Source organism: Kitasatospora sp. NPDC030952, from assembly GCF_055571335.1.
In genome coordinates this window covers 1-54105 of record NZ_JBVIFM010000009.1, presented here as the reverse complement: position 1 = coordinate 54105, position 54105 = coordinate 1, and the positions used below count along the sequence as shown (strand labels likewise).

At 72.6% G+C, this 54105-nt stretch carries 59 protein-coding genes, 1 pseudogene and 1 riboswitch (1 of these 61 only partly in view); of the genes and pseudogenes, 34 read left to right on the top strand and 26 right to left on the bottom strand.

The annotated features are described in order from the left end of the window. From ACZ47G_RS17690 to ACZ47G_RS17675, 4 genes are all read left to right on the top strand, one after another. Positions 1-993, top strand: partial view of an MFS transporter gene (locus tag ACZ47G_RS17690; protein ID WP_465743966.1) — the 3' portion only. 366 nt of this gene lie to the left of the window's left edge; 993 of the gene's 1359 nt are visible here — the last part of the coding sequence; the start codon falls outside the window, past its left edge; it ends in the stop codon at positions 991-993. An 85-nt stretch (positions 994-1078) separates the two neighbouring features. Further along, a complete protein-coding gene (locus tag ACZ47G_RS17685) occupies positions 1079-1609 on the top strand; it encodes a hypothetical protein (protein ID WP_465743618.1) in 531 nt (176 codons plus the stop codon). Positions 1610-1619: 10 nt separating this feature from the next. Then, positions 1620-2381, top strand: a complete 762-nt coding sequence (locus ACZ47G_RS17680; protein WP_465743616.1) for a futalosine hydrolase — start codon at positions 1620-1622, stop codon at positions 2379-2381. Continuing rightward, entirely contained in the window at positions 2374-3231 is an 858-nt protein-coding gene (locus tag ACZ47G_RS17675; protein ID WP_380460216.1) for a 1,4-dihydroxy-6-naphthoate synthase, read from the top strand. The genes ACZ47G_RS17680 and ACZ47G_RS17675 overlap by 8 nt, the downstream gene beginning before the upstream one ends. Before the next feature lie 29 nt (positions 3232-3260). Here ACZ47G_RS17675 and ACZ47G_RS17670 read toward each other — a convergent pair whose 3' ends face one another. Next, entirely contained in the window at positions 3261-3644 is a 384-nt protein-coding gene (locus tag ACZ47G_RS17670) for a cold-shock protein (RefSeq protein ID WP_380460214.1), read from the bottom strand. 493 nt (positions 3645-4137) lie between these two features. Here ACZ47G_RS17670 and ACZ47G_RS17665 point away from each other — a divergent pair, with 493 nt between their 5' ends. Then, the gene (locus ACZ47G_RS17665; RefSeq protein WP_465743613.1) at positions 4138-4377 is read left to right on the top strand and encodes a hypothetical protein; all 240 of its coding nucleotides are present in this window, start codon (positions 4138-4140) and stop codon (positions 4375-4377) included. Between the two features lie 22 nt (positions 4378-4399). Here the strand turns inward: ACZ47G_RS17665 and ACZ47G_RS17660 are convergent, their stop codons facing one another. Further along, positions 4400-5026 carry an HAD family hydrolase gene (locus ACZ47G_RS17660; protein ID WP_465743611.1) on the bottom strand — a complete coding sequence of 209 codons (627 nt, stop codon included), beginning with the start codon at positions 5024-5026 and terminating at the stop codon, positions 4400-4402. 99 nt (positions 5027-5125) lie between these two features. Between ACZ47G_RS17660 and ACZ47G_RS17655 the strand changes: the two genes are divergently transcribed. The 5 genes from ACZ47G_RS17655 (at position 5126) to ACZ47G_RS17635 (ending at position 10013) form a co-directional block, all read left to right on the top strand. Beyond that, the gene (locus ACZ47G_RS17655) at positions 5126-6157 is read left to right on the top strand and encodes a FecCD family ABC transporter permease (protein ID WP_465743609.1); all 1032 of its coding nucleotides are present in this window, start codon (positions 5126-5128) and stop codon (positions 6155-6157) included. Beyond that, complete coding sequence (locus ACZ47G_RS17650) at positions 6154-7203, top strand: FecCD family ABC transporter permease (RefSeq protein ID WP_465743607.1); 1050 nt, start codon at positions 6154-6156, stop codon at positions 7201-7203. The genes ACZ47G_RS17655 and ACZ47G_RS17650 overlap by 4 nt, the downstream gene beginning before the upstream one ends. Then, entirely contained in the window at positions 7200-8024 is an 825-nt protein-coding gene (locus tag ACZ47G_RS17645; protein ID WP_465743605.1) for an ABC transporter ATP-binding protein, read from the top strand. Before ACZ47G_RS17650 ends, ACZ47G_RS17645 begins: the two co-directional genes overlap by 4 nt. A 122-nt stretch (positions 8025-8146) precedes the next feature. Then, the gene (locus ACZ47G_RS17640) at positions 8147-9133 is read left to right on the top strand and encodes an ABC transporter substrate-binding protein (protein WP_465743603.1); all 987 of its coding nucleotides are present in this window, start codon (positions 8147-8149) and stop codon (positions 9131-9133) included. Positions 9134-9329: 196 nt separating this feature from the next. Further along, positions 9330-10013 carry a VC0807 family protein gene (locus ACZ47G_RS17635; protein ID WP_465743601.1) on the top strand — a complete coding sequence of 228 codons (684 nt, stop codon included), beginning with the start codon at positions 9330-9332 and terminating at the stop codon, positions 10011-10013. On the opposite strand, the gene ACZ47G_RS17630 is transcribed toward ACZ47G_RS17635, so the two are convergent. Next, the gene (locus ACZ47G_RS17630) at positions 10003-10845 is read right to left on the bottom strand and encodes an AraC family transcriptional regulator (protein WP_465743599.1); all 843 of its coding nucleotides are present in this window, start codon (positions 10843-10845) and stop codon (positions 10003-10005) included. The genes ACZ47G_RS17635 and ACZ47G_RS17630 overlap by 11 nt on opposite strands. Before the next feature lie 65 nt (positions 10846-10910). Here ACZ47G_RS17630 and ACZ47G_RS17625 point away from each other — a divergent pair, with 65 nt between their 5' ends. Then, the gene (locus ACZ47G_RS17625) at positions 10911-11498 is read left to right on the top strand and encodes a TIGR03086 family metal-binding protein (RefSeq protein WP_465743597.1); all 588 of its coding nucleotides are present in this window, start codon (positions 10911-10913) and stop codon (positions 11496-11498) included. Between the two features lie 142 nt (positions 11499-11640). On the opposite strand, the gene ACZ47G_RS17620 is transcribed toward ACZ47G_RS17625, so the two are convergent. Both ACZ47G_RS17620 and ACZ47G_RS17615 read right to left on the bottom strand, forming a co-directional pair. Beyond that, complete coding sequence (locus tag ACZ47G_RS17620) at positions 11641-12516, bottom strand: LysR family transcriptional regulator (RefSeq protein WP_465743595.1); 876 nt, start codon at positions 12514-12516, stop codon at positions 11641-11643. A 90-nt stretch (positions 12517-12606) separates the two neighbouring features. Then, positions 12607-13518, bottom strand: coding sequence for a DUF2382 domain-containing protein (locus ACZ47G_RS17615; RefSeq protein ID WP_465743593.1), 912 nt, complete (start codon positions 13516-13518; stop codon positions 12607-12609). 211 nt (positions 13519-13729) lie between these two features. Between ACZ47G_RS17615 and ACZ47G_RS17610 the strand changes: the two genes are divergently transcribed. Then, on the top strand, positions 13730-14098 hold the full coding sequence (locus tag ACZ47G_RS17610; RefSeq protein WP_465743591.1) for a nuclear transport factor 2 family protein: 369 nt from the start codon (positions 13730-13732) through the stop codon (positions 14096-14098). A gap of 192 nt (positions 14099-14290) precedes the next feature. On the opposite strand, the gene ACZ47G_RS17605 is transcribed toward ACZ47G_RS17610, so the two are convergent. After that, a complete protein-coding gene (locus ACZ47G_RS17605; protein ID WP_465743589.1) occupies positions 14291-14581 on the bottom strand; it encodes a hypothetical protein in 291 nt (96 codons plus the stop codon). Beyond that, positions 14581-14943: an ATP-binding protein gene (locus ACZ47G_RS17600; RefSeq protein ID WP_465743587.1), complete on the bottom strand. Its 363-nt coding sequence runs from the start codon at positions 14941-14943 to the stop codon at positions 14581-14583. Before ACZ47G_RS17600 ends, ACZ47G_RS17605 begins: the two co-directional genes overlap by 1 nt. Positions 14944-15152: 209 nt before the next feature. Between ACZ47G_RS17600 and ACZ47G_RS17595 the strand changes: the two genes are divergently transcribed. The 9 genes from ACZ47G_RS17595 (at position 15153) to ACZ47G_RS17555 (ending at position 21072) form a co-directional block, all read left to right on the top strand. Continuing rightward, positions 15153-16040, top strand: coding sequence for a helix-turn-helix domain-containing protein (locus ACZ47G_RS17595; protein WP_465743585.1), 888 nt, complete (start codon positions 15153-15155; stop codon positions 16038-16040). Continuing rightward, positions 16033-16224, top strand: coding sequence for a DUF397 domain-containing protein (locus ACZ47G_RS17590; protein ID WP_465743583.1), 192 nt, complete (start codon positions 16033-16035; stop codon positions 16222-16224). The genes ACZ47G_RS17595 and ACZ47G_RS17590 overlap by 8 nt, the downstream gene beginning before the upstream one ends. Positions 16225-16293: 69 nt before the next feature. Further along, a complete protein-coding gene (locus ACZ47G_RS17585) occupies positions 16294-17022 on the top strand; it encodes a carbon-nitrogen hydrolase family protein (protein ID WP_465743581.1) in 729 nt (242 codons plus the stop codon). Positions 17023-17263: 241 nt separating this feature from the next. After that, positions 17264-17533, top strand: coding sequence for a hypothetical protein (locus ACZ47G_RS17580; RefSeq protein WP_465743579.1), 270 nt, complete (start codon positions 17264-17266; stop codon positions 17531-17533). After that, entirely contained in the window at positions 17514-18032 is a 519-nt protein-coding gene (locus ACZ47G_RS17575; protein ID WP_465743577.1) for a DUF6879 family protein, read from the top strand. Before ACZ47G_RS17580 ends, ACZ47G_RS17575 begins: the two co-directional genes overlap by 20 nt. 16 nt (positions 18033-18048) lie before the next feature. Beyond that, entirely contained in the window at positions 18049-18897 is an 849-nt protein-coding gene (locus ACZ47G_RS17570; RefSeq protein WP_465743575.1) for a helix-turn-helix domain-containing protein, read from the top strand. A 105-nt stretch (positions 18898-19002) separates the two neighbouring features. Then, positions 19003-19224: a hypothetical protein gene (locus ACZ47G_RS17565; protein WP_465743573.1), complete on the top strand. Its 222-nt coding sequence runs from the start codon at positions 19003-19005 to the stop codon at positions 19222-19224. A gap of 62 nt (positions 19225-19286) precedes the next feature. Next, a complete protein-coding gene (locus tag ACZ47G_RS17560) occupies positions 19287-19850 on the top strand; it encodes a hypothetical protein (RefSeq protein WP_465743571.1) in 564 nt (187 codons plus the stop codon). 52 nt (positions 19851-19902) lie between these two features. Further along, a complete protein-coding gene (locus ACZ47G_RS17555; protein ID WP_465743569.1) occupies positions 19903-21072 on the top strand; it encodes a methyltransferase domain-containing protein in 1170 nt (389 codons plus the stop codon). A 593-nt stretch (positions 21073-21665) separates the two neighbouring features. Here ACZ47G_RS17555 and ACZ47G_RS17550 read toward each other — a convergent pair. Then, entirely contained in the window at positions 21666-22733 is a 1068-nt protein-coding gene (locus tag ACZ47G_RS17550; protein ID WP_465743567.1) for a fatty acid desaturase family protein, read from the bottom strand. A gap of 237 nt (positions 22734-22970) precedes the next feature. Between ACZ47G_RS17550 and ACZ47G_RS17545 the strand changes: the two genes are divergently transcribed. Beyond that, positions 22971-24644: a serine/threonine-protein kinase gene (locus tag ACZ47G_RS17545; protein ID WP_465743565.1), complete on the top strand. Its 1674-nt coding sequence runs from the start codon at positions 22971-22973 to the stop codon at positions 24642-24644. A gap of 133 nt (positions 24645-24777) precedes the next feature. Here the strand turns inward: ACZ47G_RS17545 and ACZ47G_RS17540 are convergent, their stop codons facing one another. Together ACZ47G_RS17540 and ACZ47G_RS17535 are read right to left on the bottom strand one after the other, a co-directional pair. Beyond that, a complete protein-coding gene (locus tag ACZ47G_RS17540; protein ID WP_465743563.1) occupies positions 24778-26652 on the bottom strand; it encodes an RICIN domain-containing protein in 1875 nt (624 codons plus the stop codon). A 105-nt stretch (positions 26653-26757) separates the two neighbouring features. Then, positions 26758-27363, bottom strand: coding sequence for a TetR/AcrR family transcriptional regulator (locus ACZ47G_RS17535; RefSeq protein WP_465743561.1), 606 nt, complete (start codon positions 27361-27363; stop codon positions 26758-26760). A gap of 55 nt (positions 27364-27418) precedes the next feature. Between ACZ47G_RS17535 and ACZ47G_RS17530 the strand changes: the two genes are divergently transcribed. Next, positions 27419-28309, top strand: coding sequence for an alpha/beta fold hydrolase (locus ACZ47G_RS17530; protein ID WP_465743559.1), 891 nt, complete (start codon positions 27419-27421; stop codon positions 28307-28309). Positions 28310-28405: 96 nt separating this feature from the next. On the opposite strand, the gene ACZ47G_RS17525 is transcribed toward ACZ47G_RS17530, so the two are convergent. Both ACZ47G_RS17525 and ACZ47G_RS17520 read right to left on the bottom strand, forming a co-directional pair. Next, positions 28406-28873, bottom strand: coding sequence for a hypothetical protein (locus tag ACZ47G_RS17525; RefSeq protein ID WP_465743557.1), 468 nt, complete (start codon positions 28871-28873; stop codon positions 28406-28408). A 113-nt stretch (positions 28874-28986) separates the two neighbouring features. Continuing rightward, positions 28987-29661 (bottom strand): hypothetical protein, encoded by a 675-nt coding sequence (locus ACZ47G_RS17520; RefSeq protein ID WP_465743555.1) that lies wholly within the window; start codon positions 29659-29661, stop codon positions 28987-28989. Positions 29662-29771: 110 nt separating this feature from the next. Here ACZ47G_RS17520 and ACZ47G_RS17515 point away from each other — a divergent pair, with 110 nt between their 5' ends. After that, the gene (locus ACZ47G_RS17515; protein ID WP_465743553.1) at positions 29772-30398 is read left to right on the top strand and encodes a TetR/AcrR family transcriptional regulator; all 627 of its coding nucleotides are present in this window, start codon (positions 29772-29774) and stop codon (positions 30396-30398) included. 44 nt (positions 30399-30442) lie between these two features. Here ACZ47G_RS17515 and ACZ47G_RS17510 read toward each other — a convergent pair whose 3' ends face one another. Further along, positions 30443-31072: a hypothetical protein gene (locus ACZ47G_RS17510; protein ID WP_465743551.1), complete on the bottom strand. Its 630-nt coding sequence runs from the start codon at positions 31070-31072 to the stop codon at positions 30443-30445. Positions 31073-31592: 520 nt separating this feature from the next. Between ACZ47G_RS17510 and ACZ47G_RS17505 the strand changes: the two genes are divergently transcribed. Next, positions 31593-34094, top strand: a complete 2502-nt coding sequence (locus tag ACZ47G_RS17505) for a helicase-associated domain-containing protein (RefSeq protein ID WP_465743549.1) — start codon at positions 31593-31595, stop codon at positions 34092-34094. Positions 34095-34121: 27 nt separating this feature from the next. Here ACZ47G_RS17505 and ACZ47G_RS17500 read toward each other — a convergent pair whose 3' ends face one another. Then, entirely contained in the window at positions 34122-34373 is a 252-nt protein-coding gene (locus tag ACZ47G_RS17500) for a hypothetical protein (protein WP_380463641.1), read from the bottom strand. 108 nt (positions 34374-34481) lie between these two features. Here ACZ47G_RS17500 and ACZ47G_RS17495 point away from each other — a divergent pair, with 108 nt between their 5' ends. Further along, positions 34482-34883, top strand: coding sequence for a hypothetical protein (locus ACZ47G_RS17495; RefSeq protein ID WP_465743547.1), 402 nt, complete (start codon positions 34482-34484; stop codon positions 34881-34883). A 109-nt stretch (positions 34884-34992) separates the two neighbouring features. Next, the gene (locus ACZ47G_RS17490) at positions 34993-36630 is read left to right on the top strand and encodes a DNA repair helicase XPB (protein WP_465743545.1); all 1638 of its coding nucleotides are present in this window, start codon (positions 34993-34995) and stop codon (positions 36628-36630) included. Positions 36631-36642: 12 nt separating this feature from the next. Here ACZ47G_RS17490 and ACZ47G_RS17485 read toward each other — a convergent pair whose 3' ends face one another. Next, positions 36643-36804: a hypothetical protein gene (locus tag ACZ47G_RS17485; RefSeq protein ID WP_380463637.1), complete on the bottom strand. Its 162-nt coding sequence runs from the start codon at positions 36802-36804 to the stop codon at positions 36643-36645. A gap of 300 nt (positions 36805-37104) precedes the next feature. Here ACZ47G_RS17485 and ACZ47G_RS17480 point away from each other — a divergent pair, with 300 nt between their 5' ends. Beyond that, on the top strand, positions 37105-39150 hold the full coding sequence (locus tag ACZ47G_RS17480; RefSeq protein ID WP_465743542.1) for a HelD family protein: 2046 nt from the start codon (positions 37105-37107) through the stop codon (positions 39148-39150). A 113-nt stretch (positions 39151-39263) separates the two neighbouring features. On the opposite strand, the gene ACZ47G_RS17475 is transcribed toward ACZ47G_RS17480, so the two are convergent. The 3 genes from ACZ47G_RS17475 to ACZ47G_RS17465 form a co-directional block, all read right to left on the bottom strand. Further along, a complete protein-coding gene (locus tag ACZ47G_RS17475) occupies positions 39264-39950 on the bottom strand; it encodes a copper homeostasis protein CutC (RefSeq protein WP_465743540.1) in 687 nt (228 codons plus the stop codon). A 124-nt stretch (positions 39951-40074) separates the two neighbouring features. After that, positions 40075-41034 (bottom strand): hypothetical protein, encoded by a 960-nt coding sequence (locus ACZ47G_RS17470; RefSeq protein WP_465743538.1) that lies wholly within the window; start codon positions 41032-41034, stop codon positions 40075-40077. Next, positions 41031-41414: a PadR family transcriptional regulator gene (locus ACZ47G_RS17465; RefSeq protein WP_465743536.1), complete on the bottom strand. Its 384-nt coding sequence runs from the start codon at positions 41412-41414 to the stop codon at positions 41031-41033. The genes ACZ47G_RS17470 and ACZ47G_RS17465 overlap by 4 nt, the downstream gene beginning before the upstream one ends. 71 nt (positions 41415-41485) lie before the next feature. Between ACZ47G_RS17465 and ACZ47G_RS17460 the strand changes: the two genes are divergently transcribed. After that, positions 41486-42118: an HD domain-containing protein gene (locus tag ACZ47G_RS17460; protein WP_465743534.1), complete on the top strand. Its 633-nt coding sequence runs from the start codon at positions 41486-41488 to the stop codon at positions 42116-42118. Here the strand turns inward: ACZ47G_RS17460 and ACZ47G_RS17455 are convergent. The 5 genes from ACZ47G_RS17455 to thrC all read right to left on the bottom strand — a co-directional run bounded on the left by ACZ47G_RS17455 (position 42115) and on the right by thrC (position 46873). Then, positions 42115-42471: a hypothetical protein gene (locus ACZ47G_RS17455; protein WP_465743532.1), complete on the bottom strand. Its 357-nt coding sequence runs from the start codon at positions 42469-42471 to the stop codon at positions 42115-42117. The genes ACZ47G_RS17460 and ACZ47G_RS17455 overlap by 4 nt on opposite strands. 113 nt (positions 42472-42584) lie before the next feature. Then, positions 42585-44207, bottom strand: a complete 1623-nt coding sequence (gene groL / locus ACZ47G_RS17450; protein ID WP_380463120.1) for a chaperonin GroEL — start codon at positions 44205-44207, stop codon at positions 42585-42587. A gap of 324 nt (positions 44208-44531) precedes the next feature. Continuing rightward, on the bottom strand, positions 44532-44735 hold the full coding sequence (locus ACZ47G_RS17445) for a cold-shock protein (RefSeq protein ID WP_030289665.1): 204 nt from the start codon (positions 44733-44735) through the stop codon (positions 44532-44534). 551 nt (positions 44736-45286) lie between these two features. After that, positions 45287-45565, bottom strand: a complete 279-nt coding sequence (locus tag ACZ47G_RS17440) for a MoaD/ThiS family protein (protein WP_188308228.1) — start codon at positions 45563-45565, stop codon at positions 45287-45289. Between the two features lie 27 nt (positions 45566-45592). Continuing rightward, complete coding sequence (thrC, locus tag ACZ47G_RS17435; RefSeq protein ID WP_465743529.1) at positions 45593-46873, bottom strand: threonine synthase; 1281 nt, start codon at positions 46871-46873, stop codon at positions 45593-45595. Between the two features lie 17 nt (positions 46874-46890). After that, positions 46891-47026, bottom strand: a riboswitch (SAM riboswitch). 143 nt (positions 47027-47169) lie between these two features. On the opposite strand from thrC, the gene ACZ47G_RS17430 reads away from it, so the two are divergent. Next, positions 47170-48201 carry a glucosyl-3-phosphoglycerate synthase gene (locus ACZ47G_RS17430; protein WP_465743527.1) on the top strand — a complete coding sequence of 344 codons (1032 nt, stop codon included), beginning with the start codon at positions 47170-47172 and terminating at the stop codon, positions 48199-48201. A gap of 38 nt (positions 48202-48239) precedes the next feature. Then, the gene (locus ACZ47G_RS17425; RefSeq protein WP_465743525.1) at positions 48240-49724 is read left to right on the top strand and encodes an alpha,alpha-trehalose-phosphate synthase (UDP-forming); all 1485 of its coding nucleotides are present in this window, start codon (positions 48240-48242) and stop codon (positions 49722-49724) included. 29 nt (positions 49725-49753) lie between these two features. Here ACZ47G_RS17425 and otsB read toward each other — a convergent pair whose 3' ends face one another. Together otsB and ACZ47G_RS17415 are read right to left on the bottom strand one after the other, a co-directional pair. Next, positions 49754-50578, bottom strand: coding sequence for a trehalose-phosphatase (gene otsB / locus ACZ47G_RS17420; RefSeq protein WP_465743964.1), 825 nt, complete (start codon positions 50576-50578; stop codon positions 49754-49756). Between the two features lie 53 nt (positions 50579-50631). Continuing rightward, positions 50632-50859, bottom strand: coding sequence for a DUF3263 domain-containing protein (locus ACZ47G_RS17415; RefSeq protein WP_380463108.1), 228 nt, complete (start codon positions 50857-50859; stop codon positions 50632-50634). A 96-nt stretch (positions 50860-50955) separates the two neighbouring features. On the opposite strand from ACZ47G_RS17415, the gene ACZ47G_RS17410 reads away from it, so the two are divergent. Next, a complete protein-coding gene (locus ACZ47G_RS17410; RefSeq protein ID WP_465743522.1) occupies positions 50956-51306 on the top strand; it encodes a cupin domain-containing protein in 351 nt (116 codons plus the stop codon). Between the two features lie 19 nt (positions 51307-51325). Here the strand turns inward: ACZ47G_RS17410 and ACZ47G_RS17405 are convergent, their stop codons facing one another. Further along, positions 51326-52579: an extracellular solute-binding protein gene (locus tag ACZ47G_RS17405; RefSeq protein ID WP_465743520.1), complete on the bottom strand. Its 1254-nt coding sequence runs from the start codon at positions 52577-52579 to the stop codon at positions 51326-51328. A 334-nt stretch (positions 52580-52913) separates the two neighbouring features. On the opposite strand from ACZ47G_RS17405, the gene ACZ47G_RS17400 reads away from it, so the two are divergent. After that, a complete protein-coding gene (locus tag ACZ47G_RS17400; RefSeq protein ID WP_465743518.1) occupies positions 52914-53873 on the top strand; it encodes an ROK family protein in 960 nt (319 codons plus the stop codon). Beyond that, positions 53870-54105, top strand: a pseudogene (locus ACZ47G_RS17395) (N-acetylglucosamine-6-phosphate deacetylase); the annotation flags it as partial. The gene ACZ47G_RS17400 and the pseudogene ACZ47G_RS17395, both read left to right, overlap by 4 nt.

The window sequence follows — 54105 nt, the reverse complement described above, 5'->3', positions numbered from 1 at the left end:
GCCGGGGTGATCTCCGGCGGCGGCATCGCGCTCTACCCGGAGGCGCTGGGCGTGCTGGTGGCGTCCAAGGCGTACGGGGTGGTGCGCAGCGTCGTGGTGCCCCGGCTGCTGCCGAGCCGGCTGTCCCTGGTGAAGGCGAACTCCCGGGTCACCCTGGCCGGGCTGCTGACCACCGGGGTGGCGGCCGGGGTGGGCGGGCTGCTGCACCTGATCGGGCCGGGCTGGCCGCTGCGCGGCGCCTTCCTGGTGTTCGTGATCGGCACCCTGATGGCCTTCCACCTGCCGCACACGGTCGACTCGGCGAAGGGCGAGCAGCGGGCCGTGCTGCACGCCGACGTGCCCGGCGAGGGCGGGGGCTCCCACCTGGTCCACCACAAGCCGCCGAAGGTCAAGGCCTCGCTGCGCACCGTCGGCCCCTCGGTGGTGCTGGCCCTGCGGGCGATGGCGGGGATGCGCTGGCTGGTCGGCTTCCTGGTGTTCTTCCTGGCCTTCCTGCTGCGCACCGACCCGATCGGCGGACTGCGGCCGACCCTGGCGCTGGGCCTGGTGGCGGTGGCGGCCGGGACGGGCAACGCGCTGGGTTCGGTGCTGGGCTCCTGGCTGCGCACCCGCGGCCAGGAGGCGACGGTCACCGCGATGCTGCTGCTGGCGACGGGCGTGACGGCGGCGGCCGCGTTCTGGTACGGCGTGGTGACGGTGATTCTGGTCGCCGGGGTGTCCGGGATGGCGGCCTCGCTGGGCAAGCTGGCGCTGGACGCGCTGATCCAGCGGGACGTCCCGGAGGCGGTGCGGACCTCGGCGTTCGCCCGTTCGGAGACGTTGATGCAGCTCTCCTGGGTGGCGGGCGGCGGAGTCGGCATCGTGCTGCCGCTGAACGGGGTGCTGGGCCTGTCGATCGCGGCCTCGGTGGTGGGCCTGGTGCTGCTGTGGACGGTCCGTTCACTGCTGCGGCTGGGCCTGCGGCGGCATCCGGCCGCGCCCCGGGTGGCCTGAGGACCGCCGGCCCGGCAACACGCGGCAACACGCGGTGGCCGACCCCCGCGTAGCGTGATCGGCCGGGTTCGGTAGATTCTGACGCATGAGCCTCAATACCCGTGTCATCGCCGCCCTCGGCGCCGTTGTCGTGGTCGGCGCCGCCACGGTGGGCACCTCCGTCGCGATCGCCGCCGGACAGACCGAGCACAGCTCCCACCGGGCCACCCTCCAGGTCGGCACCACGTCGGTCGCCGCGGACCCGCTGTGCTGGAACGACGGCAGCCCGCTCACCGACGACCAGCAGGACAAGTGCCGGACCACCGCCAACGAGGCGCTGGCGAACGGCACCCTGCCGCAGTCCGACGTGCGGGCCAGCGACCGGGTCGGCGTCGGCGTCAGCCCGAACGTGGCGAAGACCGGCTGGTGGGCCTCCACCAACGGCGGTTCGAGCACCCAGGGCGGGCAGACCAGCCTGTTCTCGTACGCCCAGGGGCCGTCCTTCTCCGGCTCCCAGCCGGCCGGCAAGGTGCTGAACTCCAGTGGCAAGACCGTGGTCACCGTGGTCGAGATCGACAAGAAGTCGGAGAGCCCGATCGCCGTCTGGTACTTCCAGATGAACACCAAGGACAGCTGACGCTCCCGCGATGAGCGCGCAGGTCGCCGACGTGCACCCCGGGCAGCCGGGCCCCGAACGGGCCCGGCTGCTCGTCGTCGTCGCGGTGCCGGCCGAGGCCGAGGCGGTGCTGCGCGGCCTGCCCGGCGGGGCCGCCGGTCTGACGCTGCCCGGCGGGGTGCTGCACCGCTGCACGGGCGCGCCGGTGGACGTGCTGGCCGCCGGAGTCGGCCCGGCCGCCGCCGCGGCCGCCGCCACCACCGCGCTGGCGGCCCGCCCGTACGGCCTGGTGGCCTCGGCCGGGATCGCCGGCGGCTTCGCCCCGCACGCCCCGGTCGGCGCTACCGTGCTGGCCGGGTCGATCGTGGCCGCCGACCTCGGCGCCGAGACTCCGGAGGGCTTCGCCGACGTCACCGAGCTGGGCTTCGGCACCGCCCGGCACACCCCTCCCCCGACCGTCGTCGCGCTGGCCGAGCGGGCCCTGGCGGCGCACGCCGTCGACGCCGTGACCGGCCCGGTGCTGACCGTCTCCACCGTCACCGGCAGCGCCGAGCGGGCCGCCGTACTGGCCGCCCGTCACCCGGGTGCCGCGGCCGAGGCGATGGAGGGCTTCGGCGTGGCCGAGGCCGCCGTCCGCTTCGGCGTGCCGGCCTTCGAGCTGCGCACCGTGTCCAACCCGGTGGGCCCGCGCGACCGGGCCGCCTGGCGGATCGGCGAGGCGCTGGCCGCCCTGGAGCGGGCCTTCGCCGCCCTGCCCGTCCGAGAACTGATCGAGGAGGCCGGCCGTGGCTGAACGGCTGAGCATCGCGTACTCGCCCTGCCCGAACGACACCTTCGTGTTCCACGCCTGGGCGCACGGTGACGTCCCCGGGGCGGACGCCCCCGAGGTGACCTTCGCCGACATCGACGTCACCAACGGCCTGGCCGAGCGCGGCGAGCTGGACGTGCTGAAGATCAGCTACGGCGCGCTGCCCTGGGTCCTGGAGGAGTACGCCCTGCTGCCCTGCGGCGGTGCGCTCGGGCGCGGCTGCGGCCCGCTGGTACTCACCCTGCCGGGCGTGGGCTCCCCCGCGGACCTCGCCGGGAAGACCGTCGCGGTGCCGTCCGAGCGCTCCACCGCCTACCTGCTGTTCCGGCTCTGGGCGGCGCGCGCGGTGCCGGGCGGCTTCGGCGAGATCGTCGTGCTGCCGTTCCACGAGATCATGCCCGCCGTCCGGGACGGCCGGGTGGACGCCGGCCTGGTCATCCACGAGGCGCGCTTCACCTACCAGCGGTACGGCCTGCACAGCCTGGCCGACATGGGCGAGGCCTGGGAGCGGGAGACCGGCCTGCCGATCCCGCTGGGCGCCATCGTCGCCAGGCGGTCGCTGGGCGCCGAGCGGCTGCGCGAGCTCGCCGAGGCGATCCGCGCCTCCGTCCGGCAGGCCTGGGCGGACCCGTCGGCCAGCCGGGAGTACGTGCTGGCGCACGCCCAGGAGATGGACCCGGCCGTCGCCGACCAGCACATCGGGCTGTACGTCAACGAGTTCACCGCCGACCTCGGCGAGGAGGGCTACGAAGCCGTCCGCGCGCTGCTCACCCGGGCCGCCGCCGAGGGGCTGGTGCCCCCGCTCGACCCGGGTGCGCTCGCGTTCCCGTCCTAGCTGGAACCTGCCTTCAGGTTCCCTGGGCGTCAGATGTCGAACTGGTCGGCCACCGCGCGCAGCAGGCCGGCCAGCTTCTGGCCGGTCGGCTTGGCCGGGTAGCGCCCGCGCTGGAGGCCGGGCAGCACCGCGTCCAGGGTGGTGATCAAGTCCTGGACGATCGGCGCCATGTCGTCGGCGCTGCGGCGCTGGGCGGCGGCCACCGACGGCAGTGCCTCCAGCAGCTGCACGGCCATCGCCTGGTCCCCGCGGTGGCCGGCGACCACGCCGAACTCGACCCGCTGACCGGGCTTCAGCACGGTGACACCGGCGGGCAGCGCCTTGGTGTGGACGAAGACGTCGCCACCGTCGTCGCGCGACAGGAAGCCGAAGCCCTTCGTCTCGTTGAACCACTTGACCTGGCCGGTGGGCATCTCGAACAGTCCTCGAATGGGTGTGAGGGATCCCGGCCCTGGCCGGGGATCACTGGGTGGGATTGAAGACGGCCGACCTCGGCTCGGCGCCCGTGGGCGCTCAGGGCCAGCGCGTTGTCAGGAGCAGACTAACGGTCCGTCACTGCCTCATCAGCGTTCCGCGATGGATCCGCGTTCCGAGGGCCGGAGGGGCCGGCGGGAGTGCGGGGATCTCGCGGTCACGGACGACCCGGTACTGGCACGGCCGGGGCGCGGTTCGGCGCAGTCCATCGGCTCACACCCCCGGGTCTGAGGACACGGGACGCCCTTGTAGCGCCCCTCGGCAACCCGTGCATACCCCCGCTCAGCAGGGATCAAAACGCATCGCTGCCGGGAAACTGCGCAACGTGACCGAGCCGCTCCGGTGGGCCGCCGCCGCGGCCGCTCTGCCAGACTGGGGGCGCGGACCGGGCCCCGACCGGGTGGCCCGGCGCGGCCCCAGGGAGTGACGGACGTGAGCAGCCAGAGCGCCGACCCCGGCGACGTGTACGTCAAGGCCGGAACGGTGGTCTTCGGCATCGGCGCGCTCGCCACCCTGGTCACCTTCGTGCCGCTGTTCCTGCACCTGACGCCGCTGCCGACGGCCATGTACTGGCTGAGCATGCTGATGCCGGCCGGGTTCCTGGCCGCGCTGACCGGGCTGTTCCTGAACGCCCGGGCCCAGCGCGCCCGGGTGGAGCCCCGGGAGTCCTAGGACAGGACTCAAGGGTCCTGTCCTAGCCCGCGAGGTGCCGGTCGAGCCACTCCGGGAAGCCGGTGAGGTCGGTGAGCACCACGTCCGCGCCGGCGGCGCGCAGCTCGTCGGCGCCGTACGGGCCGGTGGCCACGGCGACCGCGACGGCCTCCGCGTGCCGGGCGCCCACGATGTCGCCGAGGTGGTCGCCGACGTAGATGCTCGCGCCGTGCGCGCGCAGCGCCTCGCCCTTGGTCTCCGCCCAGAGGTCGCCGACGAGGACGTCCGCGGGCAGCCCGGCGTGCTCCAGGTGGAGGCGGGCGTTCGGCTCGTACTTGCCGGTGATCACGGCGACCCGGCCGCCGTGGGCGCGGACCGCCTCGACGGCGGCGTGGGCGCCGGGCAGTGCCACGGTCGGGGCGAAGGCGTGGTCGCGGTAGAGCTCGCGGTAGCGGGCGACGGCCCGCTCGGCCTCGTCCGCCGGGAACCAGTTGCTGATCTCGTCCAGCAGCGGCGGGCCGAGCCGGGTGACCACCAGGTCGGCGTCGACGTAGGTGCCGGTCTCGGCGGAGAGCGCCTGGTAGGTGGCGCGGATGCCGGGGCGGGTGTCCAGCAGCGTCATGTCGAGGTCGAAGCCGACGGTGAGCGGGGCGGGTGAGGTGGCGGGCATGCCGTCAGGCTACCGAACCCCCGCCCGGGTGGGACACGGCGATTTGCCCCGCCTCCGAGGCGGAACTTAGGTTTACCTGAGTTTCCGCGGAGAGGGCTCATGACCGACACCACCGCACCACCGGGCAAGCGGCGGACACCCCGTCACCGAATACTGTGGCTCACCGCCGCGCTGGCCGTGCTGGCGGTCGCGGTGCTGCTGAGCCTGGCGGTCGGCAGCCGGACCGTGCCGCTGTCCGGGACGGTCGACGCGCTGCTGCACGGCGGCGACTCCGCCGACGCCGTGGTGATCCGCGAGCTGCGGCTGCCGCGGACGGTCGTCGGACTGGCCGTCGGCGCGGCGCTCGGGCTGGCCGGGGCCGTCATGCAGGGCCTGACCCGCAATCCGATCGCCGACCCGGGCATCCTCGGCGTCTCGCAGGGCGCGGCGGCGGGCGTGGTGGTCGCCATCTCCGGGTTCGGGGTCTCCACCCTCACCGGGTACGTCTGGTTCGGCTTCGCGGGCGCCGTGATCGCCACCGTGCTGGTGTACGGCCTGGCCGGGCGCGGCCGGGGCGGGGCCACGCCGATCAAGCTGGCGCTGGCCGGCTCGGCGATGTCCGCCTTCATCGCCTCGCTGAACACCCTGGTGCTGACCACCGACGCGGCCACCATGGACCAGTTCCGGTTCTGGCACGTCGGCTCGCTCTCCGGCCGGACGGCGGACGTCGCCTGGCAGCTGCTGCCGTTCCTGGCCGTCGGCACCGTGCTGGTGGTGGCGGTGGCGCGCGGGCTGGACGCGCTGGCGCTGGGCGAGGACACCGCGAAGGGGCTGGGCGCGAAGACCGGCCTGGTCCGGGCGGTCGGCGCGCTCGGCGCCACCGTCCTGACCGGCTCGGCGGTCGCGGCGGCCGGCCCGATCGCCTTCATCGGCCTCGCCGTGCCGCACGCCGCCCGCGCGGTGGCCGGGGCGGACCACCGCTGGATCCTGGCCTTCTCGGCCGTCCTCGGCCCGGCCCTGCTGCTGCTCGCCGACACCCTGGGGCGGGTGCTGTTCCCGCCGTCGGAGGTGCCGGCGGGCGTGATGACGGCCCTGGTGGGGGTGCCGGTGCTGGTGGCCCTGGTGCGCCGGCGGAAGGTGGTGGCGGCGTGACGACGGTGTCCCTGCGGGGGTACTCCGTGGTGCGGGCGGGGCGGGCCTCGTTCCTGCTGCACCGGCGTTCGGCGCTCGCCGCCGTCGGCCTGGCGGTGGTGCTGGCGGCGACGGTGGTGGCCTCGCTGTGCCTGGGCGAGTCGACCGTCTCGCCGGGCGAGGTCGTCAAGGTGGTGCTGGGGCAGCCGAGTCCGGACGAGTTGGTGGTCGGGGAGTTCCGGCTGCCGCGCGTCGTGGTCGGGCTGCTGGTCGGGGCGGCGCTCGGGCTGGCCGGGGCGCTGGTCCAGACGGTCGCCCGCAATCCGCTGGCCAGCCCCGACGTGGTGGGCGTGACCTGGGGCGCGACCGTGACGGTGGTCGGGCTGATGGCGTACGGGGTGGTCGGCTCGACCGGGCAGGCGCCGTACGCGGCGGTCGGCGGCGGGCTGGCGGCCGGGCTGCTGGTGTACGCGCTGGCCTGGCGGCGGGGGCTGCACGCCCAGCGGTTCGTGCTGATCGGGATCGGCATCAGCGTGGCGCTGTCCTCGCTGACCTCGGTGTTCCTCACCAAGGGCGACGGCTTCCAGGCGCAGGCCGCGAAGGTGTGGATGACCGGCAGTCTGAACGGCGCCGGCTTCGACCAGGCCGACTGGCTGGCCTGGGTGCTGCTGGCGGCCCTGCCGGTGGCGCTGTGGGCGGCGCGCGCCCAGCGGTCGATCTCCTTCGACGACGCGACCGCCGTCGGCCTCGGGCTGCGGCTGGACCGGATCCGCCTCGGCATGGCCCTGCTGGGCATCGTGCTGGCCTCCTGTGCGGCGGGCGCCGCCGGGCCGGTGGACTTCGTGGCGCTGATGGCCCCGCAGATCGCGCTGCGACTGGCGAGGTCGGCGCAGGTGCCGCTGCTGTGCTCGGCGCTGACCGGCGCGCTGGTGGTGGTGCTGGCCGATCTGCTCGCCCGGCGCCTGCTCGCCCCGACCGAGCTGCCGGTGGGCGTGGTGACCGGCATGGTCGGCGCGCCGTACCTGATGTGGCTGTTGATCCGATCCCGCCGTGGAGGCTCCCGATGACCGCACACCGCTTGGAGGCCCGGGGCCTCACCCTGGCCTACGAGGCGCGCACGGTCGTCGAGGGCCTGGACGTCGGCATCCCGGACGGCCGGGTGACGGTGATCGTCGGCCCGAACGCCTGCGGCAAGTCGACGCTGCTGCGGGCCCTCGGCCGGCTGCTGAAGCCGGTGCGCGGAGCGGTGCTGCTGGACGGCGAGGAGCTGGCCCGGATCCCGACCAAGCGGATCGCCCAGCGGCTCGGCCTGCTGCCGCAGTCGCCGACCGCGCCGGAGGGCATCTCGGTGGCGGACCTGGTCTCGCGCGGCCGCCAGCCGCACCAGAGCTGGTGGCAGCAGTGGTCGGCGGAGGACGAGGCGGCCGTCGCCGAGGCGCTGGAGCGCACCTCGACGGCGGAGCTGGCCGAGCGCAGCGTGGACGAGCTGTCGGGCGGCCAGCGCCAGCGGGCCTGGATCGCGATGGCGCTCGCCCAGGGCACCGACATCCTGCTGCTGGACGAGCCGACCACCTACCTGGACATCGCGCACCAGGTGGAGGTGCTGGACCTGGTCCGGCGGCTGAACGTCGAGCGCGGCCGGACGGTCGTCGCGGTGCTGCACGACCTCAACCAGGCCGCCCGGTACGCGGACCACCTGGTGGCGATGCGGGACGGCCGGGTGGTCGCCGAGGGCCCGCCCGGGGAGGTGGTGACGGCGGAGCTGGTGCGGGAGGTGTTCGGGCTGGACTCGGTGGTGGTGCCGGACCCGGTGACGGGCACTCCCCTGGTCGTGCCGGGCGCGCCGTGGCAGGCACCGGCCGAAACCGCCGAAGCCGTGGGTGCCTAGTGGGCGTCCAGTAGGCGCCAAGCAGGCACCGAGTAGGCACCGAGTAGGCGCTTAACGGCCTTTTAGGTTCGATTTCGGACATAATCGACGGGCCCCCGCCGCCCACCGCCGAGGACCCGCCGATGCCCCGGATCGCCCGCCGTACCTTCCTCGCCGGCCTCGGCGGGGCCGCGCTCACGGCGTGCACCGGCTCCCGCTCCGGCGGCGGGCAGCCGCCGACCCCGGACGGCTTCGAGGCCAGCGGCTCGCCCTCCCCCGCCCCGCTGCCGCCGGTGACGGTGAACGCCGCGACCGGGCCGGTGCAGGTGCCGGGCGAGCCGCTGCGGGTGGTCGTGCTGGACACCGACGTGCTGGACTCCGCGCTGACCCTGGGCATCACCCCGGTCGGCGCCGCGCTCCCGGCCGCCGACTCCCGCTTCCCCGAGTACTGGCCGGCCTCCCGCACCTCGGGCATCCGGTTGGTCGGCCCGGCCGGCGCGCCCGACCTCGCTTCCGTGCGGGCGCTGCGGCCGGACCTGATCCTCTCCAACCAGGCCCGCGACGGCGACCGCTACGACCAGCTGCGGGAGATCGCCCCGACCGTGCTCACCCAGACCACCGGGGCGCCGTGGAAGGCGGACTTCCAGCTGCACGCCCAGGCGTTGAGCCGGGTGGCGGCCGGGGCGGCCTTCGTCACCGCGTACCAGAAGCACGCCGGGCAGGTGGCGGGGGCGCTGTCGGCGGCGAAGCTGTCGGGGAGCCGGGTGAGCCTGGTGCGCTTCACGGAGGGCGGCGGGATCCGGCTGTTCGGGCGGCAGAGCTTCCCCGGGATCGTGCTCGCCGACGCCGAGGTGGGCCGGCCGGACGCGCAGAACGTCGACCAGTCGGACTTCGAGATCCCGCTGGACCAGCTCGGCAAGGCGGACGGCGACCTGCTGCTGTACGCGACGTACGGCAGTCCGGCCGGCTCGGGCGCGGAGGCGGCGCTGGCGAGCCCGGGGTGGCAGGCGCTCGGCGCGGTCAAGGCGCACCGGGCGTTCCCGGTGGACGACCAGCTGTGGTTCCAGGGGATCGGGTACACCGGCGCCAACTTCATGCTGGACCAGCTGCAGCGCTTCCTCGGGGCGTAGCCGCCGGAGGGGCGTGACTGCCGGGGGCGCGTGCCCGCCGGAGGCGCGTGGCCACCGGAGGGACGTGCCCGCAGGAGGGCACGACTGTCGGAGGGACGTGCCCGCCGCAGGGACGTGGCCGAACTGACCTGGGCAGGCGTCGATCCCATCCGCCACAATGGGCCGCCACTTTCACACACGTCCCGGGGGATCCACCATGTCGACCGCGGTAGCTCCGACCGCTCCAGCCCGCAAGGGAAAGGCCGCCGCGTTCGGCTGGCTGATCAGCATCGCCTTCAACGTGGTCGCGCCGATCATGATCTACAACCAGCTGCACGACCACGGCTACAGCGACTCCACCGCGATCCTGCTGTCCGGCCTCGGGCCGGTGCTCGACACCGTGATCTACCTGGCCTGGCACCGCCGGATCGACGAGTTCGCCGTCGTCTCGCTGGTCTTCGTCGCGCTGACCCTGGTCGTCTCGCTGGTCGGCCCGACCGACCCGAAGATGCTGCTGGCCAAGGACTCCTTCGTCTCCGGCCTGCTCGGCGTGCTCTACCTCGGTTCGCTGGCCGCGCCGAAGCCGATCATGTTCTACTTCGGCCGCAAGTTCGCCACCGACGGCACCCCGGGGATGATCGCCTGGTGGAACTCGATGTGGCAGTACCCGGGTTTCCGGCTCGTCCAGCGCAACTTGACCATCGTGTGGGGCATCGCGTTCATCCTGGAGGCCGCGCTGCGGATCGTGTTCGTCTACACGCTCTCGCACGGCGCGGTGGTCACGATCAACAGCGTCCTGCCGTACGCGGTGCTCGGCGGCCTGGTGTTCTGGACGATGACGTACGCCCGGCGGGCCAGTGCCCGTGGCCGGGCCGCCGCCGCCGAGGCCGCTACTGCCTGATCCAGCGTGAACTCGCGTAGCGGGCCGGGGAGATGCCGACCGCCGCGGTGAAGTCCCGGGTGAGATGGGCCTGGTCGGCGTAGCCGAGTTCGACGGCGAGCGCGGCCAGGTCCAACTCCCCTTCTCGTGCGGCGCGTTCGGAGGCCTCATGGAGGCGGGCGCGGCGCAGCACCCACTTCGGGGAGGCGCCGACGTACTCGGCGAACAGCCGCTGGAGGCGGCGGACGGTCAGGCCCAGCTCGCGGGCCAGGTCGTCCACCCGGCAGAGGTGCGGGGAGCCGGTGATCCGCTCGACCATCGCGGCGACCTCCTCGGCGACCGGGTCGGGGGCGGGCAGCCGGGGCAGCAGGAAGGCGTCGGCCCGCTCGGTGCTCGGCCCGTCCAGGACCAGGGCGTTGGCTTCGTCCACCCCGGGGCCGAAGTAGTCGGCGGCGGGGACGGACCGGTCGGCCAGGGTGCTCACCGGGTGCCCCGCGAAGGGGCGGAAGGCGCCCGGGCGGAACTTCACGCCCAGCACGTGCCCGGCGCCTTCGAGCCGGCGGACGAAGAGCGAGCGGTCCACCCCGTAGATCCGGGGCCCCGGGGCCTCGAAGACCAGGTGGACGTTGGGGTGGGCGAGCACCTTCTGCTCGTACGGCGGGCGGCCGGTCAGGTCCCAGCGGACCAGCCAGTAGAACTCCACGAAGCGCGCCACGGCGGGCGCGGGCGCGAGCCGTTCCACGCTGATCAGTTCGGCGGCCCGGGCCGGGTGGAGCACGCCGCGGCAGGGGTCGGGGGCGGGGGTGGTGTCGAGGGCTGGGTCCGGGGCGGGGGCGGGGTCCGGGTCGTCCATGGCGGCCAGGCTAGTCGTCGCGTTTCTTCAAGACCGGGCGGCGCGGCCCGGCGCAGGATGGCGGCATGAACGCTCACCCCCTGCACCCCCTACTCGCCCGTGCCGCCGCTGCCGCTTCCGCTGTCGCCGCCGGCGTCCCGGCCGAGGTGCCGCTGGACGCGCCGACCCCCTGCGGGGAGTTCGACACCCGGGCGCTGATCAACCACTGGGTCCTGTACACCTCGCACGGCCTGGAGCACCGGGCCCGGCGCACCGAGCTGCCCGCGGCACTGGTCGAGCGGGACTTCACCGCCGACGCGGACTGGCGCCCGGCGTACGCGGCCCAGTTGGAGCGGGCGGTGGCGGCCTGGGGCGAGCCCGCCGCCTGGGAGGGGGACGTCGACCTGGGCGGGTCGCCGTTCCCGGCGGTGGGGATCGCCCGGATGCTGGTCCTGGAGCTGCTGCTGCACGGCTGGGACGTCGCCCGGGCGGTCGGGCAGCAGATCGAGGTGGACGAGGAACTCGCCCTGCTGGTGGGCGAGATCGTGGCGGAGAACGCCGAACTGTTCCAGCAGTACGGGGGTTTCGCGGCGGCGGTCGCGGTGCCGGAGGACGCCTCGGTGTGGGAGCGCGCGCTGGCGGCCTCGGGGCGTGACCCGCACTGGAAGGCCTGACCGGCCCGCACTCACGGGGAGTCGGCCCGCCCGTCGGTCCGGCGCATGCCTGCCCGCCATGCGCCCGCCCGCCATGTGTCCGCCCACCGTGCGCTCGCCCACCATGCGTTCGCCCACCCGCCAGGCGTCCGCCGCGTGCCCGTCAGGCGGGCCGCATGGCCGCCGTGAGCTTGGCGTGGAGGAGGCGGACGGCCGGGGAGTGCTGGTCGCGGCGGGCGACCAGGCCGAGCCGGGCGTTGGTACCGGCGTCGGCGAGCGGGACGGCCCGCAGGCCGGCGCCCTCCACGGAGGAGGCGCTGAGCACGGCGACCCCGGCGCCGCGCTCGGCCAGGCGGAGCACCGCCACCGGGGAGCTGGCCTCGATGTCCACGCGCGGGTCGAGGCCCAACTGCGCACAGGAGCGGTCATAGGCGGCGCGGAGTCCGGTACCCGGGGAGAGGCAGAGGATCTTCTCGCCGCGCAGGTCGGAGAGGTTCAGTTCGGCGCGGTCGAGGGGGTGGCCCAGGGGGACGACGGCGGCGATCGGGTCGTCGACGACCACGCCGACCTCCAGCCCGGTGGTCACCTCGCCCGCGTAGCCGATCAGCGCCAGGTCGAGGGCGCCCGCCAGGACCTGGGACTGGAGCAGGTCGGAGTGCCCTTCGTGCAGGCTCAGTTCGATGCCCGGGTGGGAGCGGCCGAGGTCGGCGACGGTGTCCAGGAACGGCGGGATCGAGCAGCCCATGATCATGCCGAGCCGCACCCGGCCGCGTACGGCTTCGGCGAACTCGGCGGCGGTGTGCTGGATGGCGTCCAGGGTGGCCAGGGCGTTCTTGGCGAGCGGGAGGATCGCCTCGCCCGCCGGGGTGAGCTGCACCCGGCGGCCGGAGCGGTCGAGCAGCGGCTGGCCCAACTCGCGCTCCAGCTTGGCGACCTGGGTGCTGACGCCGGACTGGCTGACGTGCAGGCGGGCCGCTGCGGCCGTGAAGGACCCCTCGTCGACGACGGCGGCGAAGTAGCGCAGCTGGTGCATCTCCATGAACGGTGACGATATGCGACGGGCGTGCCATCGGCAGGACGGATGCCCCGGGCGGGCGCCCGGGGCATCCGTCGGTCGACGGGCAGGCCGTCACCGAGGGCGGTTGCCGCCCTTGATGTCCTTGCCCTGCGTGATGTCCTTGCCCTGCGTGATGTCCTTGCCCTGCGCCCGCTGCGTCCCGTCGCCGGGCAGCTCGGCCTCGATGCGTTCCTTGCGCACCCGGCCGCTGACGGTCTCCTGCTCGACGTGCTCCTCGGTCACCAGCCGTACGCGCTCGACCGGGACGGCCTCGGTGTGGACGACCGGCCGCTCCGCGTGCAGGACGACCTCGTGCTCGGCCTCCCCGATGGGTTCGCCGGACAACGCGGCGGCCCGGTTGGCCTCGGTGATGGGCTCGTGCTCGACGCGGACCTCCTCATGCCGCACCGGAACGGTCTGCTGCTCCTCCTCGGTCACGACGTACTTGTGCAGCTTGGCCTGGCCGGTCTCGTACCGCTCCACGCCGACCTGCATCCGCTCCTCGGAGCGGGTCATCGCGTCGTCGGCCTGGCCGCGGCGGGCACCGGCCCGGGGGGTGGTGGGCGTCGCGGCGGTGGGAGCGGCGGCCGCGGCGGCCAGCGGGGTGCCGTCACCGGCGCGGGTCCTGCCGGACTGGCCGGACTGGCCGCCGGCCTTCCAGCCGTCACCGTCGGAGAGGCCGTAGTACCGGGAGAGGCGGTGCTCCTCCCGCGCGGGCAGGTGCCCGTCCTCCACGGACACCATCGGCGCGTCCTTGACCTTGTCCTTCAGGTACGGGACCCGGATGTGGTCGCCGACGACCCGGGCTTCGCGGATCGGGACGAACGACTCACTGGCTCCGAACCATCCGGTCTTGATGCTGACCCACTCCGGCCTACCGGTGGCGTCGGAGAGGAACATGTGATCCGCCTTGCCGATGCGGTTGCCCTCCGCGTCGTCCACGGGGTGGTTCAACATGGAACGGGCCTGCTGTTCGGTGATCATCGATTTCACGCCTCCTTCACGCTCCAGCTGTTTTGAGCCTTACCGGCTCGATGTGGCCGAAACGTGTCGAACTGACATTCACTCAACGTGATGTTTCAGACCTCTGCCCTCCCAGTTGCCACACTGCGTCACTTTCACTATCAGTGACGGTGATGGAAAGCATCTGATCCATATGTTGGACGGATGGAACGGCGAGGGGAAGGATGGAGGCATGACGACGACGAAGAACGCGCGAGAGCTCGCCGAGACCTACTTCACCGCCTGGGAGGCGGGCGACTTCGACACCATCCGGGGCCTGCTGGCCGAGGATGTCGACTTCGTCGGAGCTCTCGGCACGGCAACGGGCATCGAAGAGGCACTGGGTGGCCTGCGGGGGCTCGGACAGGTGCTGGAGAAGATCGACGTGAACGTGCGGGTGGCGGACGGGGATGACGTCATCACCTGGTTCGAGCTGCGCACCAGCATTGCGCCGCCGGCGCCGACGGCGAACTGGATGCACGTGGAGAACGGGAAGATCGCCCGGATCCGGGTGACCTTCGACCCGCGCGGACTGCTGGCGGGCTTCGAGAAGAAGGCTTGAGGAGGGCTGAGCGGGGCGGGCAGCAGCAGGACCGGAGGGCCGTGATCGCCGGGGGGCGGTGGCGGCCCTCTTCGGCTGTGCGCGCTCAGGCGTCCTCGTCGGGCTCCGGCGGGGTCGCACGGAGGGCGGTGACGACGCCCAGGGCGACGGTGGCCAGCGCGAGGGCGAGGAGCGTCGCGAAGGCGGCGGCGATCAGGAACCGCACGGGCGCTCGCGGTCGCGGTTGCGGTCACGATCACGGTCACGGTCGCGGTCGACGTCGAGGAGGAGGGTGAGGAGGTTCAGGAGGGTCGACGCCGGGGCCGTGTTGAAGCAGACCAGGACGCGGCCGTCGAGGGTCGTGTCGGTGGCGGCCGAGGGGAAGATCAGGCCGAACTTCCGGCCGCGCTCGTGGAGTTCGGCGAGGAGGGTGAGGATGTGGTCCTCGGTATAGGCCCGGATCCGGGGATCGGTGGGCAGCATGGGGCGGCGGTGGGTCGTCATCAGGCGGCGTCCAGCTCGAACCAGACGGCCTTGCCGCGCTTCTGCGGCTCGACGCCCCAGCGGTTGGTGAGGCCCTCGACCAGCTGGAGACCCCGGCCCGACTCGGAGAGGAGGGAGGGGGCGTTGGACTGGGGGACCACCGGGCTCTCGTCGAAGACGGAGACGCGGAGGGTGACGGGGGTGATCGCGAGGATCTGGAGGACGGGGGCGGGGGTGTTGGCGTGCCGCCAGGCGTTCACGAGCAGCTCACCGAGGGCGAGTTCGGCGTCGAAGGTGGCGGAGGGCGGCCAGCCGAGGCGGAGCATGGCGTCCTGGAGGGACTGGCGGCCGAGGGCGAGCGAGGGCGTGTTGAGGTGACGCATGGGAGAACTCCCGGGCGTGTGTGGGGTGGAGAACCGGCGGAAACGTCGCCGTGAGCCAGGCCAGGCAAATGGGCATGGCTGCTCTGCGGCGCGGACAACGCGCATTACTGACGATCCGTCGGATCGCTGTGACATCGACCATAACGCACATGGGCTCAAAATTGAGTCAGCAGTCGGAAGGTTCCCCCGATCGTGGCACCCCAGCCCTCATGGCCTACGGCAGACTGGTCGCCATGGCCCTACGACCGAACCCAACACTTCGCCAGCGGCGGATTGGAACCGAGCTGCGGAGGATGCGGGAGCAGGCCGGTCTCGGCGGCAGTCAGCTGGCGCGCGAACTCGGCATCCACCCCGCGCAGATCACGCAGATGGAGAGCGGGAAGGGCGGGATCAGCGTTGAGCGGCTCCGGACGATCGCCTCAGTCTGCATGTTCGATAACCAACCCCTGATCGATGCACTGGCCGACATGGTCTCGGAGCGCAGAAAGGGTTGGTGGGAGGAGTATCGAGGGGCCCTTTCCACTGACTACCTGGAGATCGCAGAGCTTGAGGCGAACGCACACGGCATCTCAACATGGGCTACGACGTATCTCCCTGGGCTCCAGCAGACCGAGGCCTACGCGGCTGCGGTGTTCTCCCGCTTCGCTCCCTTCATTCCAAGCCATGACCTTGAGGCCAGGACCGCCTTCCGCATGCAGCGAAAGGCAGCTGTCAGGGAGAGCGAAGTTCCCTACATCTCCTTCATCCACGAAGCGGCGCTGCGAATGCAGTTCGGGGGTCCTCGGATCCTCGCCGATCAGCTCGACCATCTCATCGATGACTCACTGGCCGGCAGAATCTCAGTCCGCGTAGTGCCCTTCGACCTGGACACCTTCCCTGGCTGCGGCGAGAACATCATGTTCATCGAAGGCCCCGTGCCTGAACTTGCCACACTGCAGATGGATACTGTCGCGGGAATCATGTTCTTTGACGCCCAGAGCAGCCTGATCCGCCACCGGAGCGTCTTCGAGCACCTGAACTCCGCCGCCCTCTCCGAGGCCGATTCGCGGGAGTTCATCCAGTCTGTTGGGGATGAAATGCGAGGCAAGTATGCGTGACTCCGTTTGGCAGAAGTCCAGCTACAGCGGGGCATCCAGCGAATGCGTGGAGGTGCGTGCGGCCAGCGGGGCAGTCGAACTCCGTGAGTCCGACGAAGGCCACACCATCCTCCGCACCACCCCGGCCGCCCTCGCCGCCCTGCTCCACGGCATCAAGGCCGGCGAGTTCGACCACCACGCCTGACCCACCGCTCCGGAGCAGGAAGTCGACCCCGCCGACTTCCTGCTCCGCCCCTCCCCCATCCTGTCCACCATGAAGATCGCCGCCGCCCAGCTGTCCTGCACCCCCGCCGACATCCCGGCCAACGTCCGGCAGCTCGTCGGCCTCGCCGAGCAGGCCCGCTCCCAGGGCGCCGAGCTGATCGTCTCCCCCGAGTTCGCCCTCACCGGCTACGAACTCGACGCCCTCGCCGCCGACCCCACCCTCTGGGTCACCCCCGACGACCCCCGCCTCACCCCACTCCGGGCCACCGGCATCGCCACCGTCGTCAACTGCGCCATCCCCACCGACGGCCCCCGGCCCGCCATCGGCACGTACGTCTACGGCCCCGACGGCGAACTCCTCACCACCTACCTCAAGCAGCACCTCTACGAGCACGAGCAGGGCATCTTCACCGCGGGCGACCAGGACGGCCGCTTCTCCTTCAACGGCCTCCGCTTCGCCCTCGCCACCTGCTTCGACAACCACTTCCCCGACCTCACCGGCCGGGGCGGCGCCGACGGCTGCCACGTCCACCTCGCCAGCTCCCTCTACGGCACCGGCAACGGCATCCACGAGCGCGCCACCGTCTACCCGGGTATCGCCAAGGCCACCGGCATGCACGTCGTCCTCGCCAACCACGTCGGCCCCTCCGGCCCCTGGACCGGCTGCGGCGCCGCCGCCCTCTGGGCCCCGGACGGCACCCCCCTCGCCGAGGCCGACGACCGCACCACCACCGTCGCCATCGCCGACATCACCAACCTCACGGGACAGAACGCCTAGGGCAACCACAGCCGACCGCCCGAGCACACTGGCCCTGGCCGCCCATCGAACTGGGCGGCCGGGGCCTCGCATACGCTCCGCACCCGTTGCCATCCGCCCAGCCGGCAGCAGACCGTCGCTCCCTTAAGGCCATACGTCCGCGCTTGATTGACGCAACGTCAGAACGCGATACGGCTGACAGGACCACGCTCCGGGCGCATCCTTGGAACCGCGGGAAACCTGGTCGACATCGGAGGACGACATGGCGCTGGAGTTCCTGGGGATCTACCCGAACACGCCCGACGACGGCTCCCCGACCATCTGGAGGGACACGGAAACCGGGGACCTGCTCATCCAGTCGTACAAGGCCAGCGAGGCGGACATTCTGGCCGCTCAGGAAGTCGGTTCGATCCCCGGTCACACCACAGACATCCCGGATCACGAGTTCATGATCCGACTCCCCGAGAACATGCTTCAGTTCATCCCCCGGCCCAAGAACGAGGACAACAGCGGTGGCGACAGCGGTTCGTGAGCAGCTGGCGAAGGCCAAGCATTCTGCGGTGCACCTCGAGATGCGGGACAGCTACATGCTGGACGACCCGGAATTCGTCGCCTGGCAGCAGGGCAAGCGGCTCGACCCCGCCGACCGGAAATCGTGGTGGCGGTCCTGGCTGGACGTGGTGACCGAAGCGACCGGCCGGGGCGTCGCCATGCGTCGCCTGCGTGTGGTCTCCGAACCGGTCACCGACTACATCCGCTACGAGTACGACGTGACGTTCCCCAACGTCGCGGCCGGTGAGGAGGTCCGATGGCTGCCGCGTTCCCGCACAGGTGACCTGCTGCTTCCCGGTCTGGACGGCTGGGTCATGGACGGCCGAGTCGTGATCCTGCACCACTTCACCGGGGATGGTCAGTGGGCGGACGCCAAGATGGAGGTTCGGGAGGACGCCGAGCTGGCTGCCCGGTACCTGTCGGCCTACGAGGCCGCCTGGGAACGGGCCGTCCCACACGCGGAGTACCGCCCCGGCTGATCGGCAACTGAACCGCATGGCCGATTCGGCATCTTCGAGCGTCCAGCGCGCCCGGCAGGGCCTCGCGGACCGGCTCCGCGAGATACAGCGGGATGCCGGGCTCAACGGACGGGACCTGGCTGCGGCCTGTGGCTGGTACCCGTCCAAGGTCAGCCGCCTGCTGAACGCCCACACACCCCCGTCAGAGGACGACATCCGGCTCTGGTGCCGGGCGTGTGGTGTGCCGGAGCGGGCGGCCGACCTGGTCGCCACATTGCGGGCCGTGGCGGGCATGTTCGTGGAGTGGCGGCGGATGGAGCGGTCCGGGCTGAGGCAGGCCCAGGAGGCTCGGCGTCCGCTGTACGAGCGCACATACCGATTCCGTTCCTACTCGTCATGGCTGGTGCCCGGGTTGATCCAGACGCCCGGGTACACAGCGGCTGCGCTCCGAGCGATCCAACAGCGCAGGGGCTTGGTGGACGACGTACAGGCTGCTGTCGCCGTGCGCATAGGGCGCCAACGCGTGCTCTTCGAGGGTGATCGGCGATTCGCGTTCCTGATCGAGGAGTCCGTCCTGCGCTGCGGCATCGGCGGAAATGGCGTGATGCGGGACCAACTCCACCATCTGACGACAGTCGGGTCACTTCCCAATATGAGCCTCGGAGTTGTACCCATGGCGGCCGATCGAGCACGCTGGCCGGCCGAAGGATTTTGGATCTTCGATGCGGCACAGGTCAACGTCGAGTTGATCTCGGGGTACCTCACAATCACCCAGCCGAGCGAGGTCACGATGTATGCCGAGACGTTCGCCGAGCTGGCGGACCTGGCGGTTCACGGTGCAGCCGCACGGAAATTGATCACCGCTGCCGCTGACACACTCGGGTGATCGCGACGACCCCGCGTGGAATCCCGTAGAACTTCGTGGCCGCCTACTGGGCGCGCTCCCTACCGTTCTGAGTACAGATCAGATCTGGAGACAGGAGCCGAGGCCATGTCGCAGACGATGACCCTCGATCCGCCCGAGAAGCCTCCTGAGCTGCCGCCCGGCCCCATGCCGCCGAACGTCGCCGCCACCCACACCGCCCTCGACGAGCAGAAGGAGGGAACGCTGAACGATATCCGCATGAAACACAAGGGCGCACCGAAGGACCCGCCGAAGCACCGTGGCAACCCGGCCCCGGAGCCGACGCCCCCCGCCCCGCCGCCCCAGTAGCGCCCGACGCGGGCCCCTCCGTTGGACGGAGGGGCCCGCCCGATCGGAGACAGGAGTCAGGCATGGCCCCCATGGAGCAGTTCGCGATCTCGTACGAGATGCGACACTTCGCCGAGGTCAACTGGGCGCGCAAGGCTGAGCGCTGGTCGGTGACGTTCTATCTGCCCAGTGAGCGCGTCGGTACAGCGGAGATCACTCGCGTGATCCCCGGTGCGACCCCGAACCCGCGCGAAGCGCTGGAGCTGGACCCCGGGTTGTTGGACCGCATCCCGCGTGTGATCTTCACCGAGGCGGGAGAGGTGGCCGCGTCTGTGGCCGAGCTGCACCCCACCCTGCTGCTCCTGTTGGAGTCGGTGGAGGTCAAGGCGAAGTGGCGCGGCACCGGTCTGGGGATGGGCCTGGCCATCACCGCGCTTCGCCGCCTGGCGGTGCCGGGAGCCGTCGCTGTCTGCTACCCGGCCCCGATCCACGACCACGGCCCGGATGAATGGTGCAGCTTCACCTCCGAGGATCCCGAAGTCCGGAAGCCCGACCAGGAAGCCATGGCCAAGCTCCGGCGGGCCTGGGAACGCCACGGGTTCGGGCCGATCGGCAACGGGGTCTACGCGCGGTCGATCGAGCCCTGAAACCAGCCCCCGCCATGGCAAGGCGGGGGGCTCATCTCACCCAGGAGGAACCATGCGGGCCAACACCAACCACGAAGCGGAGGCCGGTCGGGCCCGGCTGGCCTCCGCGCTCATCGCGAACGGGTCCCTCACCTCCGACTGGTTGGCGTCCTACCACGCCGTGCCGCGTCACTGGTTCGTCCCCTCCCTCATCTGGCCGGGGCAGGGTGACGGCGTCCGTCAGGGCGAGGCCGTGAACCGGCACGTCGACCCGGGCGCCTGGTGGCGAGCCGTGTACTCCGACGTGCCGCTGACCACGCAGTGGGACGACGGGGAGCACAGCGGATTCACGCGCGGCTCGATCCCCACGTCCTCCAACTCCATGCCGACCATGGTGTTCTCGATGCTCTCCGCCCTCTCCGCCGACCACGGCCACCGGGCGCTGGAGGTCGGCACCGGCACCGGCTGGAACGCCGCCCTGCTCTCCCACCGGCTCGGCTCCGACCGAGTCGTCACCGTCGACATCGACCAGGAGGTCTCGGCCGACGCCCGACTCCGGCTCACCCGCGCCGGGTTCACCCCCACCTGCGTCGTCGGCGACGGCTCCGACGGCCACCGCACCGGCGCGAAGTTCGACCGGGTGATCGCCACCTGCTCCGTCCGCGAACTCCCGTACGCCTGGGTGGAACAGTCTCGGCCGGGCGCCGTGATCGTCGCGCCGTGGGCGCCCGAGTACGGCGGGGAGGCGATCGCCCGGCTCACCGTCGGCGGTGACGGCACGGCGAGCGGCCGGTTCGTCGGCTCGTCCGCCTTCATGCGGCTGCGGCCTCAGCGCACGGCCCGGCCGAGCAGCCTGGAGTACCTGTCCGGCCCGTGGCCGGCCGACGGAGCGAAGTCCTCGACGTCCCTCTCCCCGGACCAACTCGGCGGCTGGCTGGTGATGTTCGCGATCGGCGTGCGGGTGCCCGCCGCCTTCCCCCTGGTCGAGCGGTACGCCGACGGCAGCTACACCCTGTGGCTGCACGACACGGCCGTCACCTCCTGGGCCACCGTCGACTGGGAGCCCGGCCGCACCGCCTACACCGTGGTGCAGTCCGGCCCCAGGCACCTCTGGGCCGAGGTGGAGGCCGCCTGGCACTGGTGGGACGCCCACGGCCGCCCGGGCTTCGACCGCTTCGGGCTCACCGTCACGCCGGACGGCCAGGCGGTGTGGCTGGACGACCCCGACAGCCCCGTGGGGTGAGTGGTGCGCGGCCCGTCCGACCTCACTCGAACGGGTGTCGGTGAATCGTTGCCTCTTGCGGCCTCGGAGTGACCCGGTGGGTGGAAGGCCTCCCGAACGGTGACGGAGCCTCGCGACGCATCAGCCGTACGGGAGGTCTTCGTGAAACGCAGTCGTGCCATCGCCGTGTCGGTCGTGGCGGCGCTCGCCGTCGGATCGGGAATCGCCTTCGCGGGGCAGGCCGGCCCCGCCCGGATCTCCGCCGAGCCGATCGAGCTCCACGCGGTGGGGAACTACATCACCCTCCAACCGGGGCAGGAGGCCACGGTGCGGAGCGGGAAGTGCCCGGCCGGTGAGCTGGCCATCAGCGGCCTTCTGCACCGCGGCCACCATGCCGGACACCCTGACTGCGGGCAAGGACGGCCTCCCGCCGCAGCTTCCCCTCGGCCTCGATACCCTCCCGGGCCCGACCGGCAAGGGATGAGGGACGCTGCCCACGGGCCCGCCCCGAGCGGGCCCGTGGGCAGCCTCGATGCGCAGGAAGTCGGCGGGGTCGACTTCCTGCGCATTCCCGCGCGTTCCCGCGCATCGCGTCGTACGGGCCCGAGCGCCCCTCAGCCGCCGGAGCGGATCGGCTCGCCCGTCCGGTGCAGGTGGGTGAGGATCTCCCGGTACGAGCGGAGCAGGCCGACCTCGTAGTACGGGATGTCCTTCTCGGCGCAGAACTCCCGGGTGATCCGGGCGGCCCGGCCGAGCGCGGGGGTCGGCATGCTGGGGAACAGGTGGTGCTCCACCTGGTAGTTGAGGCCGCCCATCACCGCGTCGAGGACCGGCCCGCCGCGGACGTTGCGCGAGGTGAGCACCTGGCGGCGCAGGAAGTCCAGCCGCATCCCCGGGGTCACCATCAGCATGCCCTTGTGGTTCGGGGCGAAGACGCAGCCCAGGTAGACGCCCAGCAGCGCCTGGTGCACGGCGATGAAGGCGATCGCCTTGCCGAGCGGCAGAGCAGCCAGGACCAGGCCGAAGTAGGCCGCGAAGTGCGCGACCAGAAGCACGCCCTCCAGCACCGGGCGCTTCACCGCGGGGCTGCGCAGCGCGCGGAAGCTGTTGAAGCTGAGGTTGAGGCCCTCCAGCAGGAGCAGCGGGAAGAACAGGTACGCCTGCCGGCGGCCGATGAATCGGGCGAGGCCGCTCGCCTGCCGGGCCTGCCGCTGGGACCACACGACGAGGTCGGGCGAGACGTCCGGGTCGCGTTCCTCGTGGTTGGGGTTGGCGTGGTGGCGGGTGTGCTTGTTCATCCACCAGCCGTAGCTCATGCCCATCAGCAGGTTGGCGGCGATCCGCCCGCCGATCTCGCTGGGAGCCCGCCGACTGAACACCTGGCGGTGGGCCAGGTCGTGCGACAGCAGCGCGACCTGGGCGAAGACCACGGACATCACGGCCGCCAGGGCAAGCTGCCACCAGGTGTCGCCGATCGCGAACAGGGCCCACCAGCCGTCGAGGAACGCGGCGAGCACCAGCGCGATGCGGACGGCGTAGTAGCCGGGGCGGCGGTCGAGCAGACCCTCGGCGGCGATCCGGCGGCTCAGCTGGGCGAAGTCGCTGCCGCCGCCCTCCGGTTGCGGGGCGGGCGGCGCGGGGGCGGGCGCGGCCTCGGTCATCGTCACGGGCTGTGTGGGCATGCCCCGAGTCTGGTGCGCCGGACCGACCGGCAGAACGGGGCAAGCACCCCTCGCCGTACGGGTGTTAACCCCCGCAACGGGAGGGGCGCCGGCAGGCCCGGATGACGGAGGCGCTGCCCGCCGACGGTTGATCCACCGGAAGCCGTGCCCGTACTGTCGGCTCACGGCGGCCTCAGGGGTGCCGGAGGCGTCGGCGACATCGGGGGCGCCGGGGGCGATCGAGAGCGGGGCGGGGCCGTGACCGAAGAAGCGATACCGGGTCGGCTGGTCGGCGGGCGCTACCGGCTCGTGCGGCAGTTGGGGGCCGGCGGCTTCGGCCGGGTCTGGCAGGCGCACGACGAGACCCTGGGCATCGACGTGGCCGTCAAGCAACTGTGGCTGCCGCCCTCGACCTCCGACGGCGAGCGGGCCGAGCGGCTGGCCCGGGCCGAGCGCGAGGCGCGCAACGCCGCCCGGCTGCGCGACCGGCCGCACGTGGTGGCCGTCCACGACGTGCTGGTCGAGGACGGCATGCCGTGGATGGTGATGCAGCTGGTGTCGGGCGGCTCGCTCGGCGACCGGCTGGCCGCGGACGGGCCGCTGCCGGTCGAGCGGGCGGCCGTGGTCGCCCGCGCCCTGCTGGCGGCCCTCGCCGCCGCCCACGCGGCCGGGGTGGTGCACCGGGACGTCAAGCCCGCCAACGTCATGCTGGCCGACGACGGCGACGTCCTGCTCGCCGACTTCGGGATCGCCGTCCACGAGGCCGACTCGACGCTCACCGCAACCGGGGCGTTCGTCGGCTCGATCGAGTACATCGCCCCCGAGCGGGCGCGCGGCGTGGACGGGCAGGCCGCCTCCGACCTGTTCTCGCTCGGCGTCACCCTGTACCAGGCGGTCGAGGGCGTCTCGCCGTTCCGCCGGGACTCGGCGACGGCCTCGCTCACCGCCATCCTGTTCGACCCGCCCGCGCCGCCCCGCAGGGCCGGCCGGCTGGCCCCGCTGATCCTCGCCCTGCTGGCCAAGGAACCGGACCAACGGCCCGGCACCGCGCAGGCGTTGGCGATGCTCGACGGGTCCGTCCCGGACCGGCCCACCGCCCTCGACCATGCGCTCCCAGCCCCGACCGCGACCCCGACCCCGGCCCCGGCCCCCTCCGCGACCCCGCTCCCGACCCCGACCGCGACCCGGGCCCCGGCCCCCTCCGCGACCCCGGCCCCGGCCCCGCCCGTCGACGACGACGACGACTGGGAACAGGACCTTGAGGCGACGACGCCCGTCGAGGACTGGGAAGAGGACCTTGAGGCGACGTCACCGTCGGAGGCCTCGGCGTCGCCGCCCTACCTGGCGATCACGGTCGCGGTCGTCGTGGTCGCCGTGATCGCCGGGGCGATCGCTCTGTTGGTGGCCTCGCGGCCCGAGGACGGCAAGACCGAGCAGTCCGCGACCGGGGCCGGAGTCGCCCTCTCCGCGCCGCCGTCAGGCAGCCCTTCCCAGAGCCCGTCGCAGAGCTCGCCTACCGGCCTGCCGGACCTCCCGACCCCCTGCAACGTCCCCTCCGACGTCGCCGCCAAGCTCCGGCTCACCCATCACGGTGCCGAGGACATCAGGCCCGAACGCCGCCGGTGCGACTGGTGGACCGACGCCAACGCCCAGCTCCCGTACGACTTCGCCAGCGCGCAGACGTACCGGGGCCCCTACAGCGTCCAGCCGGGCGCGCAACCGGTTCGAATCGCGGACGCCGTGACCGGGCAGGAGTACGTCGACGCCAAGCCCAGCAACAACGGCATCGTCTACTGCCGCGTCGAGTGGCCCACGGACAACGGCGGCTACGCCTCGGCCCTGATGCAGTCCCCCAAGGGCTCCGACTCCAGCCAGCTCTGCGGGTTCACCGAGCAGTGGGCGAACGGCCTGTACCGGAGCCTGGCCCGCTAGGGAGCGTCTTGGCCGGCCGGTGGACGGGGCCGCGCCGGCCAGAGGATGATCTCCACCGGACTGCCCGGGGCCGCGACGGTCAGGAAGCGGCCGTCGGGGCCCGGGTGGTCGATGCGCTTCTCCGGCCGGTCGACTACTTGAGCGGCGTGCCGCCCGAGTTGCGGTACGCGATCGTCTTGTTGATCAGGTTCCCGCCGTCGGTCTCGGGCGTGGTCTGCTCCTGCCAGCCGGCGCCGAACAGGAGGGCGCCGACGTGTGCGCTCGCCACCTGGTCCAGGTGCGAGAAGAACCAGTCGACCTTGTCGTCCTTGTAGTGGCCGGGGGTGTTGTTCTGCGCCATGTTGCCCAGGGGGACCTGCCACAGGACCACCGGCTTGCCCACCGACTCGGCCATCGTCCTGTAGAACCCGAGCGCGGCGAAGCCCTTCTGGTCGTTCCAGTAGGTGTCCTTGCTGCCGTGGGCGGGCAGCGCGTACCAGCCCGCGTCGCGGTCCGTCACGTCGGTGACCAGGAAGTCGGCGTTCTTCGCCCCGAGGTCCGCGTAGTCCTTGGCGCACTGCGGGGTGTTCTGCTGCCAGTCGAAGCAGGACAGGTGCAGTCCCACGCCGGTCTTCGGCGCGTACTTGTGCGCCATCGCGATCATGCACTGGGCCAGGCCGGAGGCGCTGTTCTCCTGCGATCCGCAGTCCGTCGGGTTCGCGGCCGTGACCTGCGCGGCGACCTGGTGCGGATTGCCGAGCGAGCGGACGTAGCCCCAGAAGTCGGGCTCGATGTCGATCATGTCCTGCGAGTTGCCGATCTTCTGGAGGAAGAAGCGGTAGTCGTTCAGGTACCGGGTGAGCAGGTCGGCCCGGTTGATGGCCTGGACCTCGCCCGGGCCGTCGCCCTGGCCCGCCGCGTCGCCGAGGTCGCGCAGCGAGTACCAGGTCCAGAGCTGCTTCTGCGGGCGCGGCTTGCCCTGGTAGGTGGCCTTGGCCGCGTTGGCGTCCCGGTAGGTCACGTACGTGCCGGGCGCCGTGGTGCTGCCGGTCCAGCAGCCCCACCAGCCCGACCACGCGTCCTGGCAGTGGGCCGCCGTGTAGTAGTCCGACGAGGGCGCGGGCTGGCTGTGCACGTAGTTGTACCGCACGTCGAACGGCGCGGCGTTCGCCGAGGAGTCCTCCATCGAGCCGCCGATGAGCACCGTGCTGCTGCCCATGATGCTCTTCGCCGAGTTGCCGCCACCGGCTGCCGGAGCGGCGGGGGACGCCGGCGGCGCCGACGTCGGGCGGGTGCCGCCCGGGGCCTGGCCGGTCGGAGCGCCGCCGCCCTGCGGGGCGGGCTCGGCGGGCGTGGCACTGCTGCCGGAGCCGCCCGCCGGGGCGCCCCCGCCCTGCGGGGTGGGTGTGGCACTACCGCCGGAGGCCCCGGCGGCACTCACCGGCACGAGCTTCCACTGCTGCTGGGGCCCGTTCCAGTCGTGGAACTGGGCGAGGTGGTTCCCGTCGCCCTTGTAGCCGCCCGGGACCTCGACGGCCTTGCCGTTGAACCGGTTGACCAGACGCACGTAGCCGTCCGAGGAGTTCTCCAGGTGGAACTGCTGGTTGGCACCGTTGAGGTCGTGCCACTGCACCAGCTCGGCGCCTTCGCTCTTCGACCAGTTGTAGTCGTCCAGCACCTTGCCGGAGTTCCGGTTCTGCAGCCGGTAGTTCCCGTCACCCGAGTCGACGAACTTCCACTGCTGGTTGGCCCCGTCGGTACGGGACCACTGCACCATCGGAGCACCGTCGGCGGTTGAGAAGCCGTAGGCGTCCATCGCCTCGCCGGTGCTGCGGTTGACCAGGACGTACCAGGCGTTGGTGTCCACGGTCCCCGCGGAGGCCGTGTTGACCACGGCCACGGAGCCGCCCACGATCGCCAGGCCGACGGCCGCCCAGAGGCTCCGGCGCTGGTACAGGCGACGGCGGCGATGCGTCTGCCGCCGGGCGCCGGGCGACGCCTCCGGCGACGTGGAAGGGCGAGGGAACATGTGGATGCTCTCTTTCCGGGCGTTGTCTCCGACCGGACCGCCTGTCCGGACACCCCCCAGTTGCCACCGCCCCCGGACAGGTTGCCGCGGATCGAAAAAGTCTTTTCAGGCGCGGCGCGGCGCCGTGAACAGCTCGTCCAGGTGGTGGTCGAGGACCGCCTGCGCCTGCTCGCCGGTGCGCTGGCCGCCGAGGACGCTGGAGCCGAGCCCGTTGACCATCGCCAGCAGCCCGGCGGCGGCCATCTCGACGTCCCGCTCCGGCGCGATCCCGCCGGCCTGCTGGGCCGCGCGCAGCTGCTTGACCAGGAAGCCCTCCAGGACGACGGGCGGCTGGGCGGCCTGCTGCTCCAGCACCTCGGGGTCGCTGAGCACCAGGGCGTAGTACGCCGCGTACGTGCGGGTGATCCGGCGGCTCTCCGGGTCCGTCGGCAGGATGCAGGAGAGGATCGCCGTGACCACCTCGCGGGGGGCGCGGGCCTCGCCGATCCAGCGTTCCATCCGGGCCCGGAGCTGGGTGCCGAGCCGGGCGAGGGCGTCCAGCAGCAGGCCCTGCTTGGTCGTGAAGTAGTACTGGACGAGGCGCAGCGAGACGCCCGCCTCGGTGGCGACCGCCCGCATGCTGGCCGACTGCAGGCCCTCGGTGTCCGCGATCCGCAGCAGGGCCTCGGCGATCTGTCGCCGGCGCGCCTCGTGGTCGACCTTCTCGGCCACAGTTCGACCTCCCTCTCTTGGTACACCCGTATCATGCCTGTGATACACATGTACCATGCGAATCAGCGAGTTCACGAACGGCAAGGCCGAAGCCCGCTTCCGCACCGCGTACGAGCGCGCCCTGGCCCAGCTCTGGCCCGGCCCGCGCACCGCGCTCGACGTCCCCACCGGCTTCGGCACCACCCGCGTCCAGCGCACCGGACCCACCCAGCGCACCGGCCCCGCCCACGGGCAGCCGGTCGTGCTGCTCCCCGGCTCCGGCGGCAACGCCCTGATGTGGCACGCGTACGTCGAACGCCTCGCCGCACACCACCCGGTCATCGCCGTGGACACCGTCGGCGAACCCGGCGCCAGCGTGCAGACCGCCCCGATCCGGGACGGCCACGACGCCGCCGACTGGCTGGAGGAACTCCTCACCGCCCTCGACGTCCCCACCGCCCACCTGGTCGGCTGCTCCTACGGCGGCTGGATCGCCCTCCACCACCAGCTCCGCCACCCCGGCCGGACCGCCACCCTCACCCTCGTCGACCCGGCGGGCCTCGCCGACATCGGCCGACGCTTCTACACCTGGCTCATCCTCGGCGGCCTCGCCGCCCTGGCCCCGCGCGCGCTCCGCCCCCGGCTGGCCCAGGCGGTCTCCAACAGCGCCCTCCTGGAGGCCGAACTGATGACCCTGATGCGCGCCTCCACCGGCTTCCGCCGCCGACTGCCGCCGGCCCTCACCCTCGACGACGCCGAACTCGCCCGGCTCAGCGCCCCCGCGCTCTTCCTGCTCGGCGAGCACAGCGCCCTGCACGACGCCCGGGCCGTCACCGAACGGCTGCACCGGCTCACCCCGGCGGCCCGGGTCGCGATCGTCCCCGGCGCCGGGCACTCGCTGACCACCGACGACCAGGCGGCCGTCCTCGACGGTATTCTCACCATGGCGTCGTCCCAGGTCAGTTGACCATCCCGTCCTCGGCGGTATCCTCACCATGGCTCCGCCCCAGGTCAGTTGACCGGCTCGTCCTCGGCGGCGCCCTCACCACCGCGTCACCCCAGGTCAGTTGACCAGCTCACTCTCGACGGGCCCGTCCGCGAGGACCATCGGCCAGTCGTCCTCGGCGGACAGCAGGACGTCCAGCGGGACGCCGGGCGCTCCGGTGAACACGGCGGTGGCCTCGGAGAGCCGGCCGGGCGGCACCGGCAGGGCCACCTCGGCGGACAGCACGACGGCGGCGTCCGGATCGACGGCCGAGCGGTCCGGGAAGTCGGCCGGATCGGCCCCCACCTGCTCCAGCGCGTACGGGTAGACCGCGATCGACACCGTCAGCCGGTCGCCGTCCAGGCCGCGCTCGGCCCATCCGTCGGTCGGCAGCAGGAAGAAGGCGCCGTCGCCCTCGTAGCAGTACGAGCCGAGCCGGTCCAGCGCCCGCTCGCCGGGGGCACCGTCGGGGTCGACGACCAGGACGGCGACCCGCGCGTCCGGGTCGCTCGGGTCCAGGCCGGCACGGACGTACAGACGGGCCACGGGGAACCTCCGGGTCGCGGAACGGGAGCGGAAACGGGAGCGGAAACGGGAAAGGGCCCGCCGGCCGCCTCCCGCAAGGGAGTTGGACGACGGGCCCGGGGCCCACGCTACCGTCAGGCCGCCTGGCGACGCGCCTCCTGGCGCTGGGTCAGCTGGCGGCGCACCGCCCAGACCGCCCCGCCCAGGACGAAGCCGTAGACGGAGACCAGCCCGTGGCCGTTGTCCTGGGCGAACCACATCGCGAGGCCGAGCACCGGGACGCCGGCCGCCAGGGCGATCTCCTTGGGGAGGCGGGTACGGGTGAGGAAGGCGAGGGCGAGGGTCGCGCCGAGGAAGTAGGTGGCGCCGGAGCTGCCGGCGAAGTTGCGGGGGTCGGTGCTGGGGCCGTCGCCGAAGCCGAGCAGGTCGTCGATGCGGCCGGGCAGCAGGATGCCGGCCAGGAAGAAGCCGAGGGTCAGCGGGCCACCCCAGTACCACTGGGCGAGCGCGGCGACGGCGGCGAGGGTGACGAGGTTCCACAGGCCGCCGAAGAGGCCGCCGTTCTGCATGAACACCGAGGTGAACTCGCGCCACCAGCCGGACTTGGACGGGTCCGCGTCCAGCGCGTCCATGGCGCCGGACCACACCAGCTGGAGCAGCACGCCGCCGACGGCGACGGCGGTCAGGGCGATCGCCGCCCACGGGAGCGGTCGCGAGCGCAGGGTGTCCCGGCCGACGACGCCCAGCCCGGAGTTGACCATCATGACCATCAACGCGGCCGTGGTCACGTTGAAAAGGATCGCCCCCATGGTCCTGCCCCTCCCCGCCTACGGCGCTTTCCAACGCCGTTCGAAAACCTGATGAGACAAAGCTAGCACAGTTTTCGAACAGTGTTGGAAAACAATGTACGGTGGATCGCATGAAGCTCACCAAGGAGCGCATCGTCGACGCGGGCATGGCCGTCTTCGCCGAGGTCGGCTACCAGAACCTGTCCATGCGCCAGGTCGCCGACCGCCTCAACGCCCACGCCGGCAGCCTCTACTACCACGTACGCGGCAAGGACGAGCTGCTCGCCCTGATGGCCGACCGGATCAGCCGCCGGGCGTACGACGCGGGCACCGAAGCCCTCGCCGCCCTCCCCCCCGACGCCGACTGGCAGGACCGCGTCGAAGCCCAGGCCGCCACCCTGCGCCAGGAGATCAAGCAGCACGCCGGCGGCGCCCAACTCCTCGCCGAGAGCCCCGGCATGCTCAGCACCGACGGCCTCCTCCTGATGGAACGCCTGCTGCGCACCCTCCTCGACGCCGGCCTGCCCGCCCACCACTGCGGCATCGCCGCCGACACCCTGCTCAGCCACATCACCGGCTTCGTGCTCCAGGAACAGAACCAGCCGACCGCCCCGCCGACCATCACCGCCGAGCTCTACGCCGAACTGTGCGAGCGGTTCCCGCTGGTCATGGGCGACCTGATCCCGCGGATCGGGCAGGACGAGAAGTTCACCCGGAGCGTCCGACTGCTCTGCACCGGCTTCACCGCGCTCACCTGACCGACCGCACCCGCACCCCCGGGGGTGCGGGGCCGGCCCCGCACTCAGCCCCGCTGCGGCGGGCGGCGACGCATGCTCAGCAGGAACAGCACCACCGCCGTCAGCACCGCCGCCGTACGCAGCACCCCCGGAGCCATCGACCAGCTGAACTGGCCCAGCGGGGAGCCGGTCTGCACCCCGGCGCCCCCGCCGGCGCCGGTCTGCTTGGCGTGCTGCATCGCGAACAGCGTGCTCGCGCTCATCGTCACCAGCGGGATCCCCAGGATCACGAACTTGCGTGTCAGGTCGGAGAGTTGACGGGACAGGTAGCCGAACCCCCAGCCCGCCAGCATGGCCGGGAAGAACCCGGAGATCGCGCCGCCGACCAGCAGCCCGCAGGACAGCAGGATCAGCGGGGACGGCTTGCGCGCACCCCTGCCCGGGGCGGCGGCGGGCGCGGGCGCGGCCTTCGCCTTCCGCTGCTTCCTCGGCTTCACCGCAGCCTGCTCGACCGGCGGCTGCTGCGCCGCCTCATCGGCCGCGCGCTGCTCGGGGATCGGCTTGGGCGCGGGCTGCGGAGTGTCCGAGAAGTCGAGCATCGTCATCGTCCACGGGCTCGAACTCTGCACCGTCGGCGGGGGGATCACCTCCGAACCGCCCCCGGGCGAGGCCACGCCCGGCAGGTCCAGCGACACGTTCGGGATGCCGCCCGTACCGCCGTGACCCGTACCGCCTTGGCCCGTCCCACCGTGGGCGGAACCGGCCGAGGGGCCGTACACACCGTCCTCGGCCGGCCCGGCGGCCGGCGGAGCAACCGGGGGAGGCGGTGTCGACGGTGCGGACGGACCCGGGGAACCCCCGCCCCCCGACCGCTCGCTCCACGGCCCGCTCTTGCGCCACCACTCGCCGTCCGTCATCACCGACACCCCGCCTCGCCCGTACCCGACCGCCCTCGCCCAGGACGCTACCCAGCGCGCGCCGCCCTGCGCGAGTCCCCGCGACCCCCGGCGCACGAGGCATCCCACCGTCCGCGCTCCCGACTAAGACCGACCGGCACATGGTGGGCGGCGTCGCGACGCCCGGGCTGTCGCCTGGACTGCGTTGTCGTCGGTCGCCGCAGCTCCGCTGCTACTCCCTCCTCCGCCTTGCCAGGCTCGGCCCGGACACCGCTCCTTGCTCCACCCACCACGTGCCGGTCGGTCTAACCTAGGTCGAATGACCACACAGCAGGGCCCTCAACGCCAGAGCAGGAAGCCCGTCGGCCCCCGCACCCTCGCCGAGGAGCTGCGCGCCCGCCCCGACGACGCGCTCGCCGCCCTGCTCCGTTCCCGCCCCGACCTGCTGAACCCCGTCCCCGGCGACCTCACCCAGCTGTCCGCCCGGCTGTCCTCGCGCGCCTCCGCACTGCGCGCCCTGGAGCGGCTCGACCGGTTCACCCTCCAGGTCGCCGAGGCGCTGGCGACCTGCCCGGACGGCACCCCCCTGGCGACCCTCCGCACCCTGCTGACCGGCCCGGCCAAGGTCAAGCCGCACCCCGGCGCCACCCCGCTCACCCCGGCCGACCGCTCCGCCGTCGCCGCCGCCCTGCCCCGCGCCATCGCCGTGCTGCGCGACCGGGCGCTACTCTGGGGCCCCGACAACGGCCTGCGGCTGGTGCTCGCCGTCCGCGAGGCGCTCGCCCCGACCGCCGCCAACCCCGGCCGCACCGGCCTCGGCCCGACCCTCGCCGACGCCACCACCGGCATGTCCCCGGCCCGGCTGCAGCAGCTGCTCGCCTCGGCCGGCCAGCCCGCCACCCCGGACCCGGTCACCGCGGTCGCCGCCCTCACCGCCCTGCTCACCGACCGCACCCGCTGCGCCGCCCTGCTCGACACCGCCCCCGAGCCCGCGCTGCGGCTGCTCGACCGGCTGGTCTGGGGCCCGCCCACCGGCACCGTCCCGGACGCCACCCGCCCGGTCACCGCCGAGGACGCGCAGAGCCCGGTCGAATGGCTGCTCGCCCGCGGCCTGCTGCTGCCCACCAGCCCCGGCAGCGTCGTACTGCCCCGCGAGCTGGCCCTGCACCTGCGCGGCGGCCGCACCCACCGCACCGTCGAGCCGCTCCAGCCCGAACCCGCGCCCGCCACGCCCCCGCGCGATCCACAGGCTGTGGACAGCGCCGCGGCCGGCCAGGCGCACACCGCCGTCAAGACCGTCGAGGAACTCCTGGAGGCCTGGGGCCTCACCCCGCCGCCCACCCTGCGGGCCGGCGGCCTCGGCGTACGGGACCTCAAGCGCGCCGCCCAGACCCTGGAGACCACCGAGCAGCAGGCCGCCTTCTGGCTCGAACTCGCCTACGCCTCAGGCCTGCTGGCCCCCGACGGCGAAGCCGACGAATGCTGGGCGCCCACCCCCGGCTACGACAGCTGGCTGCACCTGGACACCGCCGAGCGCTGGTCCGTCCTGGCCGGCGCCTGGCTCGCCGCCACCCGCGTCCCCGCCCTCACCGGCACCCCGGACGGCAAGGGCAAGCCGCGCGCCGCCCTCGGCCCCGAACTCGACCGCACCCTCGCCCCGTCCGTCCGCCGCGCCGCCCTCGCCCTGCTCGCCGAACTCCCGCCCGGCACCCCGGCCACCGCCGCGGACCTGCTGCCCACCCTGCGCTGGCAGCGCCCGCTGCGCGGCGGCCCCACCGGCCCGGACGGCCACGAGCTGCGCGACGACCTCACCACCTGGACCCTCGCCGAGGCCGAACTGCTCGGCATCACCGGCCGCGGCGCCCTCGCCGCCCCCGCCCGTGCCCTGCTCACCGCCGAGTCCGACCCGGCCGAGGTGCTCGCCCCACTGCTGCCCCAGCCGCTGGACCACGTCATCCTCCAGCCGGACCTCACCGCGATCGCCCCCGGCCCGCTGCTCACCCCGCTCGCCCAGGCGCTCGCCCTGTGCGCCGACATCGAGTCCAAGGGCGGCGCCACCGTCTACCGCTTCACCCCGACGTCCGTGCGCCGCGCCCTGGACGCCGGCCGCACCGCCGCCGACCTCCAGACCTTCCTGGCCCAGCACAGCCGCACGCCCGTCCCCCAGCCGCTCGCCTACCTGATCGACGACGTCGCCCGCCGGCACGGCATCCTGCGGGTCGGCGCCGCCTCCTCCTACCTGCGCTGCGACGATCCCGCCCTGCTCAACGAGGTGCTCGCGGACCGCCGATCCGCCGACCTGCGGCTGCGCCTGCTCGCCCCCACCGTCCTCGCCTCCCAGGCCGCCCCGGACGTCCTGCTCGCCGCCCTGCGCACCATGGGCTACGCCCCGGCCGCCGAATCCGCCGAGGGCGACGTCCTGATCACCCGCCCGGACAGCCACCGCACCCCGCCCCGCACCGCCCCCGTGCCCGTCCCCGACGGCCCGCCCACCCCCGACGACACCCTCCTCGCGGCCGCCATCAAGGCCATCCGGGCCGGCGACCGCGCCGCCACCGCCACCCGCCGCGAAACCACCCCCGACCCGCGCCAACTCCCCCGCACCGCCGCCGCCGAGACCCTCGCCGCCCTCCAGACCGCCGTCCTGCTCGGCGAACGGATGTGGATCGGCTACCTCAACGCCGAGGGCATCGCCAGCCAGCGCATCATCGACCCGGTCAAGGTCGAAGGCGGCTACGTCACCGCCTTCGACCACCACGCCGACGAACTGCGCACCTTCGCCCTCCACCGCATCACCGGCGTCGCGGAGTTGGACGAATGACGACGGGCGACAGGGGGCGACGGGGCCTCAGTGCCCCTGCGACTCCTTCATCTTCTGCTTGACGGCCTGGTCCGCCAGGCTGCCGATCTCCCCCTGCCCGACCGGCAGCGAGCCGCCGCCGACCTGGTCGGCGATCAGGAATCCGGGGGCGGCCAGCAGGCCGCCGGGGCCCTCGCCGATGCCCGCGAGGGCGTGGGCGGAGCCCGCCGAGGCGGCGGTGGCGGCGAAGGCCGTGCCCATCAGGGCCAGGGCGGTGAGAACGCGCTTCGAGTTCTTCATGGCCGGTTCAACGAGCGAGTACGGACCGTGGTCACTCGAAGGAATTGACGCGCCGGGCCCACGGGCGTACTCCGGGAGCAGGGGGTTCCCTGCGAGGAGGCGACCACCATGCTCGGCGATCGGATAGCGGAGTTGACCACCACGGAGAGCGGCCGGCGGGTGCTGGCCACGGTCGGCGGTCCCGCGCTGGAGGTGTCGATGACCGGCGTCGGGCAGCTGCTCGGCCACCCCGTCCGGGAGTTCGCCACCTACGAGTCCGAGCTGCGGCCCGACGGCTCGCTGTTCGGCGAGGGCCAGGGCGTCGGCATGACCGAGAAGGGCGAGACCTACAGCTGGCACGGCAGCGGCGTCGGCCACTTCGCCGAAGGCGGCGCCGTCCACTGGCGCGGCAGCGTCTACTTCGAGAGCACCGCCGACGCCTTCCTGCGCCTCAACGACCTGGTCGGCGTGTTCGAGTTCGACAACGACCCCACCGGCACGGGCCGGGTCGTCCTCCACGAGTGGAAGTAGCCCGACACATTCCGGGTGGAATGAGCGACACTGGAGGGTCTGCGTCAGTCCGGTCCGGCGATCCCGGCCGGCCACATCCAGCATGTCAGCCAGTGGAGGGCTCCCCCGCGTGAACGACGGACCGCTCATCGTCCAGAGCGACAAGACTCTCCTCCTGGAGATCGACCACCCCAGGGCCGCCGAATGCCGGCGTGCCATCGCCCCGTTCGCCGAGCTGGAGCGGGCGCCCGAGCACGTGCACACGTACCGGGTGACCCCGCTCGGGCTGTGGAACGCCCGGGCGGCCGGGCACGACGCCGAGCAGGTGGTCGACGCCCTGGTGACGTACTCGCGCTACCCGGTGCCGCACGCCCTGCTGGTGGACGTGGCCGACACCATGGGCCGCTACGGGCGGCTCCAGCTGCTCAAGCACCCCACCCACGGGCTGGTGCTGACCACCACCGACCGCCCGGTGCTGGAGGAGGTGCTGCGCTCCAAGAAGATCGTGCCGCTGGTCGGCGCCCGGGTCGACCCGGACACCGTGGTGGTGCACCCCTCCGAGCGCGGCCAGATCAAGCAGGTGCTGCTCAAACTCGGCTGGCCCGCCGAGGACTTCGCCGGGTACGTGGACGGCGAGGCGCACCCGATCGACCTGGACGAGGACGGCTGGCAGCTGCGCCCGTACCAGGCGCAGGCCGTCGAGGGCTTCTGGCACGGCGGCTCCGGCGTGGTCGTGCTGCCCTGCGGCGCCGGCAAGACGCTGGTCGGCGCGGCCGCGATGGCGCACGCCAAGTCGACCACGCTGATCCTGGTCACCAACACCGTCTCGGCCCGCCAGTGGAAGCACGAGCTGGTCAAGCGCACCTCGCTGACCGAGGACGAGATCGGCGAGTACAGCGGCACCAGGAAGGAGATCCGCCCGGTCACCATCGCCACCTACCAGGTGATGACGACCAAGCGGAAGGGCGTGTACGCGCACCTGGAGCTGTTCGACGCCCGCAACTGGGGCCTGGTGGTGTACGACGAGGTGCATCTGCTGCCCGCGCCGGTGTTCAAGTTCACCGCCGACCTCCAGGCCCGCCGCCGGCTCGGCCTGACCGCCACCCTGGTGCGCGAGGACGGCCGCGAGGGCGACGTGTTCAGCCTGATCGGCCCCAAGCGCTTCGACGCGCCCTGGAAGGAGATCGAGGCGCAGGGCTACATCGCGCCCGCCGACTGCTGCGAGGTGCGGGTCACCCTGACGGACTCCGAGCGGCTCACCTACGCGACCGCCGAGCCGGAGGAGCGCTACCGCTACTGCGCGACCACCGCGACCAAGCGGCGGGTGGTGGAGGCACTGGTCAAGAAGCACGAGAAGGACCAGACGCTGATCATCGGCCAGTACATCGACCAGCTGGACGAGCTCGGCGAGGCCCTGGACGCGCCCGTGATCAAGGGCGAGACCAGCAACACCCAGCGGGAGAAGCTCTTCGACGCCTTCCGCAACAAGGAGATCGGCGTCCTGGTGGTCTCCAAGGTCGCGAACTTCTCGATCGACCTGCCCGAGGCCACGGTGGCCATCCAGGTCTCCGGGACCTTCGGCTCCCGCCAGGAGGAGGCCCAGCGCCTCGGCCGCGTCCTGCGCCCCAAGGCGGACGGACACTCGGCGCACTTCTACTCGGTGGTCGCCCGGGACACCGTGGACCAGGACTTCGCCGCCCACCGGCAGCGCTTCCTGGCCGAGCAGGGCTACGCGTACCGCATCATCGACGCGGACGACGTGCTGTAACCACGGTCACGCTCAGTACCGGACACCGTCGCGCCCGAGGAAGATCACGCGCGCGGCGGTGTCCAGCGCGATCCCGACGTTGCGGACGGCGGTGCCCAGCAGGTTGCGGTGGCGGCCCTGGACGGCGGTCGCGCCGGCCGGGCCCGTGCGGGGGGTGGGGGTTTCGGTGCTCATGTCTTCAACGGTAGGCACCCGAGCGGCCGCGGGCATCACTCCGAAGGCCGCATCCAGCGAGGCGGCCGTCCTCCTCCGGGTGTACGGAACCCCCCGGCACCCCCTGAGACCTGCGGGGCTGGAACCCCGAGACGGACGGGTCTAAGATCGTCCGTCTGCCCCCTCCCGAACCGTGGTACCTGCTGACGTCCGCAGGCAGCCGGGGGAGGCGCCGACCGCACGGCAACCGGTCGGCTGTACCCCACCGTGAGCTCCATCGATCCGCTGCGCCCGCCACCGGGACAGCCGGGAAGGTTCGCTGTGCCCGCCACCCCCACCACCGACCCCCTCCAGCGCGAACGCGACCACCTGTCCGCGTCCCGGTCCGCGCTGCGGGCGATGCGCGAGGACGTCCAGTCCCTCGACATCCGCGACGTGACCGGCTCCTGGGTCACCGCCGTCATCCTCCAGAACCAGATCGAGGCCCGGATCGCCGCCCTGGCCGACCTCTCCGACACCCCGCTGTTCTTCGGCCGCCTCGACTACCTGCACGCGGTCAGCGAGGAGCTGAGCGAGGGCGGCGGAGGGGAGAGCTTCTACATCGGCCGCCGCCACGTCCACGACGCCGACGGCGACCCGATGGTGATCGACTGGCGCGCGCCGGTCTCCCAGCCGTTCTACCGGGCCAGCCGCACCGATCCGCTGGACGTCGAGCGCCGCCGCCGCTTCGGCTACACCGGCGGCGAACTCACCGCCTACGAGGACGAGCACCTCACCGACCCGGCCGAGCAGGAAACGGGCTCCGCCCTGCTCGCCGCCGAGATCGAGAAGCCCCGCGTCGGCCCGATGCGCGACATCGTCGCCACCATCCAGCCCGAGCAGGACGAGATCGTCCGCTCCGACGTCACGGGCACCATCTGCGTCCAGGGGGCGCCCGGCACCGGGAAGACGGCCGTCGGCCTGCACCGCGTCGCGTACCTGCTGTACGCCCACCGCGAGCGGCTGGCCCGCACCGGCACCCTGGTGATCGGGCCGAACAACGCCTTCCTGTCCTACATCGAGCAGGTCCTCCCGGCCCTCGGCGAGCTGGAGGTCGGCCAGGCCACCGTGCAGCAGCTGGTCGCCCACGTCGAGGTGAAGGGCGAGGACGATCCGGAGGCGGCCCGGCTGAAGGGCGACGCCCGGATGGCCGAGGTGCTGCGCCGGGCCGTACGGGCGGGCATCACGCTGCCCACCGAGCCCTGCGTGGTGGTCCGCGGCTCCCGCCGCTGGCGCGTCCCGGCCTACGAACTGACCGAGATCATCGAGGAGTTGAAGAGCCGCGAGGTCCGCTACGGCGCCGCCCGGGACGCCCTGCCGCAGCGCATCGCGCACGCCGTGCTGGTGAAGATGGAGCAGGGCGGCGAGGCCCCGGACGACCGGGTGCAGGACGCGGTGGCCCGCAACGCCGCGGTCAAGGCCGTGGTCAAGGAGTGCTGGCCGGCCGTCGACCCGGCCAAGCTGGTGCTGCGGCTGCTCTCCGACCCGGAGTTCCTGGCCGAGTGCGCCGAGGGCGTGCTGACCGCCGAGGAGCAGCGGGCCGTGCTGTGGCCCAAGCCCGGCCGCTCGGTGAAGACCGCCCGCTGGACGCCCGCCGACGCCGTCCTGGTGGACGAGGCGACGGACCTGGTGCAGCGCACCCCCTCGCTCGGGCACGTGGTGCTGGACGAGGCCCAGGACCTCTCCCCGATGCAGTACCGCGCCGTCGGCCGCCGCTGCACCACCGGCTCGGCCACCGTCCTCGGCGACCTCGCCCAGGGCACCACCCCCTGGGCGACGGCCAGTTGGCCGGACGCCCTGCACCACCTGGGCAAGCCGGAGGCGCACATCGAGGAGCTGACCAAGGGCTTCCGGGTGCCCGAGGAGGTCATCGCCTACGCCTCCAGGCTGCTGCCCGCGATCGCCCCGGGCCTGGCCCCGGCGACCTCGGTCCGCGACGCCCCCGGCTCGCTGGAGATCCGCCCGGTCGAGGAGTGGGAGGAGGCCGTCCTGACGGCCTGCCGGGAGGCGCTGGAGCACGAGGGCTCGACCGGCCTGATCGCCGCCGACGCCCGGATCCCGCTGCTCGCCGAACTGCTCACCGCGGCCGGCCTGCCGCACCTCTCCCCCGGCACCGAGACCAGCGCCGACGCCCGGCTGACCCTCGTCCCGGCCTCGCTGGCCAAGGGTCTGGAGTACGACTACGTGGTGCTGGACGAGCCGGCCGCGGTGGTCGCCGGCGAGCCGGACGAGCGGACCGGCCTGCGCCGGCTCTACGTGGCGCTCACCCGCGCCGTCTCCGGGCTGACGGTGCTGCACCGCGAGCCGCTGCCCGAGCAGCTCGGATGACCGCGAGAAGGGGCCGGTGGCGTCACCGGCCCCTTCTCGATCGCTCAGGCGTCGATCAGCCGACCGCTCAAGCGTCGATCAGCCGGCCACTCAGGCATCGATCAACCGGCCGCTCAGGCGTCGATCAGTGCCCGCCACTCGGCGACCCTGGCCGCGTCGACCGGCGTCCGCCAGCCGTCGGTGCGCACCGCGCCGCCGACGTGGAAGGCGTCGAAGCCCTCCGCCCGCAGCTCCTTGAGGTGCTCGGCCCGCAGGCCGCCGCCGATCAGGATCCGCTGGGTGTAGCCGGGTTCGCCGCTGCGGGCCAGCTCGGCGGCCAGCACCTCACGGCCGGCGTCCACCCCGGCGGCCGCGCCGGAGGTGAGGAAGGTGTCCAGTCCGGGCAGCGTGCCGACGGCGGCGCGCAGCGCGGCCCGGTCGGTGCTGTGGTCGATCGCCCGGTGGAAGGTCCAGCGGCAGCCGGCGATCGCCTCGGCGACGGCCCTGGTGGCGGCCAGGTCGACGGCGCCTCCGGCGTCGAGGAAGCCGAGGACGAACTCCTCGGCGCCCTCGGCCCGCAGCGCGGCGGCCCGGGCGCACAGTTCGTCCAGGTCGCCGGGGGCGAAGCCGTCCCGGATCCGGAGCATGACGCGCAGCGGGACGGCGACGGCGGCCCGGATCCGGGCGAAGTCCTCGACGGAGGGGGTGAGTCCGTCGGCGGCCATGTCGGTGACCAGTTCGAGCCGGTCGGCGCCGCCCGACTCGGCAGCCTGGGCGTCCTGGGGCGTCAGCGCGATGACTTCGAAAATTGGTCTAGACATATCAGACAGCCTGCCACATCCCCGCGCCCCCGGCGAGAGCACACCCCCGCCCCGGTCACACCGGAACGGGGGTGGCCGTCACACCGGGACGGGGTCGCCCGTCACACCGCGACGGGAGCGCCCGTCACACCCGTCCCGGCACCATCCCGAGGGCCGTCCGCCGGCCGAACCGGTGCTCCGCCACCGCCACCAGCGCCAGCAGGACCACCACCGGCACCGCCATCGGCAGCAGGTGCGAGATCCCGCGGGTCTCCCGCCAGATGTTGAACAGGCTGCCGGGCCCGGTCAGCACCAGCATCGCCAGCCCCACCGCCGCCGGCCCCATCCGCCCGCGCAAGCCGGCGAAGGTCAGCAGCGTCGGAGCGATCAGCATCACCACGAACCACTGGAGGTCCAGCGGGAAGGTCGTGTCGTCCCAGTTCTGGGCCGCCTCCAGCAGCCCGCCGGCGACCACCGAGCCCAGCACCAGCCCGGCCGTCCGCAGGTTCGGCCGGGGCAGCAGGTCGGTCGGCGCGGCGATCAGCAGCAGCGCGGCCACCACGAACGGCAGCGTGGCCATCCCGATGTAGCCGACCCACCAGGCGTCGACGAAGTGCGACCGCCAGGCGGCCAGGCCCAGGTCGTACAGCCCGACGGCGCCCAGCAGCAGCGCGGTGACCCGAACGGCCGTCCAGCGCCCCAGCAGAGCCGCCACCCCGAGCAGCAGCGCGGCCGCCGGCGGGGCGAAGGCCCGGACGTGGTTGCCGAACGAGTCGTCCCAGGCGAGCCACCTGGTGGTCCGGTCCAGGGCGGCCAGCCAGGGCACCATGGTGGCCCCGACCACCGCACCGGCGATCATCGGTGCCACCAGGGCGAGCAGCCGCCCGGCCGCCGACGCGCCGGTCAGCCCGAGCCGCACCCGCAGCCCGTACAGCGCCAGGCCGAGCACCTCCCGGGCGACCGCCGTGCGGCTGCCCGCGGCCGTCGTGTCGGCGAACACCTCGGCCAGCTCCTCGCCGCGCTCGCGGCGGTACCGCGCCGGGTAGAGCTGCAGCGCGGCCCGCAGCACCGTCGAGGGTGCGGCACCGATCACCGGCATGGTCATGAGAGTCCTCCCCCCGCGGCGGGCCGCCCCTGCGACCCGGTCCTTCCCGGCAGCATCGACCGGATCTTCGTCAGCCGGCGCTCGGCCTCGGTGGCGACCGCCCGCAGGCGCCCGGCCTCGGCGGCCAGCGCGTCCCGTCCGGCATCGGTCAGCGCGTAGCTGCGCCGGGCCCGACCGTCCACGACCTCCTCGGCGGCGACCTCGATCAGGCCCTGGGTCAGCAGCCGGTCGAGGGCCCCGTAGAGGGTGCCGGTGCGCATCTTGACCCGGCCGTCCGAGATCGCGGCGACCTCCTGGATCAGCGCGTAGCCGTGTCTCGGCGCATCGGCCAGAGCGGTGAGCAGCAGCAGCGTGGGCTCCTGCATGGAGCGTTCTGTCATACGACTACATATATCGTCAACCTACCTATAGGTCCAGTGCCGGGCCGGGCCCGTCCGCCACAATGTGCCCCATGCCGACCGAGGACCTGCTCACCGCCTGGACCGCCCTGCTGCACCGCTGCGGCGCCACCGACGACCCCGAACCGTACGGCCGGGAGCTGCTGCGCCGCTGGTCCGAGCCCTGGCGCCGCTACCACTCCACCGAGCACCTGCGCGCGATCCTGCGCCACGTCGACGACCTCGCCGGGCACGCCACCGACCCGGACGCCGTCCGGCTCGCCGCCTGGTTCCACGACGCCGTCCACCGGCCCGACCGCACCGAGAACGAGGAGCGCAGCGCCGCCCTCGCCGTCCGCGCGCTGACCGCCGCCGGCCTGCCGGCCGAACGCGTCGCCGAGGTCGAACGGCTCGTCCTGCTCACCGCCGCCCACGCCCCGGCCCCCGGTGACCGCAACGGCGAGGTGCTCTGCGACGCCGACCTCGCCGTCCTCGGCGGCACCCCCGAGGCCTACGCGGCCTACACGGCCGCCGTGCGCGAGGAGTACGGCTTCGTCCCCGAGCCGGACTTCCGGGCCGGCCGGGCCGCCGTGCTGCGCCGCATCCTGGCCCTCCCCGCCCTCTACCGCACCCCCGCCGCCCACCACCGTCTCACCGAGGCGGCCCGCACCAACCTGGCGGCCGAACTCCAAGGACTGGAGAGCTAGTCCAACTCCCCCACCGGCGCCACCACCGCGCCCTGCTTGCCGCACACCCAGTGCGGCTCCGGCCCCAGCTCGGGCTCCACGCCCAGCGCGTGCGGGTCCCCGTCGGCCGCGCAGGCGGTGCACAGCGGCCACCGCCCGTACGCCTCCAGCAGCGCGTCCTGGACGTCCTGGGCGACCAGCCCGAGCACGTACTCGGTGCCGTCCGGCCACTGATCCAGCCACCAGCGGCGGTGGGTGACGGCTTGCTCCACCAGCGAGACGACGGCGGCGTCCGCCACGTCCCGCGCGGTGAGGTCGGCCAGGATCAGCGCCCGGGCGTTGTGCAGGGCGGTCTCGATGTCGTCGGAAGCCATCCGTCCATTCTCCGTGGAAACGGCGGAACGCCGAAACGCCGCGTGGGCGGCCCCCCGAAGGGAACCGCCCACGCGGACGAGGATCAGCCGATCCGATCGGAATCCGATCAGGATCAGAAGTCCATGTCACCGCCCGGCATGCCGCCACCGGCGGCCGCGGCGGCCTTCTCCGGCTTGTCGGCGATGACGGCCTCGGTGGTGAGGAACAGCGCCGCGATGGAGGCGGCGTTCTGCAGCGCGGAGCGGGTGACCTTGGCCGGGTCGATGATGCCCTCGGCGATCAGGTCGACGTACTCGTTGGTGGCGGCGTTCAGGCCGTGACCGGCGGGGAGGTTGCGCACCTTCTCCACCACGACGCCACCCTCCAGGCCGGCGTTGGTCGCGATCTGCTTGATCGGGGCCTCCAGCGCGACCTTGACGATGTTGGCACCGGTGGCCTCGTCGCCCTCCAGCTCCAGCTTGTCGAACGCGACACCGGCCTGCAGCAGGGCGACGCCACCACCGGCGACGATGCCCTCCTCGACGGCGGCCTTGGCGTTGCGGACGGCGTCCTCGATGCGGTGCTTGCGCTCCTTGAGCTCCACCTCGGTGGCCGCGCCGGCCTTGATGACGGCCACGCCGCCGGCCAGCTTGGCGAGGCGCTCCTGGAGCTTCTCGCGGTCGTAGTCCGAGTCGCTGTTCTCGATCTCGGCGCGGATCTGGTTCACGCGGCCCGCGACCTGCTCGCTGTCACCGGCACCGTCGACGATCGTGGTCTCGTCCTTGGTGATGACGACCTTGCGGGCGCCACCCAGGAGGTCCAGACCGGCGTTCTCCAGCTTGAGGCCGACCTCCTCGGAGATCACGGTGCCGCCGGTGAGGACGGCGATGTCGCCGAGCATGGCCTTGCGGCGGTCGCCGAAGCCCGGGGCCTTGACGGCGACGGACTTGAAGACGCCCTTGATCTTGTTGACGATCAGGGTCGACAGGGCCTCGCCCTCGACGTCCTCGGCGATGATGACGAGCGGCTTGCCGCTCTGCATGACCTTCTCCAGCAGCGGGAGCAGGTCCTTGATGCCGCCGATCTTGGAGTTGGCGATGAGGATGTACGGGTCCTCGAAGGTCGCCTCCATCCGCTCCAGGTCGGTGGCGAAGTAGGCGGAGATGTAGCCCTTGTCGAAGCGCATGCCCTCGGTGAGCTCGAGCTCCAGACCGAAGGTGTTGCTCTCCTCGACGGTGATGACGCCTTCCTTGCCGACCTTGTCCATCGCCTCGGCGATGAGCTCGCCGATCTGGGTGTCGGCGGCGGAGATGGAGGCGGTGGAGGCGATCTGCTCCTTGGTCTCCACGTCGGTGGCCTGGGCCAGCAGCTGGTCCGAGACGGCCGCGACGGCCTTCTCGATGCCGCGCTTCAGGGCCATCGGGTTGGCGCCGGCGGCGACGTTGCGCAGACCCTCGCGAACCAGGGCCTGGGCGAGCACGGTGGCGGTGGTGGTGCCGTCACCCGCGACGTCGTCGGTCTTCTTGGCGACCTCCTTGACGAGCTCCGCGCCGATCTTCTCGTAGGGGTCCTCGAGCTCGATCTCCTTGGCGATGGAGACACCGTCGTTGGTGATCGTGGGGGCGCCCCACTTCTTCTCCAGCACGACGTTGCGACCCTTGGGGCCGAGCGTGACCTTCACCGCGTCGGCGAGCTGGTTCATGCCACGCTCAAGGCCGCGGCGAGCTTCCTCATCAAAGGCGATGATCTTGGCCATCAGAAGTGGTCCTCCGGGACACGGTCGACTGCTCGGACCAAGGGGTGCCCGCGACGGACGGCCCTGGTGTGCGGAGGTCCATTCCCCTACCGCCCCCGGGGGCCTCACCGACCCGGTCCGCTGTCACTCTCACACTGTGAGTGCTAACGCCAATGATTAGCACTCCGGGTGGTCGAGTGCAAGCCCAATCCACAACCCGCGAGCCGTCGTCCGGGCCGGCGCGGGTACGCGAACGGGCCCGTACGACGTGTGTCGTACGGGCCCGTCGAGAAGCAGGAGGTCCACCAGTAGTGGGCCGTGCCGAGCTCCTGGAGTCGGAAGGGGTCAGACCGCCGCGCGGACCATGTCCGCCTGCGGGCCCTTCTGTCCCTGGGAGATCTCGAACTCGACCCGCTGGCCCTCCTCGAGGGTGCGGTAGCCGTCCATCTGGATCGCGCTGTAGTGGACGAAGACGTCCGCACCACCGTCGACCGCGATGAAGCCGTAGCCCTTCTCCGCGTTGAACCACTTGACGGTGCCCTGAGCCATTCCGAACTCCCCTTGTGCTGTGCTGGCCCTTCACGGGCCCGCAGGTAGCGGGCCCGGGTCTGGTTTTGAAGGCCGGCCCGGGGAACCCCCCCTGAGCGCAGCCGTGCACGCCGCAACCCTCCGCACGGGGGCGCCGGACGGCTTCCGTGAGCGGGTGATTACGTCGACCGCCGCTGAATGTATCCGGACCGACGCCCTCTGCAACAGGGTCAACCACCGGGAATTCCGTAGCCCTGCCAAGAGACAAGAGCGAACAAACCGGGAGGAAATCGGCATTGCACGCCGGACATAGCGGACGAATTACTCAAATGCCTGCAGGAATTCTGACATCTGCCTGACATGTTTCCCGACCCGGCACCCAGGCCGGTCTCAGCGGCCGGACGACCTCCGGCGACGCACCCCGTCCGCCGGGAGCGGAGCCCTGTTCCCAGCAGAGCCACACTCTACTCCGACTCGACCCGGAATATTCCCGCCGAAATACGCGCGACCGCCCGCACATACGGGGAATCGAATTCCGTACGTGCGGGCGGCGCGGAAAAGGGCGGGGCGGCTCAGCAGCCGCCGGCCACCGCCGGAATGATCGAGACGCCGGCACCGTCCTTGATCTCGGTCGCCAGGCCCTCGGCGAAGCGCACGTCGTCGTCGTTCACGTACACGTTGACGAAACGGCGCAGCTTGCCGGTGTCGTCCAGGATCCGGGCCGAGATGCCGGCGTGGTTGCGCTCCAGGTCGGCGATGACCTCGGCCAGGGTGGCCCCCTCGGCGGTGACCTCGGCCGCGCCGCCGGTGTAGGTGCGCAGGATGGTGGGGATGCGGACGTTGGCGCTCATGACTCTCCTTGCGGGGTGGGGGGCGGTTCAGGCGGACGCGAGGCCGGCGGCGCGGAAGGCGTCCAGGGTCGGGCGGATCACGGCGGTCATCCCGGCCTCGGAGACGGCGTCCAGCGTCTTCAGGCCGTCGCCGGTGTTGATCGCGACGGTCTCCTTGGCCGGATCCAGCTGACCGGTCTCGACCAGCTTCTTCAGCACGCCGACGGTCACCCCGCCCGCGGTCTCGGCGAAGATCCCCTCGGTGCGGGCCAGCAGCCGGATCGCCGCCACCACCTCCGCGTCCGTGACGTCCTCGACCGCACCGCCGGTGCGGCGGGCGATGTCCAGCACGTACGGGCCGTCCGCCGGGTTGCCGATCGCCAGCGACTTGGCGATGGTGTCCGGCTTCACCGGCTTGATCACGTCCCGCCCGGCCTTGAAGGCCGCCGACACCGGCGAGCAGCCCTCCGCCTGGGCGCCGAAGATCCGGTACGGCCGGTCCTCGACCAGGCCCAGCTTGATCAGCTCCTGCAGCCCCTTGTCGATCTTCGTCAGCTGGGAGCCCGAGGCGATCGGGATGACGATCTGCTCCGGCAGCCGCCAGCCGAGCTGCTCGCAGATCTCGTACGCCAGCGTCTTGGAGCCCTCGCCGTAGTACGGCCGCAGATTGACGTTCACGAAGCCCCAGCCCTCGCCGGCCTGGTCCCCGATCAGCTCCGAGCAGAAGCGGTTCACGTCGTCGTAGTTGCCCTCGATGCCGACCAGCTCGCCGCCGTACACCCCGGCCATCACGACCTTGCCCTGCTCCAGGTCGTGCGGGATGAACACGCAGGACCGGAACCCGGCCCGGGCCGCCGCCGCGCCCACCGCACCGGCCAGGTTGCCGGTGGAGGAGCAGGACAGCGTGGTGTAGCCGAACGCCCGGGCCGCCTCGATCGCACACGCGACCACCCGGTCCTTGAACGAGTGGGTCGGGTTGCCGGAGTCATCCTTGATGTGCAGCTGCGCGGTGAACCCGAGCTCCCGGCCCAGGTTGTCCGCCTTCACCAGCGGGGTCCAGCCGGGGTTCAGGTTGGGCTTCGAAGCGACGTCGGCCGGCACCGGCAGCAGCGGCGCGTAGCGCCAGATGGACGCGGGGCCGGACTCGATCCGCTTGCGCAGCTCCTCGGCGCGCTCGCCGCCGAACTCGTACGCGATCTCCAGCGGCCCGAAGCACTCCAGGCAGGCGAAGCTGGGGCCGAGCGGGAAGCGGGTTCCGCACTCGCGACACGACAGCGCGGCGGCGGGGCCGAGGTCGACGGAAACAGGTGCGGCAATGTCGATAGCCATGATGGCGGAGGCCTCTCTCCTCATCTTCCCCGTGGCGCGGGCGCGCCACAGGCCGGAATTGGCACCTGTCCCGCCGGGGCCTGTCGACGACAGCCGAGCGAGAAGGTTGCCGGGACGTCAACGGGCCGTTCCCTCAGTCCCTCTGGATGAGCTTGTGAAGTTATGGTTCAGCGGCGACCCCGGCGTGCGAAGGTCCGACCGCTGTACGAAGACTGTATCCGAAGGCGTCAACCTCGAACGGGACCGTCCGCCACGCGAGATGGCCCGTTCCACCTATCCCGCCGAGGAGAGTCACCGTGCCCGCCGAACCGACCCCCGCGCTCCTCCCACAGGCGGCGTCCTGGCTCCGCCGCCGCTCGTGGAGCGCGGCCGAGCGGCCGGTGCACACCCTGCTGGAGGCCAAACAGCGCACCGGCCGCACCGTCAGCGTCGTCCTCCCGGCGCTCGACGAGGAGGCCACCGTCGGCGACATCGTCCGCACCGTCCGCCGCGAGCTGATGGAGCGGGTGCCCCTGGTCGACGAACTCGTCGTGGTGGACTCCGGCTCCACCGACGCCACCGCCGCCGTCGCCGCCGAGGCCGGCGCCCGGGTGGAACACCGCGACCGGATCCTCCCCCGGCTGCCCGCGGTCCCCGGCAAGGGCGAGGTGCTCTGGCGCTCCCTGCTGGTCACCCGCGGCGACATCGTCTGCTTCGTCGACGCCGACCTGCGGGAGTTCGACCCGGCCTTCGTCTCCGGCATCGTCGGCCCGCTGCTGACCGACGAGTCCATCCAGCTGGTCAAGGCCATGTACGACCGCCCGCTGGAGACGGACAGCGGAGCGGTCGTCCCGGCCGGCGGCGGCCGGGTCACCGAACTCGTCGCCCGACCCCTCCTCAACCTCCACTGGCCCGAGCTCGCCGGATTCGTCCAGCCGCTCGGCGGCGAGTACGCGGCCCGCCGCTCACTCCTCGAACGGCTGCCCTTCCCCACCGGCTACGGCGTCGAACTCGGCCTGCTGGTCGACGCCCTGGACCTGGTCGGCCTGGACGCCCTCGCCCAGGTCGACGTCGGCGTCCGGCACCACCGCCACCAGGACAGCCAGGCCCTCGGCCGGATGGCCGCCACCATCTACCGCACCGCCCTCGAACGCCTCGACCGCACCCACCGCCTCAAGGCCTCCGCCGACCTCGTCCACCCCCACCTCACCCAGTTCAGCCGCGCCCCGGAGACCCTCCCCCAGCCTTCGGCCGGGGGGACCCCGATCTTCACCGCCCACACCCACCCCGTGACGGCCCTGGAGCGCCCCCCGATGCACACCCTCCCCGAATACGCGATCCGGCACTGAAACGTTTGCGGCCCCGACCCCCCGGCAACATCCCAACCATGGGCGATCTCACGACCGAACGTTCGAGTGCGACCGGAACCGCCCCCGTCTTGGTGGCCTCCAACCGGGGACCGGTGTCCTTCAGCACCGCCGACGACGGCACACTGACCCTGCGCCGCGGCGGCGGCGGCCTGGTCTCCGGCCTCTCCGCGATCGACGACCCCACCGCCGTCTGGGTCTGCGCCGCACTGAGTGACGCCGACCGCAGAGCGGCCCGGGAGGCCCCCGACGGCCGCCTCGACCTCGCCGGGCACGAGGTCGGCGGCCAGGCCGTACGGATGCTCGACATCGACCGGGAGACGTTCGCCCACGCCTACAACGGCGTCGCCAACTCCACCCTCTGGTTCGTCCACCACCTGCTCTACGCGACCCCCACCGCGCCCTCCTTCGACGCCGGCTTCCGCGCCGAATGGGCCGCCTACCAGGCCTACAACACCGCCTTCGCGAACGCGCTGGCCGCCGAAGCCGCCCCGGACGCCGCGGTCCTGGTGCAGGACTACCACCTCTCCCTCACCCCGGCCCTGCTCCGGCAGGCCCGCCCCGACCTGCGGATCGGCCACTTCTCCCACACCCCCTGGGCCCCGCCCGAGTACTACCGGATGCTCCCCGACGACGTCGCCCGGGCCGTCCTGACCGGCATCCTCGGCGCCGACCGGGCCGGCTTCCTCACCGAACGCTGGGCCCGCGCCTTCGCCGCCTGCTGCGAGGACCTCCTCGGCGCCGTGTTCGACCCCGCCGCCCTCACCGTCACCCACGAGGGCCGCACCACCCACCTCGGCGTCCACGCCCTCGGCGCCGACGCCGACTTCCTCCGCGAGCGCGCCCACCGCCCCGACGTGGACGACCGCCTCGCCGCGCTGCGCGCCGCCGTCGGCGACCGCCGCACCATCGTCCGGGTCGACCGCACCGAGCTGAGCAAGAACATCGTCCGCGGCCTCCAGGCCTACCGGCACCTGCTCCGCACCCGCCCCGAGTGGCACGACCGGGTGGTCCACATCGCCTTCGCCTACCCGTCCCGCACCGACCTCGCCGAGTACCGCGACTACACCGCCGAGGTCGAACGCCTCGCCGCCGCCATCAACGCCGAGTTCGCCACCCCCACCTGGCAGCCGCTGATCCTGCACGTCAACGACGACTTCCCGCGTTCCCTGGCCGCCTACCGGCTCGCCGACGTGGCACTCGTCAACCCGATCCGGGACGGCATGAACCTGGTCGCCAAGGAAGTCCCCGTGGTCTCCGACCAGGGCTGCGCCCTCGTCCTGTCCCGGGAGGCCGGCGCCCACGCCGAACTCGGGGACGACGCCCTCACCGTCAACCCCTACGACGTGATCGCCACCGCCGAGGCCCTGCACACCGGTCTCACCATGAGCCCGGAGGAGCGCGCCGACCGCACCAAGCGCCTGGCCGCCGCGGCCACCGCGCTCCCCCCGCAGCAGTGGTTCCTGGACCAGCTCAACGCCCTCGGCCGGCTCGACGCCCGCTGAGGGCTCTCACCGGGCGTCGAGGGCCTCCCTCAACGCCCGGTGAGAGCCTCCCCCAGGGCCGTCAACAACTCCACCACGCCCTCGGGCCCGTCGACCACCAGATCCGCCCGGTCGGCGAGCTCGCGCACCGGCGCGTCCCCCACCGCCCCGGCGCACACCAACAGCCCGGCCAGTCCCTGCCCCCGCAGCTTCTCCACCGCCGCGAAGGCCGCCACGTCCCCCAGGTCGTCCCCCGCGTACAGCACGGAACGGGCGCCGCGCTCCCGCAGGAACCCGGTCAGCGCCGCCCCCTTGTCCACCCCCGGCGGCCGCAGCTCCAGCACCAGCCGCCCGGGCTCCACCACCAGCCCGTACGCGGCCGCCAACTCCCCCACCGGCACCCGCAACAGCTCCAGCGCCCGCTCCGGCTCGGCCGTCCGCCGGGTGTGCACCGCCACCGAGCGCCCCTTGTCCTCCACCCACGTCCCCTCGGGCGCCCCCACCCGCTGCAACACCTCGGGCAACGCCGCCCGCACCCCGGCCACCCCGGGATGCACCTCCGGCGCCGTCACCACACCCCGCTCCCAGCGCTCGGCCCCGTAGTGCCCCAGCACCACCAGGCCCGGCACCCCGGCGAACCCCCCGTACTCCGCCGCCAACGCCGCCGGCCGCCCCGTCACCACCACCACGGCGACCCCCGCCGAGGCCAACCCCCGCAACGCCCCCACCACCCCCGGATGCGCCCGCGCCCGCGAGGGATCCGCCACGATCGGCGCCAACGTCCCGTCGAAGTCCAGCGCCACCACCGCGCCCTCCGGCGCCGCCAGAATCGCCCGCAGCCCATCCCGCCCGGCTTCAGTGGCCGGCACACCCATCTCGTCAAGACCCATACCGAGCCCCCTACCCACCCCCGGCGGCGGCACCCCCCTCAACGCGCCCCGCGCCGCCCCTCCCGGACCCGCCGCAACCGATTCACCAGCACCGGAGCGAAGGCCAACGCCTCCTCCCGGTCCAGCAACCCGTTCAACAGCTGGTAGTACCGGGTGGACGAGAGCCCCAGCTCCTCCCGGATCGCCCGCTCCTTGGCTCCCGCCGTCCGCCACTGCCGCCCCTCCAGCGCCAGCACCGCGCGGTCCCGCTCACTCAGCTCACCCACGACAACACCTCCTCGCTACGAAGTGTCATCCTCGCCCGCACCCCCGACACACTCTGCCCCCCGCCCCGGCGCCCCCGCCCGGCTAGCGTCACCCCCATGACCACGCCGAGCTTCACCGTCCACATCCCCACCGCCGACCTCGACCCCGAGCCGCTCGACCCGTCCCAGATCGTCTCCGGCACCCCCGAGGTCACCGGGAAGGTCCTCGCCGAGTCCCCCGACGGCCGCCAGCTGCGCGGCCTCTGGCAGATCACCCCGGGCGTGGTCACCGACGTCGAGGCCGACGAGATGTTCGTGGTGCTGAGCGGCCGGGCCACCATCGAGATCGAGGGCGGCCCGACCCTGACCGTCGGACCCGGCGACTGCGCCGTCCTGCGCGAGGGCGACCGCACCACCTGGACGGTCCACGAGACCCTCCGCAAGGCCTACGCGATCACCCTCCCCTGAGCAGGTCCCCTCCCGGGTCCTACTGCTTGCGGACCCGGGCCGCCTCCTTCATCGCCGCGTCCTGCAGCCCGCCGAGCACCTGCTTCGGGTCCCCGGTCACCGCCTGCCCGATCCCCGCCTTGATCCGGTTGCTGACCTCGCCCCAGGCCGGGTCCCCGAACGGGTAGAAGCTGGCGTTGGTCAGCCCGACCGCGAACTGCTTGAGGTCCGCGTGCTTGGGGTCCGCGGACATCTGGTTGAAGGCGTCCTGGGTCACCGGCAGCAGGTTGTACTGCTCGTCGAACTTCAGCTGGTAGTCCTTCGTGTAGACGAAGGACAGGAACTTCTTGATCTCGTTCTTGTGCCCGTTGGCCTTGAAGGCCATCATCCAGTCCGCGACGCCGAGGCTCCCGGTCTTCCCCACGCCGTCCTTCTTCGGGATCGGCGCCGTCCCGAAGTCGATCTTCCCCGCGGACGCCATCCGCAGCAGCGTCGGGTGCCCGTTGAGCATCGCGACCTTCCCGGAGGCGAAGTCCTGGAACACCGGCGTGCGGTTCATCTTGCCCGGGTCCGGGTACGTCAGCCCGGTGCCGACCAGGTTGGTCTTCAGCCAGTTGAAGGTCGCCTGGTTCTGGTCGCTGTCGATGGTGTAGTTGCCGACGTCGTCGGAGAGCGAGCCGCCCCCGCTCAGCGTCCACAGCATCGACTCGGCCGGCGCCTCCTCCGGCCCCAGCGGGAGCCCGTACGGGGTCACCCCCGGCACCTTGGCCTTGATCTTCTCGGCCGCCGCCCGCAGCTCGTTCCAGGTGGTCGGCGGCTGCGAGATCCCCGCCTGCCGGAAGACCGCCTTGTTGTAGAAGAGCACCCGCGAGGAGGAGACGAAGGGGATGCCGTACTGGGTGCCCAGCACCTGTCCGGCGTGCGCGAAGTTGTCCATGAACTTGGCCTGGGTGTCCATGGAGAGCACGTCCGCGGCCGGGTACAGCCGGTCCGCCGCGACCTGTTCGGCGAAGCCGCCGGTCTGCAGCAGGTCGGGCGACTTCCCGGCCGCGATCATGTCGTCGACCTTCTGGCCGATGTCGGTCCAGCTGTCGACCTCGACCTGGACCTTGATGCCGGGGTTGGCGGCCTCGAAGGCCTTGGAGACCTCGTCCCAGTAGTGCTTGGAGCTGGTCTCGCTGTTCTCCCCGTAGTCGGCGGCGACCAGTTTGAGCGTGACCGGCCCGTCGCCCTGCCCGCTGCACGCGCTGACCGTGGTGAGCACCAGTGCTCCGGCCAGCGCCGTTCCGAGCACACGGAGGGAAACGTGGGCGCGCCTGTCCAACGCGGGTACCGCCTTCAAAAAGAACTACAGCCGGACGAGGGAATCCGGCAGGGGGGAGCGCCACACTGCCAAACCGCTCCACCACTGGTCCACACCACTCGCCCCCGCCCGTCGAGTAGTTACCGAAGTGCCCCGGTTCGTTGCACGATGCGCAACAACGGGCGAACGAAGGCCCTCGACCGGACCGCTCGACGCAAAGCCCCGCACACCCCCCGCAGCCGAGACAAAGCTCACCCAGTATGGACCAGACCAATCCGACAACTGGACTAGACCTCTTCGACCCGACCAAGGGAAACTGTCCTCCGTGAAGCACGTCATCGCACTCGATGTAGGCGGCACCGGCATGAAGGCCGCGCTGCTCGCCCAGGACGGCTCCGTGCTGTTCGAAGCACGCCGACCGACCGGGCGGGAACACGGCACCGACGCCGTGGTCGCCGCCATCCTCGACTTCGCCGCCGACCTCGCCGACGAGGGCCGCGCCCGCTTCGGCCTCGCCCCGCTGGCGGCCGGCGTGGCGGTGCCCGGCACGATCGACGAGAAGAACGGGATCGCGGTCTTCTCCGCCAACCTCGGCTGGCGCGACCTCCCGCTGCGCAAGCTGCTCGGCGAGCGCCTGGCCGACACCGCCGGAGGTGCCCGCGGCGCCGCGATGCCGGTGGCGCTCGGCCACGACGTGCGCTCCGGCGGCCTCGCCGAGGGCCGGCTGGGCGCGGGCCGCGGCGTCGACCGCTTCCTGTTCATCGCCCTGGGCACCGGCATCGCCGGCGCCATCGGCATCGACGGCCGGATCGAGGCCGGCGCGCACGGCTACGGCGGCGAGATCGGCCACGTGGTGGTCCGCCCCGGCGGGCCGAAGTGCGGCTGCGGCGCCCGCGGCTGCCTGGAGACGCTGGCCTCCGCCTCCGCCGTCTCCCGTGCCTGGGCCGAGGCCAGCGGCGACCCCGACGCCGACGCGGCATCCTGCGCCGCCGCGGTGGACGCCGGGGACGACCGCGCCCGCGCGGTCTGGCAGACCGCGGTCGACGCCCTGGCCGACGGCATCGTGCTCGCCCAGAGCCTGCTCGACCCGTCCACGGTCATCGTCGGCGGCGGGCTGGCCGAGGCCGGTGACACCCTCTTCACCCCGCTGCGCACGGCGGTCACCGAGCGCCTGACCTTCCAGATGCCCCCGGAAGTCGTACCCGCCATGCTCAAAGACACCGCCGCCTCCCTGGGCGCCGGCCTGCTCGCCTGGGATCTGCTCTCGATGGAGGTGACCGCGTGACCACCGCGGACCGTGACCGTACTGCCCTGTCCGGCGCCCGGCTCGTCCTGCCCGGCGGCGTCGTCGAGGGCGGGCGCCTCGCCGTCGAGGGCTCCCGGATCGCGACCATCGCGAGCGGGGAGAGCGAGCCCGGCGACCTCGACCTGACCGGCCACACCGTCGTCCCCGGCTTCGTCGACCTGCACGTCCACGGCGGCGGCGGCGCCTCCTACGCCTCCGGCATCGCCGAAGA

Coding starts and splice junctions, on each gene's coding strand:
- ACZ47G_RS17520 (WP_465743555.1), bottom strand. CDS start 29,661: ATGGGGGCGATCCTTTTCAACGTGACCACGGCCGCGTTGATGGTCATG.
- ACZ47G_RS17500 (WP_380463641.1), bottom strand. CDS start 34,373: ATGAAGAACTCGAAGCGCGTTCTCACCGCCCTGGCCCTGATGGGCACG.
- ACZ47G_RS17630 (WP_465743599.1), bottom strand. CDS start 10,845: ATGGACGACCCGGACCCCGCCCCCGCCCCGGACCCAGCCCTCGACACC.
- ACZ47G_RS17440 (WP_188308228.1), bottom strand. CDS start 45,565: ATGAGCGCCAACGTCCGCATCCCCACCATCCTGCGCACCTACACCGGC.
- ACZ47G_RS17680 (WP_465743616.1), top strand. CDS start 1,620: ATGAGCGCGCAGGTCGCCGACGTGCACCCCGGGCAGCCGGGCCCCGAA.
- ACZ47G_RS17565 (WP_465743573.1), top strand. CDS start 19,003: ATGTCGCAGACGATGACCCTCGATCCGCCCGAGAAGCCTCCTGAGCTG.
- ACZ47G_RS17585 (WP_465743581.1), top strand. CDS start 16,294: ATGAAGATCGCCGCCGCCCAGCTGTCCTGCACCCCCGCCGACATCCCG.
- groL (WP_380463120.1), bottom strand. CDS start 44,207: ATGGCCAAGATCATCGCCTTTGATGAGGAAGCTCGCCGCGGCCTTGAG.
- ACZ47G_RS17610 (WP_465743591.1), top strand. CDS start 13,730: ATGACGACGACGAAGAACGCGCGAGAGCTCGCCGAGACCTACTTCACC.
- ACZ47G_RS17540 (WP_465743563.1), bottom strand. CDS start 26,652: ATGTTCCCTCGCCCTTCCACGTCGCCGGAGGCGTCGCCCGGCGCCCGG.
- ACZ47G_RS17445 (WP_030289665.1), bottom strand. CDS start 44,735: ATGGCTCAGGGCACCGTCAAGTGGTTCAACGCGGAGAAGGGCTACGGC.
- ACZ47G_RS17670 (WP_380460214.1), bottom strand. CDS start 3,644: ATGCCCACCGGCCAGGTCAAGTGGTTCAACGAGACGAAGGGCTTCGGC.
- ACZ47G_RS17685 (WP_465743618.1), top strand. CDS start 1,079: ATGAGCCTCAATACCCGTGTCATCGCCGCCCTCGGCGCCGTTGTCGTG.
- ACZ47G_RS17495 (WP_465743547.1), top strand. CDS start 34,482: ATGCTCGGCGATCGGATAGCGGAGTTGACCACCACGGAGAGCGGCCGG.
- ACZ47G_RS17555 (WP_465743569.1), top strand. CDS start 19,903: ATGCGGGCCAACACCAACCACGAAGCGGAGGCCGGTCGGGCCCGGCTG.
- ACZ47G_RS17625 (WP_465743597.1), top strand. CDS start 10,911: ATGAACGCTCACCCCCTGCACCCCCTACTCGCCCGTGCCGCCGCTGCC.
- ACZ47G_RS17550 (WP_465743567.1), bottom strand. CDS start 22,733: ATGCCCACACAGCCCGTGACGATGACCGAGGCCGCGCCCGCCCCCGCG.
- ACZ47G_RS17410 (WP_465743522.1), top strand. CDS start 50,956: ATGACCACGCCGAGCTTCACCGTCCACATCCCCACCGCCGACCTCGAC.
- ACZ47G_RS17640 (WP_465743603.1), top strand. CDS start 8,147: ATGCCCCGGATCGCCCGCCGTACCTTCCTCGCCGGCCTCGGCGGGGCC.
- ACZ47G_RS17605 (WP_465743589.1), bottom strand. CDS start 14,581: ATGACGACCCACCGCCGCCCCATGCTGCCCACCGATCCCCGGATCCGG.
- ACZ47G_RS17460 (WP_465743534.1), top strand. CDS start 41,486: ATGCCGACCGAGGACCTGCTCACCGCCTGGACCGCCCTGCTGCACCGC.
- ACZ47G_RS17645 (WP_465743605.1), top strand. CDS start 7,200: ATGACCGCACACCGCTTGGAGGCCCGGGGCCTCACCCTGGCCTACGAG.
- ACZ47G_RS17470 (WP_465743538.1), bottom strand. CDS start 41,034: ATGACCATGCCGGTGATCGGTGCCGCACCCTCGACGGTGCTGCGGGCC.
- ACZ47G_RS17620 (WP_465743595.1), bottom strand. CDS start 12,516: ATGGAGATGCACCAGCTGCGCTACTTCGCCGCCGTCGTCGACGAGGGG.
- ACZ47G_RS17530 (WP_465743559.1), top strand. CDS start 27,419: ATGCGAATCAGCGAGTTCACGAACGGCAAGGCCGAAGCCCGCTTCCGC.
- ACZ47G_RS17560 (WP_465743571.1), top strand. CDS start 19,287: ATGGCCCCCATGGAGCAGTTCGCGATCTCGTACGAGATGCGACACTTC.
- ACZ47G_RS17615 (WP_465743593.1), bottom strand. CDS start 13,518: ATGATCACCGAACAGCAGGCCCGTTCCATGTTGAACCACCCCGTGGAC.
- ACZ47G_RS17485 (WP_380463637.1), bottom strand. CDS start 36,804: ATGAGCACCGAAACCCCCACCCCCCGCACGGGCCCGGCCGGCGCGACC.
- ACZ47G_RS17590 (WP_465743583.1), top strand. CDS start 16,033: ATGCGTGACTCCGTTTGGCAGAAGTCCAGCTACAGCGGGGCATCCAGC.
- ACZ47G_RS17595 (WP_465743585.1), top strand. CDS start 15,153: ATGGCCTACGGCAGACTGGTCGCCATGGCCCTACGACCGAACCCAACA.
- ACZ47G_RS17635 (WP_465743601.1), top strand. CDS start 9,330: ATGTCGACCGCGGTAGCTCCGACCGCTCCAGCCCGCAAGGGAAAGGCC.
- ACZ47G_RS17425 (WP_465743525.1), top strand. CDS start 48,240: ATGGGCGATCTCACGACCGAACGTTCGAGTGCGACCGGAACCGCCCCC.
- ACZ47G_RS17505 (WP_465743549.1), top strand. CDS start 31,593: ATGACCACACAGCAGGGCCCTCAACGCCAGAGCAGGAAGCCCGTCGGC.
- otsB (WP_465743964.1), bottom strand. CDS start 50,578: ATGGGTGTGCCGGCCACTGAAGCCGGGCGGGATGGGCTGCGGGCGATT.
- ACZ47G_RS17455 (WP_465743532.1), bottom strand. CDS start 42,471: ATGGCTTCCGACGACATCGAGACCGCCCTGCACAACGCCCGGGCGCTG.
- ACZ47G_RS17570 (WP_465743575.1), top strand. CDS start 18,049: ATGGCCGATTCGGCATCTTCGAGCGTCCAGCGCGCCCGGCAGGGCCTC.
- thrC (WP_465743529.1), bottom strand. CDS start 46,873: ATGGCTATCGACATTGCCGCACCTGTTTCCGTCGACCTCGGCCCCGCC.
- ACZ47G_RS17465 (WP_465743536.1), bottom strand. CDS start 41,414: ATGACAGAACGCTCCATGCAGGAGCCCACGCTGCTGCTGCTCACCGCT.
- ACZ47G_RS17515 (WP_465743553.1), top strand. CDS start 29,772: ATGAAGCTCACCAAGGAGCGCATCGTCGACGCGGGCATGGCCGTCTTC.
- ACZ47G_RS17580 (WP_465743579.1), top strand. CDS start 17,264: ATGGCGCTGGAGTTCCTGGGGATCTACCCGAACACGCCCGACGACGGC.
- ACZ47G_RS17475 (WP_465743540.1), bottom strand. CDS start 39,950: ATGTCTAGACCAATTTTCGAAGTCATCGCGCTGACGCCCCAGGACGCC.
- ACZ47G_RS17655 (WP_465743609.1), top strand. CDS start 5,126: ATGACCGACACCACCGCACCACCGGGCAAGCGGCGGACACCCCGTCAC.
- ACZ47G_RS17660 (WP_465743611.1), bottom strand. CDS start 5,026: ATGCCCGCCACCTCACCCGCCCCGCTCACCGTCGGCTTCGACCTCGAC.
- ACZ47G_RS17600 (WP_465743587.1), bottom strand. CDS start 14,943: ATGCGTCACCTCAACACGCCCTCGCTCGCCCTCGGCCGCCAGTCCCTC.